The organism is Serratia sp. CY76391 (genome assembly GCF_052166695.1).
GTDB classification, from domain to species: Bacteria; Pseudomonadota; Gammaproteobacteria; order Enterobacterales; family Enterobacteriaceae; genus Serratia; species Serratia nematodiphila.
Genome location: NZ_JBJNOJ010000007.1, coordinates 114863 through 172533, shown reverse-complemented (window position 1 = coordinate 172533; position 57671 = coordinate 114863). Strand labels below are relative to the sequence as shown.

Here is a 57671-nt window from a genome sequence, read left to right as displayed (position 1 = left end):
CGACGCAGTCTTCGCGAGTGGCGTATTTCGGCGCGGTTTTCGCGGCTTCTTTCAGGGCATTGTTGTAGGCGGTGGTGCACTGCTCGCTCATCGAAGGATTGGCGCGCGAACAGTCATCGGCATTCTGATACAGGGAGACCGTTTCATCGCTCTTCTCGCAGCCGGCCAGCATAAAGACAGCGCCGATCGCCAAAGCCACGGGCGCGACACGGTAGCTGCGCCAGGATTTGCGGAACGTCTCTTGGTTGATGTTTTTTGTCCGTTTCATCGTTATCAATCCCATCATGCGGGCTGTTTTCGCCCTTTCCCAGTAGTGGCGCTAAGGATAGGGGAAACATGGTCAAAATTAAAGCTGAAACGCCCACAGAATCCACTCTTTACGCAGTTATACGTTGGGGTGTGCGCCAGTTCGCTTTCGCGGCGAAAAAACGCGCGTTAGCGTTTCATCATGAAACGTTGTCGCTATGATGATGTTCCATAATGGAACAAAAATCGCGCGGCTCGCCAGGCGGGCTGCAGGCGCTCATAGTCGAAGCACAACAACAAGCCGGCGGCGAAGCCGGCGCGTCATCACCTGATATCTGAACGTTACCATCGCCAACTCCCTACAAGGATCCGGTTATGTTGAGAATCATCCAGTCACCAGGCAAATACATTCAGGGCGCCAATGCGCTGGCTGCCGTCGGCGAATACGCCAAATCCCTCGCCGACCATTATTTCGTGATCGCTGACGACTTCGTGATGCAGCTGGCGGGCGACACCCTGATGGGCAGCCTGCAGCAGCACGGCGTGAAACATCATGCGGCCCGCTTCAACGGTGAGTGCTGCCGTAAAGAGATAGACCGGCTTGGCCGCGAGCTGCAGACCCACGGCTGCCGCGGGGTGATCGGCGTCGGCGGCGGCAAGACGCTCGACACCGCCAAGGCCGTCGCCCACTACCAACGGCTGCCGGTGGTGCTCATTCCCACTATCGCCTCCACCGATGCGCCGACCAGCGCGCTGTCGGTTATCTACACCGAGCAGGGCGAATTCGCCGAATACCTGATCTACCCGCGCAACCCGGACATGGTAGTGATGGACAGCGCCATCATCGCCAAAGCGCCGGTGCGCCTGCTGGTAGCCGGCATGGGCGACGCGCTCTCTACCTATTTCGAAGCCCAGGCCTGCTTCGACGCTCAAGCCACCAGCATGGCCGGCGGCAAATCGACGCTGGCGGCGCTCAGCCTGGCGCGGCTGTGCTACGACACCCTGCTGGCCGAAGGGGTAAAAGCCAAACTGGCGGTCGAGGCCGGCGTGGTGACGGAAGCGGTGGAACGCATCATTGAGGCCAATACGTATCTGAGCGGCATCGGCTTCGAGAGCAGCGGGCTGGCGGCGGCGCATGCCATTCACAACGGTTTCACCGTGCTGGAGGAGTGTCACCACCTGTATCACGGCGAGAAAGTGGCGTTCGGTACCCTGGCGCAACTGGTGCTGCAGAACAGCCCGATGGCGCAGATTGAAACCGTGCTGGCGTTTTGTCATGACATTGGCTTGCCGATCACGCTGGCGCAGATGGGCGTCACCGGCGATGCGACGGCGAAGATGATGGCGGTGGCCGAGGCCAGCTGCGCCGCGGGTGAAACCATTCACAACATGCCGTTCAAGGTCACCCCTGCCGGCGTGCAGGCGGCGATCCTGACGGCGGATAGGCTGGGCGCCGCCTGGTTGCAGCGTCATTGATACCGTTGGGGCGCGGTGCGCCGCGCCCCTGTTCTTACAGAGGAAACCATCGTGAAAAAACTGATTAATCAGGTCGAGTCGGTGTTGGAAGAGCAGTTGCAGGGGCTGGCGGAGGCTCATCCCGAGCTGCTGGTGCACGCGGATCCGGTGTTCGTCACCCGCGCCGATGCGCCGGTGGCGGGCAAAGTGGCGATCCTGTCCGGCGGCGGCAGCGGCCATGAGCCGATGCACTGCGGGTTCGTCGGTGAAGGGATGCTCGACGGTGCCTGTCCGGGCGAGATTTTCACCTCGCCGACGCCGGATAAAATGTACGAGTGCGGTCAGGCGATCGACGGCGGCGCCGGGGTGCTGCTGCTGATCAAGAACTACACCGGCGACGTGCTCAACTTCGAAACCGCCACCGAGCTGCTGCACGACAGCGGCGTCGCGGTGGCGACGGTGCTGGTGGATGACGACGTGGCGGTCAAGGACAGCCTGTTCACCGCCGGGCGACGCGGGGTGGCCAACACCGTGCTGATGGAGAAATTGCTGGGCGCCGCCGCGGCGCGCGGCGACGATCTGGACAGCGTGGTGACGCTGGGGCATCGCATCAACAACCACGGGCATTCGATCGGTATCGCGCTGGGCGCCTGTACCGTCCCCGCCGCCGGCAAACCGTCGTTCACCCTGGCGGAGAACGAGATGGAGTTCGGCGTCGGCATTCACGGCGAGCCGGGCATTGCGCGCCGTCCGTTCACCACGCTCAACGCGGCGGTGGATGACATGTTCCATACGCTGATCGACCACGGCCACTATCAGCGCGCGATCCGCGTCTGGGATCGTCAGCAGGGCGAGTGGCGCGACGAGATGCAGACCAAGCAGCCGCTGACGCGCGGCGATCGGGTGATCGCGCTGGTCAACAATCTGGGCGCCACGCCATTGTCTGAGTTGTATGGCGTGTACCATCGGCTGGCGGAGCGCTGCGCCGAAGCGGGCATCATCATTGAACGCAACCTGGTGGGGTCTTATTGCACCTCGCTGGATATGCAGGGGGTATCCATCACGTTGTTGAAGGTGGACGACGAGCTGTTGTCCTTGTGGGATGCGCCGGTGAAAACGCCTGCGCTGCGTTGGGGTTGCTGAGGAGGAATCATGGCGTTGACCAAACAACAGGTCGTCGATTGGCTGATGCGTTGCGGCGAAGTGTTCAGCCGGGAGCGCGATTTTCTTACCCAACTGGACACCGAGATCGGTGATGCTGACCACGGTTTGAACATGAATCGCGGTTTCAACAAGGTGGTGGAAAAGCTGCCGTCGGTGGCGGACAAGGATATCGGCTTTATCCTGAAAAACACCGGCATGACGCTGCTGTCGAGCGTGGGGGGCGCCAGCGGTCCGCTGTTCGGCACCTTCTTCATCCGCGCGGCGCAGGCGGCGAACGCCAAGCAGAGCCTGGATCTGCCGGAGCTGCATCAGATGATGCAAGAGGGGGTGGAAGGCGTGGTGATGCGCGGTAAGGCGGAGCCGGGCGACAAGACCATGTGCGACGTCTGGTGGCCGGTGGTGGAAAGCCTTGGCCAGTCCGCGCAGCAAAACCTGAGCGTGGCGGAGGCGCTGCAGCGCGCTGCCGACAGCGCCGAGCGGGCGGTGGAGAGCACTATTACCATGCAGGCGCGCAAAGGGCGGGCCAGTTACCTGGGCGAGCGCAGCATCGGCCACCAGGATCCCGGCGCCACTTCGGTGATGTTGATGATGAAAACGCTGGCCGAGGTCGCCGGCAGTTAGCAGGAGGCGAGATGATTAATATCGTGGTGGTTTCGCACAGCGCGTTGCTGGCGCGCGGCGTTGAGCAGTTGGCGCGGCAGATGATGCGCGGCGACGGCTGCAAACTGGCGCTGGCGGCGGGCGTGGATGACGAGCAGCACCCGATCGGCACCGACGCGGTCAAAGTGATGGAGGCGATCGAAGCGGTCGCCGACGGCGACGGCGTTTTGGTGCTGATGGATCTGGGCAGCGCGCTGCTCAGTGCCGAAACCGCGCTCGATCTGCTGGACCCGGATCTGGCCGCCAAAGTGCGGCTGTGTGCGGCGCCGCTGGTTGAAGGCACGCTGGCGGCGGTGGTTGCCGCCAACTCCGGCGCCTCACTGGAGCAGGTGGTTGCGGAGGCGCAGGGGGCGCTGCAGGCCAAACAGGCACAGCTGGGCGAGGCTTCACCTACGGCGAAAAGCGCGTCCTTGCCGCTGGCGCAGGGCAAAAGCGCAACCTGGACGGTGCAGAACCCGCACGGGTTGCATGCGCGCCCGGCGGCGCGGCTGGTCGAGACGCTGACGCCGTTTAAGGCCGAGCTGGTGCTGGAGAAGCAGGGGCAGTGCGTCGATCCGCGCAGCCTCAATCAGCTGGCGTTGCTGCAGGTGCGTCACGGCGACACCATCCGTTTGATCGCCGACGGCGCGCAGGCGGACGAGGCGCTGGCGGCGTTCAAAACGCTGGCGGAGCAGCATTTTGGCGAGACGGTCTCCGAGCGGCAACAGCCTTCGTTGCACGGTATTCCGGTGGCGGAAAGCGTCACCAGCGGGCCGGTGTTCCAGGCTTACAGCTTCTGGCCACCCACGTCCGAGCGGCGCATCGGCGCGGACGAGGTATTGGGCGAACAGCAACGCCTGCGGGAGGCGCTACAGCACACGCTGAGCGATCTGAACCGGCTGGCGGAACGCACCGGCACGCTGATCGGCAAGCCGCAGGCGGCGATCTTCGGCGCCCACAGCATGCTGCTGGACGATCCGGATCTGCAGCAGGCGGCTTACACCCGCATCGCGCAACAGCTGTGCAGCGCCGAGCAGGCCTGGCGGCAGGTGCTGGAGGCGATCGCCGAAGAGTACCGCGAGCTGGATGACGACTACATGCGGGCGCGCGAACTGGACGTGCGCGACATGCTGCGCCGCACGCTGTGCCATCTAGAGGGGCAGGCGCTGCCGGCCATCGCGCTGGCAGAACCGTCGATACTGGTGATGGATGAGCTGATGCCATCAGAGGTGGTGATGCTCGACCGCCGGTTGGTGCTCGGCATCTGCCTGAGCGGCGGCAATGCCCTGTCGCACAGCGCCATTCTGGCGAAGGCGATGGGCATTCCGATGGTGGTCGGCATGCAGGATTGCCTGAGCAAAACCCGCAGCGGCCAGAAGGCGATGCTGGACGCCGCGCGCGGGGTATTGCAGCTCAGCCACTAAGCGCGCAGTTTGAACTGGCGGATGTCGATCCCGTGCTGTTTGATCTTCCGCCACAGCGTGGTGCGGCCGATGCCCAGCAGCTGTGCCATCTCCGTCACCTGGCCGCGGCTGACGGTCGCCGCGCGCAGGATCGCCTGGCGTTCCATGTCCGTCAGCGTCAACAGCGGTGCGCCGGGCTGCGGATCGCTTTCCAGCAGCGACGGCTGGCCGAGCAGGTGCGCCGGCAGATCCGCCAGCTGGATGTGGTGGCCGTGGCAAATCATCGCCGCGCGCTCCACCACTCCTTTCAGCTCCAAATCGTTGCCCGGCCACAGGTAGAGCGCCAACTGGGCCATCACTTCGTCATCCACCCGAAAGCGGCACTGAAAATGCTGCTCCAGCGTGCGAAGGTGGTGTTTGACCAGCAGCGGAATATCGCTCAGCCGCTGGCGCAGCGGCGGGATCTGGATCTCGAATGCCTGCAGGCTGTAAAACAGCTGGCGGCGGAAGCGGTTTTGCTGCACCAGCAGCGGCAGATCGGCGGCGCTGCCGGCGATCACCCGCACATCGACCGGGATCACCCGGCTGGAATTGAGGCGGATCACCACGCCGGTTTTCAGCACCTGCAGCAACGCCGACTGCATCTCCGCCGGCAGGTATTCGATCTGTTCGAGGTACAGCGTACCGCCGTTGGCCAATTCGAATTTGCTGAGCTGGCCCGCCTCTTCTTCGCTGGCGTCGCTGCCCAGCAGCTCACGCAGCCCCTGCGCCTGCGGCAGCAGTTGGCAGTTGAGGGCGATATACGGCCCGGCGGCGCGTTCGCCGGCGTTGTGGATGGCCTGGCTGAGTAGCTCTTTGCCGACGCCTTCCTCCCCGCGCAGCAGGATCGGATGCTGGCCTTTGGCCGCCTGCTGCCCATAACGGATCAGCCGCCGCATCTCCAACGAGGCGGAGGGCATTTGCTCGAAGCTGTGGCTGACGCGCCCCAACTGGCTGCTGACATACTGGCGCAGCCGTTCGAGCGGGTGCAGCAGGGCGATGAAACTGCAGCGATCGCCGTCGAAAATCGGCTTTAGCGTCAGCAAGGCGGCGATAAACTGCCGCTGGCTTTCGAAGGTGACCTCGACGTGTTGCAGCGGTTGCCGATCGGCGATGGCGCGCTTGAGCAGAGCGGGCAGCGTCAGCAACTGCGCCAGCGGTTTGCCCTGGCTCTGCTGCTCGTCCAGTTTTAGCAGGCCGGCGGCGCGCTGGTTGATGTATTGCAGGTAGCCGCGATGATCCCAGGCCATCACGCCGTCGTCCACGCCGTCCAGCAGGCCGTAAAGCTGGTTCAGATGGCGATTGGATTCCGCCAGCAGGCCGTCGGCGTTCAGCGAATTGCCTATTTCGCGGGCGATGGCCAGCGTCAGCGACAGATCGCCGGCGGCGCAGTCGGCCAGCAGGCAGCCCAGCGCGATCGAGCCGCGCTGGCGGCCGCTGTTGTCGTAGACCGGCGTCGCGCAGAAAGACCAACCGTGCAGCGCCCGGCGCACGTGCTCTTCACCACTCACTCGTACCGGGTGGCCTTCCGCCGCCGCCAGCGCCGGGGCATTGGTGCCGATCTGCCCCTCGGCCCAGTAGGCGCCGGGGGCCAATCCCAGTTGCTGCAGATGCTCCCAGGTTTGGGCGTCGCCGCAGCGCCACAGCATGCAGCCGCTCTCGTCGAGGATCATCAACAGACAGCGACGCGGCTCCATGTATTCGCAGGCGTCTTCCAGCGCCGCCTGGCCGAGCGTCAGCAGATCGTTCTTGCGGCGGCAAATCGATTCGAAGGTGGCGCCCTGCGCGCGGTGCGGCGCTTGCCAGACATCGGGCTGCATCAGGCTGCGGCAGCGCAGCCAGGAGGCGTAAACCGCCTGTGCCGGCCGCAGCGGCGGCGGCAATTCGCCGTCGTTAATCAGACGCTGCCAGCGTGAATCGTTGTCCATCGAACCTCATCCAGACTGCGAAAACGAGAGTGACGATGATACCACCTGACGCGGCGGCGGCTGTGAGACGGCGGGCAGAAGTGGTGAAATCGAGGCAAAAAAAACGGGGCGCGGCGTAGGCCGAACCCCGTGTTTATCCGCGTGCGCGCATCAGTTGCGGAATGGGTTGCCGCTGTTGCGAGCCGGTTGGCTGGTGGTAACGGCCGGCGCGGATGCGCGAGTGGCCGCCGGTGCCGGCGCCGCGGTCTGTTGCATCGGCGCATTGTCCTGATAGCCGTCTGCATAGGCGTCCTGCGCGCGATTCTGCGGCGCGACGGCGTCAGGCGCGGTCGATACCGGTTTGCCCAACGCGCCGTTCAACAGCAGCAGATCGTTCTGGTTCAGCGTGCCAAGCGCCGACTTGATGTTCAGCTGGTTGATCAGATAGGTATAACGCGCGTCGGACAGCTGACGTTTGGCGTTATACAGCGTGGTGGTGGCGTCCAGCACGTCGACGATGGTGCGGGTACCGACCTGATAACCGGCTTCCATCGCGTCCAGGGAGCTTTGCGCGGAGATCACCGCCTGTTTGTAGGCGTTGATGCTGCTGATCGAAGCATTAACGTTGTTGAACGACGAACGAACGGTCTGCACCACGCTGCGGTGTGAGCTTTCCAACTGCTCGCTGGCGCCGACGAAGCCGTACTGCGCTTGTTTAACCTGCGAATTGGTCGCGCCGCCGCTGTACAGCGGCAGGTTGAAGCTGATGCCGACCTTATTTTGGCCCGCATCGGAGTCGCTGTAGCGTGCGGCATTCGCGCCACCGGTATTGGAGCCGTTGTATTTGGTATTGCTGATGCCGGTTGACGCGCTGACGTCAATCGTCGGCATATAGCCGGTTTGGGCTGCGCGGATTTGCTCGCGCGCCAGATCCTGGCTCAGACGGGCGGACAGCAGGCTCAGGTTGCGCGCTTCCGCTTCTTTCAGCAGGTTGTTCACCGCTTCCGGGCGCTGGGTGCTGAAGCGATCGGTGTTCAGCGAGGCCAGTTCGGGGTAGAAGGTGCCGGTGACCTGACGCAGCGTTTCCAGCGCGTTGTCCAGATCGTTGCGGGCGGAGACTTCCGCCGCCAGCACGGTGTCGTAGTTCGAGCGGGCGTTCTGCACGTCGGTGATCGCCACCAGGCCCACGTTGAAGCGCTGGGTGGTTTGATCCAGCGTGCGATACACCGCGTCTTTCTGCGCCTGAGTATAGGACAGCGTATCGATCGCTTTCAGCACGTTGAAGTAAGCGGTCGCCGTGTTGAGAATAAGCTGCTGTTCCGCTGTCTGGAAGGTAACGTCGGAGATGCCGGCGGTCTTTTCCTGCAGCGTCAGCTGGCGCCATTTCGACATGTCGAAAATAGTTTGCGTCAGCGCCAACGAACCGCTGGTCACGTTGCTGTTAACGCCATTGCTGTCACGATAACCGTTGGTGTAATCGTAACCTGCGGTCAAACCGAGCTGCGGCAGCAACGGGCTGCGCGCTTCATTGATCTTTTCGAATGCGGCGTCGCGGTCAGCTGCACTTTTGCGCAGATCCGGGTTACTTTCCCTGGCCTGTTTGTAGACCTGCAGCAGGTTCTCTGCCTGGCTCATTGCACTGAAGCCGCCTAGGCTCAGTCCGATAAGAAGGGGGAGCAGTTTCTTCATTTGCATTCCTTGTTGTGCAGCAATATTGCTATGTTAGCGCTGACGATAGACGAAATAGTTGCCGATTCTAGCAGAGTCTGAGGTACGCATCAGGTGGCTGAATGTGCCATCTCACGTAACTTTTACCTTTCAGACCGCCCATTTACCTTGGCGTACTGCCCGGGTCGACTGCAGCTGATATTATGGCTGACAATCCGGATTGTTTCCCGCTATTACCTGCGAGCGCACAAACGTGCCGCATCCGGCGGCGAAAAACAGCCTAACATAAAGCCGCGGCGGAGAGTCCCGCTGTTTCTGTCATCAAAACCGTTTATTTTATCGGCATACTCAAGCAGGAGAATTCGCGCATGAACCGTTCGCAGCCGTCGCCCGTTACTTTCGATAAAAAAGATGTAGAAATTATTGCACGCGAGACGCTGTACCGTGGTTTTTTTTCACTCAATTTATACCGGTTTCGCCATCGGTTGTTCAATGGCGAAATGAGCCCTGAAATCACGCGTGAAATTTTCGAACGCGGCCATGCGGCGGTGCTGCTGCCCTACGATCCGGTGCGCGACGAGGTGGTGCTGATTGAACAACTGCGCATCGCCGCGGTCGATACCAGTAATTCGCCCTGGCTGCTGGAAATGGTGGCGGGTATGATCGAAACCGGTGAAAGCGTCGAGGACGTGTGCCGCCGCGAAGCACAGGAAGAGGCCGGCGTGGTGGTCGGGCGCTGCAAACCGGTGCTGAGCTATCTGGCCAGCCCCGGCGGCACCAGCGAACGTTTGTCGATCATGGTCGGCGAAGTGGACGCCGGCACCGCCGAGGGCATCCACGGCCTGGCGGAAGAACATGAAGATATCCGCGTTCATGTGGTCAGCCGCGAACAGGCTTACCGCTGGGTTGAGGAAGGCGCGATCGATAACGCCGCATCAGTGATTGCATTGCAATGGCTGGCGTTGCACCATGAATCGTTGAGAAAAGAGTGGGCCAACTAATGAAACAGCGCTATACCCCTGATTTCCCCGAAATGATGAGATTGTGCGAAACCAACTTCGCGCAATTGCGCCGCTTGCTGCCGCGCAACGACGAAGCGGGCGAAACGGTGACTTATCAGGTGAACGGCGCCGGCTATCGTTTGACCATCGTTGAGTCCACGCGTTACACGTCGCTGGTGGAGATCGAGCAGATCTTTCCGGCGGTCAGCTACTGGAGCCTGCCCGCGATGACGGTGCGGTTGTACCATGACGCCATGGTTGCGGAAGTGTGTTCCAGTCAGCAGATCTACCGCTTTAAAGCGCGTTATGATTATCCTAATAAAAAGTTGCATCAACGCGACGAAAAGCATCAAATTAACCAGTTTCTTGCTGATTGGCTGCGCTACTGTTTGGCGCATGGAGCGATGGCGGTTCCGGTTTGTTAGACAGACTGAAATAACAAAGGACACCATTTGGAAAGCCTGTTTAAACTGCCCGTGGCGAGTGGGGCCGCGGTCAGGATTCTACAAATAACAGATACCCACCTTTTTGCCGGCGAACACGAGACGTTGCTCGGCATCAATACCTATCGCAGCTATCACGCGGTGCTGGACGCCATCCAGGCGCAGCGCCGCGACGTCGATTTGATCGTCGCCACGGGAGATTTGGCGCAGGATCATTCGCAAGAGGCGTACCGCCACTTCGCCGCCGGCATCGCGCAACTGCCGGCTCCCTGCGTGTGGCTGCCGGGCAACCACGATTTTCAACCGGCGATGGTCGACGCATTGGCCGCCGCGGGCATCGCGCCTTCCAAACAGGTGCTGCTGGGCGATAACTGGCAAGTGCTGATGCTGGACAGCCAGGTGTTCGGCGTGCCGCACGGCGAATTGAGCGAATACCAGCTGGAGTGGATGGAGCGCTGCCTGCAGGCTTACCCCGAGCGCTATACGCTGTTGCTGCTGCACCATCATCCGCTGCCTTCCGGTTGCACCTGGCTCGATCAGCACAGCCTGCGCAACCCGCATATGCTGGGCGCGATCCTGCTGCGTTATCCGAAAGTGAATACCGTGGTGTGCGGGCACATTCACCAGGATCTCGATCTGGAATGGCAGGGGCGGCGCCTGTTGGCGACGCCGTCTACCTGCGTGCAATTCAAGCCGCACTGCACGAACTTCACCATCGACGACGTTTCCCCCGGCTGGCGCTACCTCGATCTGCTGCCGGACGGTCGCGTCGAGACGCAGGTGTTCCGCCTGGAAAACGACGATTTCCGCCCCGATATGGACTCGGATGGATACTGATGCCTTCGACACTGCTCTACCTGCACGGTTTCAACAGCTCGCCGCAGTCGGCCAAGGCGGTGGCCTTCAAGGCCTGGCTGGCCGAACACCATCCCGATATCGAGATGTTGGTGCCGCAGCTGCCGGCCTTTCCGGCGGAGGCGGCCGAGATGCTGGAAAATCTGGTGCTGGAACGCGCCGGGCAAACGCTCGGGCTGGTCGGCTCATCGCTGGGCGGCTATTACGCCACCTGGCTGTCGCAGTGTTTTTCCCTGCCGGCGGTGGTGGTCAACCCGGCGGTCAAGCCGTTTGAGCTGCTGGTCGACTACCTCGGCGCCAACGAGAACCCCTACACCGGCCAGCAATATGTGTTAGAGTCTCGGCACGTTTACGATCTGAAAGTGATGCAGATCGATCCTTTGGAGTCGCCGGATTTAATCTGGCTGCTGCAGCAAACGGGCGATGAAATTCTCGATTACGGCCAGGCAGTGGCGTATTACACCGCGTGTCGGCAAACGGTGGAGTCGGGTGGAAACCACGCCTTCGTCGGTTTCGAGCACTACTTCCCCCAGATTGTGGATTTTTTAGGGCTAAACGCGGTCTGACGGGCCGTTCCGGCACCTCCCTTTAACCACGAAAAAATAATCAACGATGACTCAATCCAGCTATAACGCTGATGCCATTGAAGTACTCAGCGGTCTAGAACCAGTGCGCCGTCGTCCCGGCATGTATACCGACACGACGCGCCCAAACCACCTCGGCCAAGAGGTGATCGATAACAGCGTCGACGAAGCGTTGGCCGGCCACGCCAAGCGCATCGACGTGATCCTGCACGCCGATCAGTCGCTGGAAGTGATCGACGACGGCCGCGGCATGCCGGTGGACATCCACCCGGAAGAGGGCGTGCCGGCGGTTGAGTTGATCCTGTGCCGGCTGCACGCCGGCGGTAAATTCTCGAATAAAAACTACCAGTTCTCCGGCGGCCTGCACGGCGTGGGTATCTCGGTGGTCAACGCCCTGTCGAAGCGGGTGGAAGTCAACGTGCGCCGCGACGGCAACGTTTACAGCATCGCCTTCGAAAACGGCGACAAAGTGCAAGATCTGACGGTGACCGGCACCTGCGGCAAACGCAACACCGGCACCAGCGTGCACTTCTGGCCCGACGAACAGTTCTTCGACAGCCCGCGTTTCTCGGTATCGCGCCTGACTCACCTGCTGAAGGCCAAAGCGGTGCTGTGCCCCGGCGTCGAGATCTATTTCATCGACAAGGTGAACAACACCGAGCAGCGCTGGTGCTACCAGGACGGCCTGACCGACTACCTGATGGAAGCGGTTAACGGCCTGATCACCCTGCCGGAAGCGCCGTTCGTCGGCAACTTTGCCGGTGACACCGAAGCGGTGGACTGGGCGCTGCTGTGGCTGCCGGAAGGCGGCGAGCTGCTGACCGAAAGCTACGTCAACCTGATCCCGACCATGCAGGGCGGCACTCACGTCAACGGCCTGCGTCAGGGGCTGCTGGACGCGATGCGCGAGTTCTGCGAATTCCGCAATATTCTGCCGCGCGGCGTGAAGCTGTCGGCGGAGGATATCTGGGATCGCTGCGCCTACGTGCTGTCGGTGAAGATGCAGGATCCGCAGTTCGCCGGGCAGACCAAAGAGCGTCTCTCCTCGCGTCAGTGCGCGGCCTTCGTTTCCGGCGTGGTGAAAGATGCCTTCAGCCTGTGGCTGAACCAGAACGTTCAGGCGGCGGAACAGCTGGCCGAGCTGGCGATCTCCAGCGCCCAGCGCCGTCTGCGCGCCGCCAAGAAAGTGGTGCGCAAGAAGCTGACCAGCGGGCCGGCGCTGCCGGGCAAGCTGGCGGACTGCACCTCGCAGGATCTGGCCATGACCGAACTGTTCCTGGTGGAAGGGGATTCGGCGGGCGGATCGGCCAAGCAGGCGCGCGATCGCGAATATCAGGCGATCATGCCGCTGAAGGGCAAGATCCTGAATACCTGGGAAGTGTCCTCGGACGAAGTGCTGGCCTCGCAGGAAGTGCACGACATTTCCGTGGCGATCGGCATCGATCCGGACAGCGAAGATCTCAGCCAATTGCGCTACGGCAAAATCTGCATCCTGGCGGATGCGGACTCCGACGGCCTGCATATCGCCACGCTGCTGTGCGCGCTGTTCGTGCGTCACTTCCGTTCGCTGGTGAAAGGCGGCCACGTCTATGTCGCCATGCCGCCGCTGTATCGCATCGATCTCGGTAAAGAAGTGTTCTACGCGCTGGATGAAGAAGAGAAAGCCGGCGTGCTGGAACAGCTGAAGCGCAAGAAGGGCAAGCCGAATGTGCAGCGCTTTAAAGGGCTGGGCGAGATGAACCCGCTGCAGCTGCGCGAAACTACCCTCGATCCGAACACCCGCCGTCTGGTGCAACTGACGGTGGCGGAGGATGACGTCGATCAGACGCTGGCGGTGATGGACATGCTGTTGGCCAAGAAGCGTTCGGAAGATCGCCGCAACTGGCTGCAAGACAAGGGCGACATGGCCGAATTGGCGGTCTGAGCCTGCCCCTGGCCCGGCGAAACGCCGGGCCGGCTTTCCCGCAGGGCGTTCATGCGGCGCCCGATAACCTGGGCCGGAATGCATGAAGATCACGCTCGAAGAATTGCTGGCGTTCACCTCGGTGGTCGACAGCGGTTCTATCACCGCCGCCGCCGATCGGCTCGGCCAGACAACATCCGGCATCAGCCGCGCACTCAGCCGCCTGGAGAATAAGCTCGATACCACTCTGATGCGCCGCACGACGCGTCGTTTGGAGCTGACCGAAGAGGGGCTGAGCTTCCTGAACCATGCGCGTACGATCATCAGCTCGGTGGAAAATGCCGAAGAGCAAATGGCGGTGCGCCGGCAAATGCCCGCCGGGCGGCTGCGGATCAATGCGGCCGCACCTTTTATGGAGCACGTCATCGTGCCGCTGGTGGCGGGATTCAGGGAACGTTATCCGCAAATTTCGCTCGAGCTGAACACCGACAACCTGATTATCGATCTGCTGGAAAAACGCACGGATATCGCCATTCGCATCGGGGCGTTGCGTGATTCGACCATTCATGCGCGCGCGCTGGGAGCCAGCCGGCTGCGCATCCTCGCCAGCCCGGCTTATCTGCAGCAGCACGGCACGCCGCAGAGCGTGGAGGAGTTGCATCGGCATTGTCTGCTCGGTTTTACCCAGCCGGAGTCGCTGAACCAGTGGCCGTTGCGCTATCGCCAGGCGCCGCATTTCGCCATCACGCCGACGATCTCTGCGTCCAGCGGTGAAACGCTGCGGCAATTGGCGCTGCAGGGCGAGGGGATCGTACAGCTGGCAGACTTTATGACCCGGCGCGATCGGGAAGCGGGCAAGTTGGTGACGTTGCTGGAGCAGGAGACGCTGGACGTGCGCCAGCCGATTAATGCGGTGTATTACCGCAATACGCAATTGGCGGCGCGCATCACCTGTTTTCTTGACTACGTCAGCGCGCACATCGACGCGCAGACGTTATAAGGCGGAGCTTACAGGGCGTTTTCCAGGATGTAGATCTCGGTGTCCAGCACGCTGTCTTTGAGGGTGTCGCGGTGTTTGAGCATGTGCTCAATGGCCAGATGTTTTTCCAGATGCGCCATGCTTTCCCATTTCTCCAGCATGAACACCGAATCCGGCGACCGCTTCTGCCACGGCGCCTGGGTATTGCTATCGACCATCGGCGTGTATTCGCCGCAACCCTCTTCCGCCAGCACCAGCGGCACCAGCTTTTCAATGGCTTGCAGTACGGTGGCGCGGTGGCCGGGTTTCACTTTGATTTCTGCGATTACGGTGATCATGCTTACCTCGTTGATGAGTATGTTCTGCGTCAGTTAAGCAAAAATTTTCGCCAGATGCTCGCGATAACGTGCGATGTCCGCTTCGATATCCGGTTGTTTTATCACGTCATTGCAGATAAAGGTCGGCAGCGCTTCCATTCCCAGGAACTGGTTGGCCTTGTGGAAGTGCAGGTAAACGCCATCGACGCCGACGCCGTGGAAGAACTGATCGGGATCGGTGAAGGCCTCCAGCGGGGCGTTCCAGGTCAGGCTCAGCAGGTATTTTTTGCCCTGGATCAGGCCGCCTGAGCCATATTTTTTACCGGCGTCGGTGCGGGTGCGGCCGTCGCTGGCATACAGGCTGCCGTGACCGGCGGTGAACACTTCATCGATGTATTTTTTCAGGATCCAGGGCTCGCCCATCCACCAGCCCGGCATCTGGTAGATGACCGTGTCGGCCCACAGGTATTTCTTTACCTCGGCTTCAATGTCATAACCGTCGTCGACCACGGTGACCTGCACATCGTGCTGCAGATCGCGCAGGAAGCTTTCCGCCACGTCGCTCAGGGTTTGGTTGAGTTCGCCGTTGGAATGGCCGAATTGTTTTTTAGCGTTGATAATCAGGATATTGCTCATCTTTCTCGGCTCCCGTCAGAGTTAAGATATGGCATGCTTCCCGCCGAAAAGGCGGAAACCAGCTCGCTGGCGACGAGTGTAATCGTTAGTCAGGCAAGTAAAAATGCGATCCAGCGCACAACAGTGTTGACTGCCAGTCAATAAACGGGCCGCCAGACAGCGAAATTTTGCATAAACCGCATCGCGCAACCGGCCGCCGCCGGCGATCCTTGCGCCAACTGTGACAGCCACCCTGCAGATGGGTTACTATCGCGGGCAGAATCGACAAGCGATGCCTTTTGTCGTCCAAGGGATTGCCAAGCCACGGTCTGAGGATAATTGAGTAATGAGTGATCTGACTCATGACGGTGTAGAGCGTTTACCGCTGCACACATTCACTGAAAACGCCTATCTGAACTATTCCATGTACGTCATCATGGATCGGGCGTTGCCGTACATTGGCGACGGTTTGAAGCCGGTACAACGCCGCATCATCTACGCCATGTCTGAACTGGGGCTGACCAACAGCGCCAAATTCAAGAAGTCCGCCCGCACCGTGGGCGACGTGCTGGGTAAATATCACCCGCACGGCGACAGCGCGTGTTATGAAGCCATGGTGCTGATGGCGCAGCCGTTCTCGTATCGCTATCCGCTGGTGGACGGCCAGGGGAACTGGGGGGCGCCGGACGATCCCAAGTCGTTCGCGGCGATGCGTTATACCGAATCGCGCCTGTCCAAATACGCCGAGGTCTTGCTGGCCGAACTGGGCCAGGGCACGGTCGACTGGATCCCAAACTTTGACGGCACGCTGCAAGAGCCGAAGATGCTGCCGGCGCGTCTGCCGAACATCCTGCTGAACGGCACCACCGGCATCGCGGTCGGCATGGCGACCGACATTCCGCCGCACAACGTGCGCGAAGTCGCCGCTGCGGCGGTGGCGCTGCTCGACAAGCCGGGCGCCTCGCTCGATGACCTGCTCGAGTTCGTGCAGGGGCCGGACTTCCCGACCGAAGCCGAGATCATTACCCCGCGCGATGAAATTCGCAAAATTTACCAGAGCGGCCGCGGCTCGGTGCGCATGCGCGCCGTGTGGAAGAAAGAGGACGGCAGCGCGGTGATTACCGCCTTGCCGCATCAGGTCTCCGGCGCCAAGGTGCTGGAGCAGATCGCCAGCCAGATGCGCGCCAAGAAGCTGCCGATGGTCGAGGATCTGCGCGATGAATCCGACCACGAAAACCCGACGCGTCTGGTGATCGTGCCGCGCTCCAACCGCATCGATCTGGAGCAGGTGATGAATCACCTGTTCGCCACCACCGATCTGGAACGCAGCTACCGCATCAACATGAACATGATCGGTCTGGACAACCGCCCGCAGGTCAAAGGGCTGGTGGAGATCCTCACCGAATGGCTGGCCTATCGTCGCGATACGGTGCGCCGCCGCCTGAACTACCGCCTCGAGAAGGTGCTGAAGCGTTTGCATATCCTCGAAGGTTTGCTGGTGGCGTTCCTCAATATCGACGAGGTGATCCACATCATCCGCAGCGAGGATGAGCCAAAGCCGGTGCTGATGCAGCGTTTCGGCATCTCCGATACCCAGGCGGAAGCGATCCTCGAGCTGAAACTGCGTCACCTGGCCAAGCTGGAAGAGGTCAAGATCCGCGGTGAGCAGGACGAGCTGGCGAAAGAGCGCGATCAGCTGCAGGCGCTGCTGGCGTCCGAGCGCAAGCTGAATACGCTGATTAAGAAAGAGCTCCAGGCCGACGCGCAGACCTACGGCGACGATCGCCGTTCGCCGCTGACCGAGCGTGCGGAAGCCAAGGCGATGAGCGAGCACGACTTCGTGCCGTCCGAGCCGGTGACCATCGTGCTGTCGGAAATGGGCTGGGTGCGCAGCGCCAAGGGCCACGACATCGATCCGGCAGGGTTGAGCTACAAGGCCGGCGACAGCTTCCGCGGCGCGGCGCGCGGCAAGAGCAACCAGCCGGTGGTGTTCATCGACTCTACCGGGCGCAGCTATGCGCTCGATCCGATGACGCTGCCTTCGGCGCGCGGGCAGGGCGAGCCGTTGACCGGCAAGCTGACGCCGCCGCCGGGCGCCACCATTGAGCAGGTGCTGATGGCGGCCGACGATCAAAAACTGCTGATGGCGTCCGATGCCGGTTACGGTTTCGTTTGCACCTTCAACGATCTGGTGGCGCGCAACCGCGCCGGCAAGGTGATGATCACGCTGCCGGACAACGCCAGAGCGCTGCCGCCGATGGAAATTCACGGCGCAGACGATATGCTGCTGTCGATCACCGCCGCCGGGCGCATGCTGATGTTCCCGGTCGCCGATCTGCCGCAGCTGTCGAAGGGTAAGGGCAACAAGATCGTCTCCATTCCGGCGGCGCAGGCCGCCGCCGGTGAAGACAAGCTGGCCTGGCTGTTCGTGCTGCCGCCGCAGGCCTCCGTCACGCTGCACGTCGGCAAACGCAAGCTGACGCTGCGTCCGGAAGATCTGCAGAAGTTCCGCGCGGAGCGCGGCCGTAAGGGCACCCAACTGCCGCGCGGTCTGCAGCGCATCGATCGCGTGGAAGTGGATGCGCCGGTGCGGGCGTCGGGTGGCGACAGCGAAGAGTAAGCGTTGGCGCCGGCGTTAACGGGCGGTCGCAGCGAGCTGTGGCCGCCTTATTTATTTTTGCTGGCGTTTATTTTCCAAATAGTTAACATTTCTGCGCATAAAATTATTGTGCGTACTGCCGCCTGGCAGGAAAATAGCGAGAAATGCAGGCGACATCGGCGTGCTTACCGCCTGGCCGGCAAATAATGAGTAAAGGAATCTGCGCAGCGAAGTAAACTGCGTTGGCAGTGTGCTAATGAGGTTGTTATGTTATTGATTTTGCGTGCCGTTCTCGCCACTCTTTTCTGTATTCTAGTGTGTATTTTCGGTTCTGTTTATTGCTTGTTCAGCCCGCGCAACCCTCGCCATGTGGCGACCTTTGGCCATCTTTTCGGCCGCCTGTCGACGCTGTTCGGCATCAAGGTTGAAACCCGCGTGCCGGCCGATGCGGCCAACAATGGCAACTGCATCTATATCGCCAACCACCAAAATAACTACGACATGGTGACGGCCTCCAATATCGTGCAGCCGCGCACCGTGACCGTCGGTAAAAAAAGTCTGGTGTGGATCCCGTTTTTCGGCCCGCTGTATTGGTTGACCGGTAATCTGCTGATAGATCGTGATAATCGCGCCAAGGCGCACGGTACCATCGCCCAGGTGGCGGAGCAGTTCAAAAAGAAAGACATTTCGATCTGGATGTTCCCGGAAGGGACCCGCAGCCGCGGTCGTGGGCTGATGCCGTTTAAAACCGGCGCCTTCCACGCGGCCATCGCCGCCGGCGTGCCGATTGTGCCGATCTGCGTATCGACCACCAGCGGTAATATAAATCTTAATCGCTGGAATAACGGTCATGTGATCGTCGAGATGTTGGCGCCGGTGGATACCAGCAAATACGGCAAAGAAAACGTGCGCGAGCTGGCGGCCCATTGCCGCGAGCTGATGGAGGCGAAAATCGCCGAATTGGACGCCGAAGTCGCCCAGCGCAACGCCGCCAAAAAATAAGAGTCTACCGGCTTCAAAGAATAGGATTTTAATTGGCGTTCAGCGCCGTTAACGCCTGAACGCCTGCTAATCTTGATTGGCGGGCGTTTGGGTTTTGCACACGGTTTAGTTATTGCTTTTCATGGAGAAAATATGTCACTCAGTCGACGTCAGTTTTTACAGGCATCGGGCCTGGCGCTGTGCGCGGGCGCCGTGCCGCTGAGGGCTGAGGCGAGCGGAACGCAGACCCCGTTACCCATTCCCCCGCTGCTGGAGTCTCGCCGCGGTCAGCCGCTGTTCCTGACCTTGCAGCGCGCCCATTGGGCGTTTATGGATAACCGTAAAGCGGCGGTGTGGGGCATCAACGGCATGTACCTGGGGCCGACGGTGCGGGTTTACAGCGGTGACGACGTCAAACTGATCTACAGCAACCGCCTGCAGGAGCCGGTAGCGATGACCGTCAGCGGTCTGCAGGTGCCAGGCACGCTGATGGGCGGCGCGCCGCGCATGATGTCGCCTAACGTCGACTGGTCGCCGGTGCTGCCCATTCGTCAGGCGGCGGCCACCTGCTGGTACCACGCCAACACGCCGAACCGTATGGCGCCGCACGTTTACAACGGGCTGGCCGGGCTGTGGCTGGTGGAAGATGCCGTCAGCAAAGCGCTGCCGCTGCCCAACCACTACGGCGTCGACGATTTCCCGCTGATCATTCAGGACAAACGCTTCGATAACTTCGGCACACCGCAATACGATGCACCGTCGCAGGGCGGTTTCGTCGGCGATACGCTGTTGGTCAACGGCGTGCAAAACCCGTATGTCGACGTGTCGCGCGGCTGGGTGCGTCTGCGCCTGCTTAACGCCTCCAACGCGCGCCGCTATACCCTGCAGCTCAGCGACGGGCGGCCGTTCAACGTGATTGCCAGCGATCAGGGCTTCCTGCCTGCGCCGGTCGCGGTGCAGCAGCTGTCGTTGGCGCCTGGCGAACGCCGGGAAGTGCTGATCGACATGTCGAAGGGCGAGGAGGTGACCATCACCGCCGGTGAAGCGGCGGGCATCATGGATCGCCTGCGCGGCCTGTTCGAGCCGTCGAGCATTCTGGTGTCCACCCAGGTGCTGACGCTGCGCCCGACTGGCCTGTTGCCGCTGGTGACCGACAATCTGCCGATGCGCCTGCTGGCGGATCAGCTGTTGGACGGCAGCGCCAGCCGCACCCGCGATTTCCGCCTGGGCGACGGCGGCATCGGCATCAACGGCGCGATTTGGGACATGAACCGCATCGACGTACAGGCGCAGCAAGGCACCTGGGAACGCTGGAACATTCACGCGGATACGCCGCAGGCGTTCCATATTCAGGGCGTGCAGTTCCTGATCAAACGCGTCAACGGCGCGCAGCCGATGGCGGAAGATCGCGGCTGGAAGGACACCGTCTGGGTCGATGGCGACGTCGAGCTGCTGGTGTATTTCAACCAACCTACCTCCGAACACTTCCCGTTCCTGTATTACAGCCAGACGCTGGAGATGGCCGATCGCGGCACCGCCGGCCAGCTGATGGTGCAGCCGACGATGTAATCTGCGCTGTGGGCCGCTTACGGCGCCCGCAGCATTTCCAGGAAGGCCTGCACCACCGGCGTGACGCTGTCGGTGCGGTATACCGCGTACAGATCCGCCGGCGGCACCTGTTGCAGCGAGCAAAAGCGTACGCCGGGCCACGGGATGCGGCCGTAGCTGTCCGGCAGCAGCGTGATGCCGCAGCCTTCCTCCACCAGCGCCAGCAGGGTCTGCGGTTCGTTGACCTGATAAGCGACGTCCGGCAAAAATCCCTGCTGCAGACACAGATTGTGCAGATACAGCCCCAGGCTGGCCTCATGCGGCGGCAGCACGATGAAGCTGTCGTTCTGCAGCGCCGCCAGCGGGATGTTTTCCTGCTGCGCCAGCGGATGACCGAGCGGCAACACCACGGCGATGCTTTCGTGCGCCAGCCGTTGGCAGCTCAATCCCGGCAGCGTCTGCTGCTGCGCCTCTCGCCATACCCCGATATCGATATGCCGCTTTTGCAGCGCGGCGATTTGCTGGCTGGGCGTCAGCTCGTTCAACGACCAGGTGACGCCGGCGCTCCGCTCGCTGAACCGCCGCAGCGCCGCGATCAGGCCGCCCCAGGCCGAGGTGCCGACCATGCCGACCACCATGTGGCCGCCTTCGCCACGCCCCATCTGTTGTACCTGATGCAATGCGCTGTCGGCCTGATCCAGCAGCCGCTCGACGTTGCGCAGCAGCGTGCGGCCGGCTGGCGTCAGCGTCATGGAGCGGGTGGTGCGTTTGAACAGCACCACCCCGAGCTGACTCTCCAGCTCCTTGATGTGCTTGCTGAGCGGCGGCTGTGACATATTCAGCCGCCGCGCCGCCTGGGTGAAGTTCATCTCTTCCGCCACCACGCGGAAATAGTGCAGCAGGCGGAAGTTAATCCGGCCGGGATCGGGCAGGGCTTGGGGCGGGTTCATCCGGGGTATCGCCTCCTTGTGACGCAGCTCAACTTATAGGTAAATGGAATAAATCGGCCGCCAAGAATGTATTGGTCTCGGCCGCGCCTCGCTCTCTACTATGGGGCTTATTATCCCCCGCTGAAAGAGAGAATACGATGTTTAATCAAGAAGATGCTTTTACCTGCGCCGATGTCGTCCGCGCACGCCTGCCGGGTTTCCAGCCGAAAGCGGCCTTGATTCTCGGCTCCGGGCTTGGCGCCCTGGCGGAGGTGATGACCGAAACCGTCACCCTCGATTACGCGGAGCTGCCGGGCTTCCCGGTGAGCGGCGTCGCCGGCCACGCCGGGCAACTGGTCGCCGGCAAGCTGGAGGGCGTGCCGGTATTGTGCATGAAAGGGCGCGGTCATTTCTATGAAGGGCGTGGCATGCAGGTGATGACCACCGCAGTGCGCACCTTCAAACTGCTGGGCTGCGAATTCCTGCTGGCGACCAACGCCGCCGGTTCGCTGCGCCGTTCGGTGGCGCCGGGCAGCCTGGTGGCCATTACCGATCACATCAATTTCATGCCGGAGTCGCCGCTGGTCGGCGCCAACGACGATCGCTTCGGGCCGCGCTTCTTCAGCCTGGCGAACGCTTACGATCGCGATCTGCGCGCCCGGCTGGCGGCGGTGGCCGAAAGCGCGGGCATCCCGCTGGCGGAAGGGGTATTCGCCGCCTACACCGGGCCGAACTTCGAAACGCCGGCGGAGATCCGCATGATGCAGACCCTGGGCTGCGACGTGGTGGGCATGTCGATCGTGCCGGAGGTCCTGACGGCGCGGCACTGTGGCCTCAAGGTGCTGGTGGTGTCCGCGATGACCAACTACGCCGAAGGGCTGTCGGATACACCTCTTTCTCACGAACAAACGCTCAGCTGCGCGGCGCTGGCGGCGGACGATTTCATGCGCCTGATCCGCGAGCTGTTCAAAACGCTGTAACACCGCAAGCAAACCGGCGGTGGGCTGCAGGGGCCCGCCGCACCAATCATCGTTGAAAGCATAATAACAAGGTGATGGCGATGGCGATAAAAACACGATTGAAGGTAATGATTTTCCTGCAGTTCTTTATCTGGGGCGCCTGGCTGGTGACGCTGGGCTCCTACATGATCAACACGCTGCATTTCAGCGGCATGCAGGTGGGGATGGTTTACAGCGCCAAAGGCATCGCCGCGCTGATCATGCCGGGCCTGGCGGGCATCATCGCCGACCGTTGGATGAAGGCCAACTATCTGTATGCGCTTTGCCACCTGCTCGGGGCGCTGGCGCTGTACTGCGCAGCGCAGGTCGAGCAACCGATGCTGATGTTCTGGGTGATGCTGTTCAATGCCATGGTCTATATGCCGACCATCGCGCTCTCCAACGCCATTTCCTATTTTTGCCTCGAAAAGCACGGCTTTGACACGGTGAGGGACTTTCCGCCGGTGCGGGTGTACGGCACCGTGGGATTCATTCTGGCGATGTGGCTGGTCGGTTTCAGCCGTATCGAGCTCAGCAATCTGCAGCTGTATCTGGCTTCTGCGGCGTCGCTGCTGCTGTCCGCCTATTCGCTGACGCTGCCGCGCTGCCCGACCAACCGCGCGGCCGAGTCGAAGCGCTGGGTGAGCGTGCTGGGGCTGGATGCGCTGGTGTTGTTCCGCCAGCGGCGCATGGCGCTGTTTTTCATGTTCGCCATGTTGCTTGGGGCGGCGCTGCAGATAACCAATACCTTCGGCAACCCGTTCCTGCACGATCTGTCGCTCAATCCGCTGTATCAGGACAGCCTCAGCGTCCGGTATCCGGCGGTGCTGCTGTCGCTGTCGCAGATCTCTGAAGTGTTCTTTATCCTCACCATACCCTTCTTCCTGCGCCGTTACGGCATCAAGCAGGTGATGCTGATCAGCATGGCGGCCTGGACGCTGCGCTTTCTGTTCCTGGCGTACGGCACGCCGGTCGGCTTTGGTTTCGTGCTGCTGTTGCTGTCGATGATTGTCTACGGCTGTGCGTTCGACTTCTTTAATATCTCCGGCGCCATCTTCGTCGAGAAGGAGGCCGATCACCGCATCCGCGCCAGCGCGCAGGGGCTGTTCATGACCATGGTGAACGGTTTGGGCGCCTATCTGGGGGCGCTCGCCAGCGGTGAGGTGGTGGACTTCTTCAGCCATGACGGCGTGAAAGACTGGCAGAGCATCTGGCTGGTGTTTGCGCTGTATACGCTGGTGCTGGGGATTGTGTTCGCGTTGAGCTTCAACTATCGCCACCAGCCGCAGGAGAGCGCGGCTGCGCAGTGAGGCAGAGGGCGCGGCTTTGCTGCGCCCTGAAACGTCAGGCCTGCGGGAAGCGCTGTTGCAGCTGATGCCGGTCCGGCGGATTGGCGGCGCCGAGGCTGGCCACCACGCAAGCGGCGACCCGGTTGGCCAGATCGACCGCCTGCGGCAGTGGCCAGCCGGCGGACAGGCCCGCCAGCAAACCGGCGCAGTGGGCATCGCCCGCGCCGATGGTGTCAACGACCTCTACCGGATAGGCCGGAACGTGCAGCGGCGGCGTACGGCCGTCGCAGATCCATGCGCCGTCGCGATCCAGGCGGCAAATCAGCGTCAGATTACGGGCGGCGGCATAGCGCTGTGCGGCCTCCACGGCGTCGCCGGCGCCGCACAGCGTGGCCACTTCGTCGCGGTTAAGCGTCAGCAGGGTGTGGCTGTCGCTGAGCATGGCGAAGAAATCTTCGCTGAGCTGGGCGATGCGCGGGCCGGGATCGATCAGGCGAGGTTGGTCGAACGGCATGCGCGTCAGCCACTCGCGCAGCGCTTCGCCGTTTTCGCCGGCCAGCTCGTAGCCGCTGGCGTAGATCAGCGTGTGTTCCGTCAGCGGCAGGGTCGCCAGCTGCGCTTTATTCCATTGGCTTTCGCAACCGGAAACCGTGATAAAGGTGCGTTCGCCGTCCGGTTCCACCAGCGCTAGGCACCAGCCGTTGTCCATCTGGCCGTGGCGCAACAGCACCTCCAGCCCCAGTTCGCCCATGGCGGCTTCGATCGCCGCGCCCCATTCGCCGTTGCCGACAGGCATACCGTTGATCACCGGCACTTCAAGGCGCGTCAGCGCGCGCGCTACGTTGAACGCGCAGCCGCCGATTTGCCGCGCCTGCGGCTGGGCTTCGATATCTTCGCCGCTGGTCGGCAGGCGGGGCAGCGTCATCACCAGATCGCCGACCGCGCCCCCCATCACCAGGACAGGTGTTACAGCTTCCCACTCATTCATTGATGTTCTCTGCGTTGGGTCAGGTACAGACCGTAAGCGATCAGACTAACCGCAAACGACACAAACAGCCCCAGGCTGGAGTCGGCGAACAAGCCTTTGGCCAGCGGGCCGTCGATAAAACCGGTTTTGGTGACCAGCAGGCCGCACAGGGCGCCGAGGAACCAGCAGAACAGCGGGGCTTTGCGCACGCCGCGGTTCTGGCCATGCAGGCCGTACAAAGCGTTGCCATCATACCCGTGGCGGCGGCGCAGGCACAGGTAATCGAGCAGGAAAATCGCCTCCCAGGCCGCCAGGAACACCCCGCAGAACACCAGGAAGGAGATGAACGGCCCCATGAAATCGCCGGAGATGAACAGGACATACAGGGCGATGCCCAGCACCACCACGGCGTCGATCGATACCGCCAGCCACTGTTTGACCTGCACGCCGATGGTCAGCAGGTTAAGGCTGGCGGAATACAGGCTGAGCACCGCGATGGTGACGATGCCGGCGGTGGCGGCCAGCAGATAAGGGATGGCCATCCAGGCGGGCAGCACCGAGCCTATCAGCGCGATGGGGTTGGCGGCGCTGGCCAGATCGGGGAGCTGCACGGAAAGCAGAATACCGGCCAGCATCAGCAGCATTAGCGGCAAACAGGCACCGCCCATCACCGCGGCGAAAATGCCTTTGCTCGACGAGCTCGGGCTTTGATAGCGGCTGTAATCGGCGCCGGCGATTGCCCAGCTGATGCCGGTGCCGGCGGCGATCACCGATACCGCCGGCAGGAAACCGGTCAGCCAGCTGCCGGATGGCAGCGCCAGCACCTGGCTCCACTCGGTATTGAACAGGATATACAGCACCACGATCAGCGTCATGGTGCCAAAGATGCGGCTGAACCAGCTTTGCATCCAGACCACGGTATTTTGCCCCAGCAGGCTGACGACGACAGTGAGCCCGCCGAACAGCAGCAGGCTGAGCGCGGTCAGCAGGTGGCTGGTTCCCAGTCCGAAGGCCTCGAACAGCGCCGCCAGCGTCAGGGTGCCGGTGATCACGTTGACCGCTTCCCAGCCCATCAGGTTGATCCAACTGAACAGGGTGGGCGCCACGTTGCCCTTCAGCCCGAAAATCACCCGCGAGAGCGTCAGCGTAGAGGTGCGCCCACGCTTGCCGGCGAAGCTGGTGAGGCCGACCAGCACGAAGCTGGCGACGCCGACCAGCGCGGCGAGTACCGATTGCAGAAAGGATAAGCCGAAGCCGACGATGATGGCGCCGTACACCACGCCGAGAATACCGATATTGGCCGCAGACCAGATCCAAAACAGCTCGATGGGCTTACCGGTCTGTTCCGCGTCCGGCACCCGGTCGATACCGGTGCTTTCTACCTTCCATGCTTCATTGCGATTGATATCGGTCATAGCAAATGATCCCTGTTGCGCAGGGCCGCGAGGGCCGCCGCAGTTGACTGAAAATCGATTCCGTTGGCGCGGTTGAGGCCGGCTATCCCGTTATCGGTGAGGACGCCGATTCCGCGCAGTGTGTAGCGGCTGATGCCGCCGGGTCTGTCAAAATGAGGGCGGTATCCGCCTTATCGGGTGAGGCACGTCGGCCGCACGGCGCCAATGAGTGTAGTCAAAGAGTGGGTCTGCAGCGGGGTTTGGCGAAGCGGGAACCTTTCTATTTGCCGACATCGATCCGGTTCGCCCACCGCGAGGGGATCCTGTGATGCGGCGATGAGCAGTGAGCAGGCTATCCATTAGCTACGTTGCTTATTCTCGGCCGTTTGTGCTGACAGTATAGGCCCGCTACCGACCATCAAGGGTATCCTTTAGGGCTGGCAGCGGGTTTTTTATTGTTTTTAAAGTGGGTCCCTGGTGTTGGTGCGATTGATGTATCAACATCAATAAGCACAGATTACGCGCGATCTAGATCCAATGAAAGTCCATTAGGCAAAAATTGTGATGCCACTCTGAAAACATTAGCGATATTTTAGTTAAGGTGAGGGGCTTATCGCCGGATCGGCGATAGGATAAAAACGAAATCCAGACAAATGGCATAGGTAAGAGGGCGGGCGAATGACGGATTTTATGGCCTGGCTGCGTGGCCATCTGGCCCAGGGGGCGGTAGCGCCGCGTTATATTCAGCTGGCGACGGCGATAGAAACCGCGATCAGGCAGCAGGTGTTGGCGGCGGAGGCATTTCTGCCGCCGGAACGGCAGATGGCGGAAGGTTTGGCGCTGTCGCGTGTCACCGTCAGCAAGGCGATGAAGCTGCTGGAGGAGAAGGGGCTGATTTCGCGGCAGCAGGGCGTTGGCACCCGCGTGGCGATGCGCATCGGCTATTCCCTCGATAAGGACAGCGGGTTTACCGCTCAGGCGCTGCGTCATGGCAGCCGCGTCAGCAATCGATGGCTGCTGCGCACCCGAGTCGGCGCGCCGGCCAAGGCCGCGGCGGCGTTGGGGCTGGCGGAGGGGGATGAAGTGATCAAACTGCGGCGGTTACGCTTGCTGAACGGCAGCCCGGTCTCGCTGGAAACCACCTATATACCACCGCGCTTCTTGCCCGAACCGGCGCAGCTGGAACACTCGCTGTATGCGTTATGGCAATCGCGCGGCATCGTGCCGGAGGATAAACACTTTCTGTTGAAGGCGGTGTCCTGCAGCGACGAGGTCGCCGAACTGCTCAACGTGCCGTGCGGCGCGCCGTTGTTGCACATCATCCAAACCAGCCGCAACGCTCAGGGTGAGGCACTGGAGTTCAGCGATATCTTGTGCCGCAGCGACGTTTATGAATTCGAAGTGAACGGTTAGCGAAATAACCATGCTCTTTTTGCCACTAGTGCGTATAATCGCCGCCCGGCGATTAATTAACCTGTAAAAAGAGCAGCAGAATGAGCACCACCAGCCTGATCCAACCCGATCGTGAACTGTTTTCCTATAAGCCTTATTGGGCCGAATGTTTTGGCACCGCGCCGTTTTTACCGATGTCGCGGGCAGAGATGGATCAACTGGGCTGGGACAGCTGCGACGTGATCATCATCAGCGGCGACGCCTACGTCGATCACCCAAGCTTCGGCATGGCGATTATCGGCCGCATGCTGGAAGCGCAGGGCTTTCGCGTCGGCATCATCGCGCAGCCGGACTGGAGCAATAAAGAAGACTTCATGCGGTTGGGGAAACCGAACCTGTTCTTCGGCATCACCGCCGGCAACATGGACTCGATGATCAACCGCTATACCGCCGATCGCAAACTGCGCCACGACGATGCCTATACCGCCGGCAACGTCGGCGGCAAGCGGCCGGATCGCGCCACCCTGGTCTACAGCCAGCGCTGCAAAGAAGCCTATAAAGACGTGCCGATCGTGCTGGGCGGCATTGAAGCCAGTCTGCGTCGCATCGCCCACTACGATTACTGGTCTGATACCGTGCGCCGCTCGGTGCTGGTGGACTCCAAAGCCGACATGCTGATCTACGGCAACGGCGAGCGTCCGCTGGTGGAAGTGGCGCACCGTCTGGCCGCCGGTGAGAAGATCGGCGATATCCACGATATCCGCAATACTGCGGTGATGCGCAAAGAAGCGCTGCCGGGTTGGAGCGGCGTGGATTCCACCCGCCTCGACAAGCCGGGTCGCATCGAACCTATCCCGAACCCGTACGGCGAGGATCTGCCGTGCGCCGACGGCGCCAAGCCGAAAGAGCCGGAAGCCAAGCCTGTCACCGTGCGCGCCGCCAAACCGAAGCCGTGGGAGAAGACCTACGTGCTGCTGCCGTCCTTCGAGAAAGTGAAGGGCGACAAGGTGCTGTATGCGCACACCTCGCGTATTTTGCACCATGAAACCAACCCAGGCTGCGCCCGCGCGCTGATGCAGAAACACGGTGACCGTTATGTGTGGATCAACCCGCCGGCGATCCCGCTGACCACGCCGGAGATGGACAGCGTCTTCGCCCTGCCTTATCAACGCGTACCGCACCCGTCCTACGGCCAGGATCGCATTCCGGCCTATGACATGATCCGTTTCTCGGTGAACATCATGCGCGGTTGCTACGGCGGCTGTTCGTTCTGTTCGATCACCGAGCACGAAGGGCGCATCATTCAGAGCCGTTCGGAAGATTCGATCGTTCGCGAAATCGAAGAGATCCGTGACAAGGTGCCGGGCTTTACCGGTGTGATCTCCGATCTGGGCGGCCCGACCGCCAACATGTACATGCTGCGTTGCACCAACCCACGCGCTGAGCAGACCTGCCGCCGCGCCTCGTGCGTGTATCCGGAGATCTGCACCTATATGGATACCAACCACGAGCCGACCATCAAGCTTTACCGCCGCGCGCGTTCGCTGGAGGGTATCAAGAAGATCCTGATCGCCTCCGGGGTACGTTACGATCTGGCGGTGGAAGATCCGCGCTATATCAAGGAACTGGCGACCCATCACGTTGGCGGCTACCTGAAGATCGCGCCGGAGCACACCGAAGAAGGCCCGCTGTCGAAGATGATGAAACCGGGCATGGGCAGCTATGATCGCTTCAAGCAGCTGTTTGATCACTATTCGAAGCTGGCGGGCAAAGAGCAGTATCTGATCCCATACTTTATCTCGTCGCACCCGGGCACCCGTGATGAAGACATGGTGAACCTGGCGCTGTGGCTGAAGAAGAACCGTTTCCGCCTCGATCAGGTGCAGAACTTCTATCCTTCGCCGATGGCCAACTCCACCACCATGTATTACAGCGGCAAAAACCCGCTGAGCAAGGTGGGGTACAAGAGTGAAGACGTGGTGGTGCCGCGCGGCGATCGCCAGCGCCGCCTGCATAAGGCGCTGCTGCGTTACCACGATCCGGCCAACTGGGCGCTGATCCGCGCCGCGCTGGAAGAGATGGGCCTGAAGCACCTGATCGGCAGCCGCCGCGATTGTCTGGTGCCGGCGCCGAGCATCGACGAGCAGCGCGAAGCGAAACGGCTGCAGCGCCATACCCGGCCGGCGCTGACCAAGCATACCGATATCAATCGGCAGCGCACGCCGTCCAACCGGCCGCCGCGCAAACCGATTCGCAAAGCCAAGCCGTAACGGCCGCACCGCGTGCGTAAACAAAAAGGAGAACCCGAGGGTTCTCCTTTTTACTTTTAGAGCGTCACAGCTGCTCGTAGGCGGCTTCCACTTTCATCAAATGGCGCGGCGCCTGCGGCGCGGGATGGTATTTGCGCACGTGCCAGTTAAAGGCCTCCGGCGACAGGTTGTTGATCATCGCGATCGCCTGCTGACGGTTGCTGGAGAAGGTGCGCAGCAGCGCGCCGGTGCCGTTGACGTAGGCGATGATGGTGGCGTAGCGCAGCGTGACGGGATTGGCGATCCCTTTAAGCTGTTGTTTTTGCAAGGTGGCCAGATAGGCGGCGCCAAGATCGATATTGGTGTCGGGATCCCGCAGGTCATCGTCGTCCGGGCAGCCGCGTTTGCCTTTGTAGCGATAGGCATCGCAGCCGGCGGTATCGGCTTTCAGCTGCATCAGGCCGATCGCATTGGATCTGCTCACTGCGGAAGGGTTGAAGCCGGACTCCACCTGGATCATGGCGGTGATCAGCTTGGCGTCCACGCCGTATTCGCTGGCGGCGTCTTTAATGGCGCTGTCGAAGGCGTGGCGATCGTAGCTGACGCGCTGTTTCTTGCCGGCGCAACCCGCCAGCACCAGCATGATGCAAAGCATGCCCAGCCGTGACCCGTGTGAGAAAGAAAATTTCATGGTGCTCCGTGCTTGTCTGTTTTTTTAACGGCGTGAACCGGCGGCTGGAGCCTCCGGCGTCGTCATCATAACGTCAGGCGGCGCAAGGGAGCAATGTGCGGGAAGGAAAAGCCCCCTCCGGCCGGAGAGGGCTTGAGGGGGTTACAGGGTATCCGGATCCGGCCCCAGGCGGTTGCCGACGTCCAGCTTGGCGATCTCGCCCAGCTCGTCCTTATCGAGTTTGAAATCAAATACCTCGAAGTTTTCGCGGATACGCGACGGCGTGACCGATTTCGGGATGACGATAAGACCGCTGTCCAGGTGCCAGCGCACCACAATCTGCGCCGGGGTTTTCTCGTATTTCTCGGCCAGCGCCTTGATCAGCGGCTGGTCGAACACGCCTTCACCGCCTTGCGCCAGCGGGCTCCAGGATTCGGTGGCGATATGGTGCGTGGCGTTCCAGGCGCGCAGCTGGCGCTGTTGCAGCAGAGGGTGCAGCTCGATCTGGTTGACGACCGGCGCCACGTTGGTTTCATCCAGCAGGCGCTGCAGGTGCGGCGTATGGAAGTTGCATACGCCGATGCTTTTCACCAGGCCTTGCTCGCGCAGTTTGATCAGCTCGCGCCAGGCGGAGACGTATTGATCCTGCTGCGGGCGCGGCCAGTGGATAAGATACAGATCCACATAGTCCAGCTTGAGTTTTTCCAGGCTGGTTTCCAGCGCCGCCAGCGGATCGCCCTGATCGTCGTTCCACAGCTTGGTGGTGATGAACAGGTCGCTGCGCGGCAGCGAGCTGGACTGCAGCGCGGCGCCGACGCCTTCCTCGTTCTTGTAGATCGCGGCGGTGTCGATGGAGCGGTAACCGATCTCCAGCGCTTTGCTCACCGCGCGGGTGGTCTCTTCAATACTCGCCTGCCAAACGCCGAGACCCAACTGCGGCATCAGATTACCATCGTGGAGTTTGATGATGGGTTGTTGCGTTGTCATGCGCATCTCCTTGTGTACGGATTGCGGCGCCTGCGGCGCCGAAACGGCTATAGATAAATTCTAGTTGGCAAAATGGGCGGTTGCCGGGTTTGCCAGCCTAATTTCAGCGGTGGCGGGAGGGCTATTTTCTCCCCGCTCTCCCTGCGAATGAGCGGTAAGACGAGTGGTGCGAAACGATCGGCGGCGCTGAAGCGCCCGACTGCGCCCGGTGATCGGCCGGGCGCAGGATGCGGCGAAAATGGCTGGCGGAGACTAAAGCCTAGCAAAAAATCGCCGTTTTGCGATTAACGCGCCGCTTCATAAATGCGGCGGCTGACGTCCAGGGTGATGTCCTGATGCTCCCCCAGGGCGGTCATACCGTGCTGATGGAGCTTGTCGAGCAGCGCCGGAATGCTGCTGCCGTCGAGCTGATAATCCGCCATGCGGGTCGGCACGCCCATCTGCTCGAAGAAGGCGCGGGTGGCGGCGATGGCGCCGTCGATGCGGCTGTCTTCGCTGCCTTCGCGTAGGCCCCAGACGCGGTCAGCGTACTGCAGCAGTTTTTCGCGCTTCTGCGCTTTCTTCTCGTGCAGCAGCGCCGGCAGCACGATGGCCAGCGTTTGCGCGTGGTCGAGATCGTGCATGGCGGTCAGCTCATGGCCCAGCATGTGGGTCGCCCAGTCCTGCGGCACGCCGGCGCCGATCAGGCCGTTCAGCGCCATGGTGGCGCTCCACATCACGTTGGCGCGCACCGCATAGTTCTCCGGCTCGGCCAGCGCGCGCGGGCCGTCTTCCAGCAGGGTCAACAGCAGGCCTTCGGCGAAGCGATCCTGCACCTTGGCGTCGACCGGATAGGTCAGATACTGCTCCAGGGTGTGCACGAAGGCGTCGACCACGCCGTTGGCGATCTGGCGCGGCGGCAGCGAGTAGGTCACCACCGGATCCAGCACGGCGAAGCGCGGCTGCACCAGCGGTGAGAAGAAGTGCTGCTTGTCGCCGCTGCTTTTGCGGGTGATCACCGCGCCGCTGTTGGACTCGGAGCCGGTGGCCGGCAGCGTCAGCACGCAGCCCATCGGCACCGCGTCGGCGATGTGGCTGCCGACGGTCTGCAGAATGTGCCAGGCGTCGCTGCTGGCGGTATAACGGGCGGCGGCGGCGATGAACTTGGTGCCGTCAACCACCGAACCGCCGCCGACCGCCAGCAGGAAATCGATGTTTTCCGCTTTCACCACCTCGACCGCTTTCATCAGCGTTTCGTAGGTCGGGTTCGGCTCGATGCCGGAGAACTCCCGCACGTCGCGGCCGGCCAGCGCGCTATGCACCTGATCCAGCACACCGTTTTTCTTCACGCTGCCGCCACCGTAGGTGATCAGGATGCGCGCGTTAGCCGGGATTTGGCTGGCCACTTCGGCAATTTGCTCCTTGCCGAACAGGATTTTGGTTGGGGTATGCAGAATGAAGTTGTGCATGGTTGATTTCTCTCTTTCTGTCAGGCGGGCGCCAAAGCGGCGCAAAGGTGTCTGGCCCGTATTGTCAGGAACCGGGCGGCAACGCACAATGCACATTCCTGTTTGGTTCTTGCCTATTCCTACAAGTCACTGTAGAAATGGCGAGTTTTAAATTATGATTTATGCCGAATCGTTCTGACTGTAAGAGGGTGTTTCCGTGATTGAAATCGATGCGCTGCGCAGCCGCATGGCGCGCCAGGCGATGGCTATCGCCAGCGGCAACGGCTACACGCCGTCGCCGGTGCCGCGGGTGAAGATTTTGTATGTCGATCGCCACAGCCCGCGTCAGCCGGTGATGTATGAACCGGGGATCGTCATCGTTTTTCAGGGGCACAAGGTCGGTTATTGCGGCAATAAGAAGTTCCAATACGATCCGCGCAACTACCTGCTGATGACGGTGCCGCTGCCGTTTGAATGCGAAACCTTCGCCAGCCCGGAACTGCCGCTGGTTGGGTTGGCGGTCAATATCGATACCCAAATGCTGCAGGACTTGCTGATCGACATCGGTGATGACGACTACCTGATGCAACCGCGGGCTGAGAGCAACGGGGTGAACCTGGCGGAAATGACGGAAGAGTTGCTGTGCGCCACCGAGCGTCTGCTGGACGTGATGGCCAATCCGCTCGACGCCCGGGTGCTTGGGCCGCAGATCGTACGGGAGATTCTCTATTATGTGCTGCGCGGCGCCTGCGGCGCCTCGCTGCAGGAGCTGGTGAATCGCCATACCCACTTCAGCCAGATCGCCAAGGCGCTGCGGCGTATCGAACATCAGTATGCCGACAGCATCAACGTCGAGCAGTTGGCCAGCGAGGTCAACATGAGCGTCTCGGCGTTCCATCACAACTTCAAGGCGGTGACCAACACTTCGCCGCTGCAGTACGTGAAGTCGTACCGGCTGCATAAGGCGCGCCTGTTGATGGTTCATGACGGTCTGAAGGCCAGCACGGCGGCGATCCGCGTCGGCTATGAAAGCGCGTCGCAGTTCAGCCGCGAGTTCAAACGGCTGTTCGGCATGACGCCGAGCGATGAAGTCGCCCGGCTGCGCGAGGCCAACCCGCTGCTGCTGGAGGGCTGAGCCGCGTTTATGGGGTTAAGACGATCTTGCCGAATGGCCCGCGATCGAGGTGATCCAACGCCTGCGACAGCTGATCGAAGCGGTATACCTGGTCGATCACTGGCTGCAGGTTGACGGCGTCCACGGCGCGCACCAGGTCTTCCAGCGCGCGGCGGTGGCCGACGCCGATGCCCTGAATCACTGCGGATTTTAATAGCAGTGGGCCGGCGGGAGCGGAAATCTCGTTGCCTTCCAGGATGCCGATTACCGAGATGCGTCCTCCCACCGCCACGGCGCGCACCGAATTGCCGAGGTTGGAGCCGCCGACGGTGTCGATCACATGGTCGATGCCGCGATCCTGCGTCAGCGCATAAATCGCCTCCACCCAATCGCCGTCCAGCCGGTTGATGCCATGATTGGCGCCCAATGCCAGGGCTCGCGCCAGCTTTTCATCGCTGCCGGAGGTGACATAGACCTCCGCGCCGTGGGCTTTGGCGATCTGCAGCGCGAACAGCGCCACGCCGCCGGTGCCTTGCACCAGCACCGTATCGCCGGCATGCAGTTTGCCTTGTTCCACCAGCGCGAACCAGGCGGTCAGCCCGGCGCACGGCAGGGTGCTGGCCTGAGCATCGTCCAGCGACGCCGGCGCCGCTACCAGCCAGTCTTCATGCAAAATCACGTATTCCGCCAGCACGCCCTGATAAAAACCGCCGAGGGTGTGGTAAGGCACCCGGCGCGCATCGCCGTAGGGTTTTTGCTCGCCGTCGAGCCAACCGGGGCTGAAGGTGGAAATGACGCGCGCGCCGGGCTGAAAGCGGCTGACGCCGGGGCCGATGGCATCGACCTCGCCGGCCATGTCCGAGGCGGGCGTGAACGGCTGCGGCAGCGTGAGCCCCATGCCGCTTTCTATCATTAGTTTGTCACGGTAATTGAGTGAGATAGCCTTCACTTTCACTCTGATTTCGTGCGGACCCGGCTGTGGGATGGCGCTTGCGCTCAGCTGCAGGTGCTCACGCCCCAGGGCGCTCATCGTCCAGCGTTGCATTGTATTGGTCATGATGTTCTCCAAAGTCAGCGATTAACAGACCTGCCGATAATATCGTTGATGAAGGTTCGCCAGTGGCGATAAGATTTCCGCAGATTGTTTCTTTCAGAGCGACAAATCATGAGCGATCGGTTGAGCGGTATTTCGGTATTCGTTACCGCCGTAGAGGCGGGCAGTTTCGCAGTGGCGGCCAGTCGGCTGCATCTTTCGCGTTCGGCGGTCGGCAAAACTATCGCCCGGTTGGAGCAGCGGCTGGGGGTGCGGCTGTTTCATCGCACCACGCGTAGCCAGAGCCTGACCGACGACGGTGCGCTGTTCTACGAGCGCTGCCTGCGGGCGCTGGAGGAGATCCGTGGCGCGGAAACGCTGCTGGAGTCGGGGAAAAGACAGGTCAGCGGCCGGCTGCGGGTGTCGATGCCGGTGCTGTTTGGCCGCATGTGCATTGCGCCGCTGCTGACCGAACTGACGCGCGAGCATCCTGGGTTGGAGCTGGAGCTGTCGTTCAGCGATCGGGTGGTGGATCTGATTGAGGACGGCTTCGATATGGCGATCCGCAACGGTACGCTGGCCAACAGCAGCGGCTTGGTGGCGCGCCGCATCGGCGATCATCGTATGACGCTGTGCGCCTCGCCGGCCTATCTGCAGCGTCGCGGCGAACCGCACAGCATCGAGCAACTGGCGCAGCATGAGGCGGTGACCTATATGCGCGCCGGTGCGCGGCGCAGCTGGCGGGTGGTGGACGAGAACGGCGAGCCGCAGGAGGTGATGCCGAATAACCGGCTGCAAATGGACGACCTGCAGGCGATTGCGGATGCGGCAACGGCGGGGTTCGGCATCGCTTGGCTGCCGTGCTGGCTGGTGCGTGAGCAGTTGTTGAGCGGGGCGCTGGTGCGCTTGCTGCGCGATCGGCCGGGCGCCGCCTTTGAAGCGCATGCGGTGTGGCCGCACACGCCTCACCTGCCGCTGAAGGTGCGGCTGGCGGTGGATACGCTGGTGAGCAAACTGCCTGCCAGTCTGGCGTTGGTCGAGAAGGCGCTGTAGCGCGCCCGATTCAGGAAGAGGCGGCGCGTTTTTTACGCCAGATCACCAGCATGGCGCCCAGCAGGCCGACAAACAGCAGCAGCAGCGGCAGCAGCATCAGGCCGGTCATCACCTGGCTTTCGTAGCGTTTCACCAGAGGGATTTGGCTGAACGCGTAGCCGAGGCCGACCAGCGCGCAGACCCAGATCGCCGCGCTCAGCCAGTTGAACACCTGGAAACGCGAGCTGTTGAGCCCGGAAATGCCGGCCATGGTCGGCAGCAGGGTGCGCACGAAACCGAGGAAGCGGCCGATCAGCAGCGCCGTCAGCCCGTGGCGGTTGAACAGGTTGTGCGCGCGCTGGTGGTACTGTGCCGGCAGTTGCAGCAGCCAGCTCTTCACCAGGCCGGTGTGGCCCAGCCAGCGGCCCTGGATATAGCTCAGCCAGCAGCCGAGGCCGGCGGCGGCAGTCAGAATCAGCAGAGTGGGGGCAAAGCCCATCACGCCTTTGGCGATCAGCGCGCCCGACAGCAGCAGCAGGCTGTCACCGGGAAGGAAGGAGGCGGGCAGCAGTCCGTTTTCCAAAAACAGAGTGGTGAAAAGTACGGCGTAAACCACCCAAATTACGCTTGGATCGGCGAGGGCGATAAAGTCCTGCTGCCAAAGCGCATGAATAATCTCTCGTAATACATCCATTTTATGTCCTGTTGCATGCCGGTTGCGCCCGGGGTCACATTCTCCAGGATGCGGCGGTTACCGTATCTGACAGTTACCCGGTTAGTGTACCGCTAATAGCTTAAGCCGACATTAAACGAGACGAAGAAAATTATTGGAATCCGCCTTAGCGCACGCCGTTGAGGCGATCGAAGCCGGCCGCCAGATCGGCGATCAGGTCTTCGACGTTCTCCAGGCCGATATGCAACCGCACCAGCGTGCCGGAAAAATCGACGCCGCCCGCCGGGCGGATCGCTTCCAGTTCTTCCGGTTGGTTGGCCAGGATCAGCGACTCGAAGCCGCCCCAGGAGTAGGCCATGCTGAAGTGGCTGAAGTTGTCCAGGTAAGCGGCCAACTGCGTATCGTCCAGCCGTTCCTTCAGCACGAAAGAGAACAGCCCGTTGCAGCCGCTGAAGTCGCGGCGGTAGAACTCGTGGCCCTTGCAGCTCGGCAGGGCCGGATGATTGACCGTCGCCACCTCCGGCCGCGCCGCCAGCCAGTTGGCGACCTCGATGCTGCTACGTTCGTGCTGCTTCAGCCGCACGCTCAGGGTTCGCAGGCCGCGGCTCGCCATGTAGGCGGTGTCGGCATCCACCATCTGCCCCATCAGATAGGAGTACTCGCGCAGTTGATCCCAACAGCGCGCGTTGGCGACGGCGGTACCAAGCATGTAATCAGAATGGCCGATCAGGTATTTGGTGCCGGCCTGAATAGAAATGTCGATGTCGAAATCCAGCGCCTTGAACAGCACGCCCGCCGCCCAGGTGTTGTCTATCATGATCACCACTTCCGGCGCCACGGCGCGAATGGCCTGCACCATCGCCGGAATGTCCTGCACTTCCAGGGTGATGGAACCGGGGGATTCCAGGAACACCACGCGGGTATTGGGCTGGATCAGTTTGGCAATGTCTGCGCCGATCAGCGGATCGAAATAGGTGGTGCTGACGTTCATGCGGCCGAGGATATGGGTGCAGAAATCCTGGGTCGGTTCGTACGCAGAGCCGGTGACCAGCAGGTGATCGCCGGCGCCGACGAACGACAGGATCGCATTGGCCACCGCCGCCGCGCCGCAGGGGTACAGCACGCAGCCGGCGCCGCCCTCCAGCTCCACCATCGCATCCTGCAGGGCGAAGTGGGTCAGGGTGCCGCGTCGGCCGTAAAACAGCTCGCCGTGGGCGCGTTGCGCGGTGGCGTGTTTTTTGGCAGCGACGGAGTCGAAGACCAAAGAAGAGGCGCGTTGCGTGACGGGATTGACGGAGCCCTGGGTGTAGCGTTTGCCGCGGCCGGCGCCGATCAGCGCGGTTTCGATATGTTTTGACGTCATGGTACCTGGCTCACCTCTGGTTGCTCTGCACGTGCCCGTTTACGATAGCCCTTACGTTAACATGAGTTAATATAGCCATCCAGACGTTTTAACTTCCAGATATAGAAACGGCTATAATTGTCTGTCGGGCGTGCATTTCTCGCCTCATCCTTCTGCCGTGGTGCGAGAGAGAAGCCCATTCATCGGTCAAGACGCCGTTCGGCAGCGTGGCGTTGTTGCGTCGTTGTGGAAGAAAAGTAACGAAATCACCCTATAAAAGGGGCATTTGGCGGTGAACGGACACAGATTGGCGCTTTGTAACGGGGCTGGCTAAAATTTTCTCGTTTATTTGGTAAATAATAATGAGAACCACTATCAATCCCCGGTTGGTTTGATATGATCGCACGCTGAATTATTCCTTAATTTTGATCGGTAATGGGTGGAGGCACAGCGTGAAAACGGCTGGCAAGAATTTAAATCAAGGATCGTTCGGCCAGGGCCGGGCGCAGTGGGGCAAGGCCTTCGGCCGCAGCCTGATGGCATCTATGGTGCTGGTCGTTGGGCTGGCCGGCGGCGCGCAGGCCGCGCCGGCGAGCAATCCGGCCGTTGCCGAAAGCGTTGCGCCGACCACCGCGCCTGCACCTGCTGCAGCCGCCGCGCCGGAGAGCATCACGCCGGTGAACCCGGCGCCAACGATCCAGCCACCGGAAACCCGCGGCATGGACCTGTCCGTTTGGGGCATGTACCAGCACGCCGACGCGGTGGTGAAAGCGGTAATGATCGGCCTGGTGCTGGCCTCGATCGTGACCTGGACCATTCTGTTCTCCAAAGGCAGCGAACTGCTGCGCGCCAAGCGCCGTCTGCGCCGCGAACAGCTGGCGCTGGCCGAAGCGCGCTCGCTGGATGAAGCCTCCGAACTGGCGCAAAACTTCTCCCCGGAGAGCGTCAGCGCGGTATTGCTGAACGACGCGCAAAATGAGCTGGAGTTGTCTGCGGAATCCAACGACAACAACGGCATCAAAGAGCGCACCGGCTTCCGCCTCGAGCGCCGCGTGGCGGCCTACAGCCGCAACATGGGCCGCGGCAACGGTTTCCTGGCCACCATCGGCGCCATCTCGCCGTTCGTCGGTCTGTTCGGCACCGTGTGGGGCATCATGAACAGCTTCATCGGCATCGCTCATTCGCAGACCACCAACCTGGCGGTTGTGGCGCCGGGCATCGCGGAAGCGCTGCTGGCGACCGCGCTGGGCCTGGTCGCGGCGATCCCTGCCGTCGTTATCTACAACATCTTCGCCCGCGTCATCAGCGGCCACCGCGCGCAGGTGGGCGACGTGGCGGCGCAGGTCTTGCTGCTGCAGGGCCGTGATTTGGATCTGGCCGCGACGGCGGAAGCCAAGCGCTCACAGCACGCGCACCAACTGCGGGCGGGGTGAGTCATGGCGATGCGCTTAAATGAAGATCTGGACGACAGCGGCGAACTGCATGAAATCAACGTGACGCCGTTTATCGACGTCATGTTGGTGCTGTTGATCATCTTTATGGTGGCCGCGCCGCTGGCAACGGTAGATATCCGCGTCGATCTGCCGGCCTCCTCCGCCAAGCCGCAGCCGCGGCCGGAGAAACCGGTGTTCCTGTCGGTGAAGGCCGACAAGCAGCTTTACGTCGGCGATCAGCCGGTGAATGCCGATCAGCTGACTTCGGTGCTGGATCAACGCACCCAGGCGAACAAAGAAACCACCATCTTCTTCCAGGCGGACAAGAGCGTGGACTATGAAACGCTGATGAGCGTGATGGACACCCTGCGTAAAGCCGGCTACCTGAAAGTGGGGCTGGTGGGCATGGAAGGCGCCGCCAAATAGCGGGCTGATGAAACAGAAAAGGGCGCTTCGGCGCCCTTTTTTACTGATTCAGAGATATCACTCTTCGGCCAACAAAGCCCGGGAACCGGCATGGCGCCAGCGGATACGGCCCGGCAGATAAAGCGCGTTCTGTTCCAGCGGCCGCTCGTCGATCAGTGCGGTGACTTGGTCGAAGCTATGTTGCGCCAGCGCCCGGCAGTCCTGTGCGACCGTATCGATCTTCAGCGTCATGCAGTCGAACAGGTAGTGATCGTCGAAGCTGCACAGGTGGATGTCGCTCTCCATCAGCTGATGTTGAGTCAGATAACGCAATACCCCTTCCAACAGGCCGCAGGCGGCGGTAAACAGCGCTTTGGGTGGCCGCCCCAGCTGTGCGCAAAGCTGAGCGAACATCTCGTAACCTGAGCTGGGGTGATAGTTGCCGTTGATGATCCATTCCGGTTTGCACTCGATGCCGGCGCGCTGCAGGCCAAGCTGGAAACCGGCCAGCCGATCGCGGGTCGGCGAAATGCGCGGCTGCCCGCCGAGAAAATAGATCTCGTCCGGATGTTGGCGCGCGACCTTTTCCACCAGGTCGGCGGTCGAGTTGACCGAATCGGTGATCACCAGCGGCAGTTCGGAACCGGCGATCAGACGGTCCATCTGCACCACCGGCAGTCCGACATTGATCTTCTGGTATTCCGCGTCGTTTAGCTGGCTGGAGGCGACAATCAATCCGTCGACCTGCCGCTGCACCAGACTGTTCACCGCCATCATTTCCTGCGCCGGGTTTTCATCGGTACAGGCGATCAACAGCTGCAGCCCGGCTTCGCGGCACAGCGTTTCCAGCTCGCGCGAAATCACCGCAAAACCGTAGTTGGTCATCTCCGGCACCACCAACCCCAGCGTGTGGCTGCGGTTGGAGCGCAAAGAGCGGGCGTGGATGCTGGGCTGATAATGGTGTTCGTGCGCCAGCGCCAGAATGCGATCGCGGGTGTCGTCGGACACCCGGTATTCCTTGCTGCGGCCGTTCAGCACCAGGCTGGCGGTCGATTTCGACACCCCGGCCAGCGTGGCGATGTCACTGATGGTAATGCGTTTATTTTTTTTCACTGACGCCATCTGAAGTCATCGGAGGATGCGTCATTCTAGCATGCATGGCGTCAGCGGCCAGTATTCCAACGCCAGCGGCGCGCTCCCGCACAGCCGCAGTTGCGGCTCACCCGCCGGGAAGTAGCGTGCGCTCATCACCGCCTCGCCGTGGTTGATGAAAATCTCCACGCTGGAACGATCGAACAGCAGTTGCAGATGCGTGACCGGGCCGCGCCAGTAACGGTGCTCCGGCCGGCCGTCGGTCAGGGAAGCGCGCGTCAGCTGCAGCCTTTCGCCGTCCCAGTTCAGCGTCATCGCGTCGCCAAAGGTTGCGTTGAACGGGCCCTGCGGCGTCAATTGCAGCTCCGCGGCCCCCAGCGCATAGGCGGGGGCGTCATCGGCGCGGCCTTGCCAGCCTGCCCGCTCACCGCGCAGCTGTTGCAGCTCGCGCGCCGGGCGCTGGTGGAGGCGGCCATGCCGCAGCGACAGTTCGCGCGGGCAGGTCATGGTGTGGATCCAGCCGTAACGGCGCGTCGGATGGGCTTCTTCATCTTGCTCGGGCACGCCCATCCAGCCGAACAGCAGGCGGCGGCCATCTTCCGCCAACGTCGTCTGCGGCGCGTAGAACTCGAAGCCGGCGTCCAGCTCGCGGAATTCGCCGTGGCTGAAGGCCGCCTGCCGGTAATCCAGCTTGCCGAGCAGATAACCGGCCTGATAACGGTTGAGATAGCGCTCCGGCTGCGGCGTCAGCCCCTGCGGACAGCAGATCAACACCTCGTCGCCGTCCAACGAGAACAGGTCCGGGCACTCCCACATGTAGCCGAATTCCTCTAAGCCGTTCAGGCCGGAACCGGCGATCTCTCCCAGCGCTTGCCAGTCGCGCAGATCGCTGGAATGAAACAGCAGCACCTTGCCGCGATCCTGCAGGTCACGCGCGCCGAGCACCATGTACCAGTCATTTTGATGACGCCACACTTTCGGGTCGCGTACGTGACCGCTGTAGCCCTCCGGCAGCGGCAGCACCGGCCCGAGTTTGCGATATTCGCCCCGTTCGCTTTCCTGAGCCAGGCATTGGTAAGCGGTGCGTGAGCCGCCTGGGAATTTCACGTTGCCGGTGTAGATCAGCGTGATTTTGCCTTCCGCCACCACCGCCGAGCCGGAGTAACAGCCGTGGCTGTCGTAACAGGCGCCGGGCGCCAGGGCGATTGGCTGGTGCTCCCAACGCAGCAAATCGGCCGACTGCCAGTGTCCCCAGCATTTGTTGCGATGATCGCAACCCAGCGGATTCCACTGATAAAACAGATGATAAACGCCGTTGTGCTGGATAAAGCCGTTGGGATCGTTCAGCAGGCCAACGCTGGGTGCCAGATGCCAGTCCGGTCGGTGCGGATCGCGCAGCGCGAGCGGCTGGCCGTTCATTACCGCCCGCATTGCCTGTTTGATTAAGCTGAGTTCTTCCATCATTGCGCGTCCGTTTTGTATTTCAGCAGTAGGGAGAGGACAAAGGCGCTGCCAAACGCGATCGCCAGACCGATGATATAGCTGACCAGAGAACTGGCCTGCACGATCGCCATGCCGGGGATCGCCGTCAGCCCGACCGCGTTCATGCCGACATGGTTGGCCACCACCCAGGCGCCGCCGAGCGCGCCGCCCGCCAGCGCCGCCAGAAACGGTTTCACGAAGCGCAGGTTGATGCCAAACAGCGCCGCCTCGGTGATGCCGAGCATGGCGGAAAAGGCCGAAGGCACCGCAATGGCTTTGATTTTGGCGTCGCGGGTTTTGAAATAGACCGCCAGGCAGGCGCCGCCTTGAGCGATGTTGGCCATCGACCAGATCGGCAGCAGGAAGTTGACGCCGATATTGGGGTTGCCGAGCAGCCCGGCTTCTACCGCGTGGAAACTGTGGTGGATGCCGGTGATGACGATAGCGGAATAGAGGCCGCCGAACAGCAGCCCGGCTAACCACCCCGCATGAGCAATCAGCGTGCTGAGCACGAAGGAGATACCATCGCCCAGCGCGCGGCCGGCGGGGCCGATAAACAGCAGGGCGACAAAGCCTGAGATCACCACCGTCAGGAACGGCGTCAGGATCAGATCGAGCGCGTTGGGGATCACCTTGCGCAGCCGTTTTTCCAACAGGCTCATGAACCACACCGTCAGCAGCACCGGGAATACCGTGCCCTGGTAGCCGATCATGGCGATGTCCAGACCGAAGAAGTTCATGGTGTGGAACCCTCCGGCGACGCCCCAGGCATTGGTCAGCGCCGGATGCGTCAAAATGCCGCCGAGCGTGGCGCCCAGATAGGGATTGCCGCCGAATTCGCGTGCGGCGGTGAAGCCGATCAGAATCGGCAGAATAATGAACGCCGCCGAGCTGAACATATCCAACATGATGAACAACGCGCTGTTGGCATCGGCCCAGCCGTAGGTTTTCACCATGCCGAGCAGCCCCATCAACAGGCCGGAAGCGACGATCGCCGGGATGATAGGCACGAAGATGTTCGACAGCAGGCGGGCGATGCGCTGCAGCGGGTTGAGCTTTTTCGCCGCGATATCGGCGGCTTCGGCCTTGCTGGATTCGCTGACGCCCGCCGCCTTGATGAATTCCGCATGCACCTTGTTGACCAGCCCGGTGCCGAAGATCACCTGGATCTGGCCGGCGTTGCTGAAGCAGCCTTTAACGCCGTCCAGTTTGCCGATGGCCTCTTTGTCCACCTTGCTGTCGTCCACCAGCACCAGGCGCAGGCGCGTGGCGCAGTGGGCGGCACTGGCGATGTTCTCTTTACCGCCGAGCAGCGGCAACAGCGCGTTGGCGGTTGCGGTAATATCCATGTTGTCCCCTTGCTAAATAAAAATGCCGCTGCGCAGTTTGCGGCGCAGCGACGTGAATCGATGTCAGAAGAAATACTTGAATCTGGCGCGCATGCCGTAACGTTGGTCGTTGTCGCCGTTGGCGATCTTGCTGTCGGCGTTGGCTTCCAGCAGCGAGACATAGGCCCCCAAATACAAATTGAAATTCTTCATATTCATAATGTTAGGTATCTGATACGACGCATGAACGGTGTGGATGTCGTAGTTGCCCGGTTCGCTGAGCGGGTTGTGAATATCGGCGGCGATCCCGGCGGTATTGAACTCTTTGATATTGTTATGGGCATAGATATAACCCAGTTCGAAGCGCCGCCACAGCACGTTGACGCCGGCGGTGAAGTCTTGCTCGCCTGACGCATCCAGGTAGGCGGTGCTCAGGTTGGCCACCACGCCGTTGTCCGGATCGGCGGCGCTGTTGTTCCAGCTCATGGTCATGCCGTAGCCGTTGCGCTTGGATTGATCGACGAAGCGGCCCTGGCTGTCCTGATAGCCGTAGGCGTTATTCACCACGTTGCTTTCCATCGCCGCCGCGATGCTGAAGGCGTCTTTCTTCCAGGCGATCACCGGGCGCAAATAGGCGACGTTTTTCTTATTTTCCAGCGCATTGCCGTGGTAGCTGTTGTCCTGGAACAGCGAGGTGCCGTCTTCCACCAGCGTGTTCAGTTCGAAATAGACATCCCCGGCGTATTTGCTCAGCATCAGGTTGCCGCCGCTGCTGCTACGGCCGCGGCCTTCTTTCATCATGTAGATATAGCCGAAGCCGTCGGCGTACAGGTCGTTGGCGGTATTGCCGGAGTATTGAATGAAGGTGTCCTGATTCAGCGGGAACATGTCGTAGGCTTCGAAGCGGCCGATTTTGGTTTGCCAGTTCTTTTCATTGCCGAAGAAGAAAGCGGCGTCGTCCAGGTTCATTTTGCCGCTCATGTCCGCCAGCGGCTGGACGCTGAAGCCGGAGAAGTTACCGTCCGGATTGCGGCGGTAGCCGTCCAGCCCGACCAGAATGCGGCCGTTGATGTCCCAGCGCTCTTTGTTGCCGGGTTTCCAGTCCTTGTGGTCGCTGCCTTTCAACGACGTCAGCTGGCCGCTGCGGCTGGCGCTGTCCAGGTTGAACTCCACGTCGCCATACAGTTTCAGATCGTTGAAACCGTTCAGTTTCAGCGCGCTGGTCGGAGAGGATTGCGTTTCCAGCGTGGCGGCGCGCTGCGCAACCTGCGCGGTTTGCCTTTCGGTGCTGGCGGTGCGCTGTTCCAGCTGTTGCGCCCGGCGTTCCGCCGCCGTGGCGCGAGTTTCAGCCTGAGCGGCGCGCCGTTCCGCCTGCGCCAGACGTTGTTCCAGCGCGTTGAGACGCGCCTCGATACTGTCGCCGCCCGAGGCCGCTGCGGCAGACGTGGAGAGGAAAAGCCCTGTTGTTATCGCCAAATAGCTGAGTTTTTTCATCATCGTCTATCATCCGGGAAGGGTTGTTATTATTTTTTGCTAAATTGCTAAACCGGTTTTTCATGGCGAAAGATAGCGATCGAGAAGCGGGCTGGCAATCAAGTTTGCTAACCCGATTCAGCTATTGTGATCGAGTACGCAAATCGCGGGTTAAAAGACCACGGCGCTAAGGGGAGCGCCGTGGATGCAGAGAATCAACGCAGGAAAGCCGCCAGCTCGTCGGCGCGGGGCAGGGCGGTCATGGCGCCCTTGGCGGTGGTTGCCAGCGCGCCGCAGGCCTGAGCCTGAGCGATAACCGCCGGCCATTGCGCTTCCTGCGGTAATGCGTGAAGGCGCGCCAGCGCCGCTAACAGCCCGGCGACGAAGGCGTCGCCGGCACCGGTGGTATCGACCGGCACGACAGGCGGCGCGCGGAAATGGCGCAGACGATGCCCATCGTGTACGCAGACGCCGTCGCCGCCCAGCGTCACCAGCAGCAGGCGCAGCGGATAGGTTTGCATCATCCAGCGCATGGCGTTCTCCAGATCGTCAAGATGGCTGATGAAAGCCAGCTCTTCGCGCGACAGTTTCACTACATCCGCCAGCAGCAGCGCCTTTTGCAGGCAGGGGCGCAGGGCTTCCGGCTGGCGCCAGACCTCTTCGCGGATGTTGGGATCGAAACTGACCCGGCCGCCGACTGCCCGCATGCGTTCCATCGCCGTAAAGGCCGCGCTGCGGCTGGGCTCCTGCGACAGCGCGATGGAGCAGAGGTGCAGCCATTCGCCCCGCTGGAAAGCCGGCAGATCGTCGGGCTGCAAAAACAGATCGGCGCTGGGCTGCACCATAAACGTGAATGAGCGCTCACCCTGAAGATCGAGATCCACCACCACCGTGGAGGTGTGGTGTTCGGGATCCGGCCGCATATGGCCGATATCCACCCCTTCATCGCTCAGCACCTGCTGCAGAAAGGCGCCGAAGCCGTCTTGCCCTACCCGGCCGATAAAGGCGCTGTCGCCGCCCAAGCGGGCGATACCCACCGCCACGTTAGCCGGCGCGCCGCCGGGGCATTTGAGATAACCGTTGGCATTTTCCGGCACCAGGTCGATCACGGCGTCGCCCAGCACCCATACGCGATTCATCATGCTTAATCCCTGTTTTTGTCGTTGTCAGATGGTGAGCTAAAATAGAAGAACCGGTTTAGCAAGGCAATGAAATAATCCTCAGAGCCGCTTGGTCAGTGAGGAAGATCAATCTTTCTGCTGGGCTTGGGGAGAAGGGGATCTGCCCCGCGAACCGGCGCGGGGCGAGATAGCGGGGCGTTTAGCCCAGCTTCGGATAGACGCCGGGACCGATTGGCAAGCCTAGCGCATACCAGACCAGCAGCAGCAAAATCCACACGCTGAAGAACACCAAAGGATAGGGCAGGATCAGCACGTAATAGGTGCCGAGCTGTGCGTCTTTGCGGTAGCGCTGCAGGAAGCCGAGGAACAGCGGCAGGAACGGCGACATCGGCGCCAGCGGCAGCACCGCAGAGTCGGCGATGCGGAAGATCATCTGGGCGAACGCCGGGTGGAAACCGAGCAGCATAAACATCGGCACGAAGATCGGCGCCAAAATTGACCAGATCGCCGAGCCGCTGGCGATGAACATGCACAGGAAGGCGGAGAGGAACATCAGGCCGAGAAACGCCGGTGCGCCGCTCATGCCGGCGGCTTCCAGCATATCGGTCAGCCCGACGGCCATAAACTTGCCCATGTTGCTCCAGTTAAAGAACGCCACGAACTGCGACAGCGGAAACACCATTACGATGAAACCCGCCATGCTTTTCATCGGATCGAGCAAGTGGTGGGGAATATCGTCCGGCCGCCGGATCTGTTTGGTGACGACGCCATAGGTAATGGCGACGGTGAAGAAGAACAGGATGATGATCGGCACAATACCCTTGATGAACGGGGAAGGGATCACCGAACCGGTGTTCGGGTCACGCAGCGGCGCGGCCTCCGGCACCACCAGGGCGGCGATGATGGCGATAAACACCAGCGCGGCGATGCCGCTCATCATCAGCCCCCGGTTCTGCAGCGGGGTCAGCGCTGCGATTTTGTCTTCGGTGCCGCCTTGCCACTTCGGCAGACGGGGCTCGATAAACTTGTCGGTGAGCAGCGCGCCGGCGATGGTCAGCACGATCACGGAGGTGGCCATAAAGTACCAGTTGTCGATCACGCTGACGTGAACCGCGCCATCCACCGCTTTGGTGGCTTCGGTGCTGATGCCGGAAAGCAATACGTCAGTGGTGACGATCAACAGGTTGGCGGTAAAGCCGGAGGCGACGCCGGCGATCGCCGCCAGCAGCCCGGCTATCGGGTGGCGACCCACCGCGATAAACATCAGCGCGCCGAGCGGCGGCATCACCACCAGCGCGGCGTCCGACGATATATGGCTGAAGAAGGCGATAAACAGCACCATATAGCTGGCGTAGCGGGCGCTGACGCGCGAGGCCATTTTGTACATCAGCGCCTGCAGCAGGCCGACCTTTTCCGCCAGGCCGGCACCTATCACCAGCGCCAAAATAGCCCCCAGCGGCGCAAAGCTGCTGAAGTTATGGATGATATTGGGAAATATCCACTGCATGCCCGCCACGCTCATCAGGTTATTCACCTTGATGAGCTCGCCGGTGGCCGGATTTTTCACCGCCACGTCGAGCCAGGAAAACAGCGCGGTGGCCAGCATAAGCACCAGGATCAAATAGACGAACAATAAAAACGGATTGGGGATCTTATTGCCGATGCGTTCCACCCAGTAAAAAACGCGTCCGGGGCTTTTATTGATTGGCGTTGTGGCCTCACTCATGATTTTACCCTCTGTGTTTGCTCTGTTGTGTGATTGTTATTATTTGATTTATTTATAATTATTCTTAGTGGCCCGGTTGTCCGGGCCCTGTCTGTTCATGCTATTTCAATGGAGATGGCTTCACCCCCTGCGGGATGGGGCAGCGGTACGGCTGCTCGGCGCGCCGGCGCTCAAACTCGCTGCGGCAGCGCGCCAGCAGGGCGCTGTCGCTCAGCAGATCGACGGCGGTCGCTGCCATCACCTTGCCGGCCAGGCACATGCCCTTATGGGCGATAGCGGTGCGGCCCTGCGCCACCAGTTGCCAGGTGTGCAGCGGAGTGCCGAGTGCGAAACAGGGGCTAAAGCATTGGGCGGTCGGCGCCACCCAGCTCACGTCGCCAACGTCGGTAGAGCCGTACAGCAGATCGTCGGATTCCACATAAGGCGCGACCTCGTCCATCAGCACCTTATCTCCCAACTGCTGCACCCACTCACGTCCGGCCGCGCCGCCGGTGCGGGCAATATTGAGTTTGGCGTTGCGCAGGTCGTCGCGGCTCAGGGTCTGGCGGATTTCTTCGGCGAAGCGGCGCTCGGCGTCGCTGTACTCGGGCAGACCGAAATCACACAGGTTTTGATACATTGCGCGTTCCAGGCTGCGGTTCGGCACATAGTTGGAGCAGGCCTTGTCGAAGCGCACTTCCACCTGGGTGTCAGTCATCAGCGCTGCGCCCTTGGCGATGTTGATCACCCGCTGGTAAATGTCCTGCGCCTGATCGAGCTGCGGCGCGCGGATCAGGTACAACACCTCGGCATCGGCCTGCACCACGTTGGGGGAGCTGCCGCCGGTGTTGGTGACCGCGTAGTGCAACCGCGCTTCCTGCACGATATGTTCGCGCAGGAAGTTGGCGCCGGTATTCATCAGCGTCACCGCGTCCAGCGCGCTGCGCCCCAGGTGCGGCGAGTTGGCGGCATGGGCGGCGACGCCCTTGAAGTGAAACGCCGCCTGGATGTTGGCCAGCGTGCTGGTATTGAACATGCCGCTGAAGCCTTCCGGGTGCCAGGTGAGTGCGGCATCGACGTCATCGAACAGGCCTTCGCGCACCATAAAGGTCTTGCCGGAGCCGCCTTCTTCGCCGGGGCAGCCGTAGAAGCGCAGGGTGCCGCTCAGCCGGTTCTGCTGCATCCACGCCTTGGCGGCGAAGGCGCCCGCCAGCGCGGCGGTGCCCAGCAGGTTGTGGCCGCAGCCATGGCCGTTGCCGTTTTCCACCAGCGGCTGCGGCGTGGCGCAACCGGACCGCTGGCTCAGCCCGGCCAGCGCGTCGTACTCGCCCAGCAGCGCGATAACCGGGTGGCCGCTGCCGTAGCTAGCGATAAACGCCGTCTCAATGTCGCCCACGCCGCGTTCGACCGAGAAGCCTTCCTGTTCCAGCGCATCGGCCAGCAACGTGGCGGAATAGGTCTCGTTAAAGCGCGTTTCCGGGTGGTCCCAAATTGCGTCGCTCAGCGCGCTGAAGCGGGGCTGGCGTTGGTCAATGTAGTCGTCGATAAAGGCCTGCAGTTCTGAGTTGCTCATGCTCCGCTCCCGAATGTCGGCAGGTTCAGCGCCAGCGACGCCAGCGTTTTCACCGCCACCGCCATCACCTGCTCGTTGAAGTCGAATTTCTCGTTATGGTGCCCGGCGCTCAGCTCGGTGCCGAAAATGACGTATGAGGCCTGGCCGCCGCGGGATTTCACCCGTTCCATCATGTAGGTGGCGTCCTCGGAACCCGCAGCCTGTTCGCGGCGATCGACCACCGAGGTCAGCTCGGTTATCTGCTGTGCCTGGCGACGGATGTAATCCACCCACGGTTGGGTCGGTTTGCTGCTCTGCGCCGCGCCCATCAGCGCGATATCGCAGGCGACGCCGTGCATTTTGGCGGCGCCTTCGATGGCGTTCAGCGCCTGTTGATAGACAAACGCGTTGATCTCATTGGTGGCGCCGCGCGTCTCCACCTTCATAAACGCCCGATCGGCGATCACGTTGCGGCCGGTGCCGGCCTGCAGCACGCCGACATTGATGCGCGAGCTGCCTTCGCTGTGGCGCGGGATGGCGTAAAGCCCCAGCGCAGCCTGCGCCGCTGCCAGCAGCGCGTTGCGGCCGTCTTCCGGCTTGGCGCCGGCGTGGGAGGCGACGCCGCGGAAAGTAACGTCCAGCTTGCTGGTGGCCATAAAGCTGTCGCTGCCGCACACCAGCTCACCGGCCGGCACGCCGGTGCCGATATGCACCGCGGTGAAGAAATCGACGTCGTCCACCACGCCGGCCTCCACCATCGATTTTGCGCCGCGTGTGCCTTCTTCCGCCGGCTGGAAGATCAGTTTGACGGTGCCGCGAAGCTGGGACTCCAGGCTTTTGAACACGTGCGCCAGCCCCAGGCCGATGGTGGTATGGCCGTCATGACCGCATGCATGCATCATGCCGCTGTTGCAAGAGGCGAACCCTTCACGGAACGGCAGGTGTTCGGGTTCCAGCAATTCGTTGAGATCGAGGGCGTCCATATCCACGCGATAAGCGATAGTCGGGCCGGGGCGGCCGGTATCGAGCGTTGCGACGATGCCGGCGAAGCCGCCGGAAAAATGCGGCAACCATTTTTCCAACGCCCCCTGATTGCGGGCGCGCTGTTCCTGCGCTTCCAGCTCGGCGGGCGAGGGCAGCCCCATGCGCGCCTCTGCCTTGATGACCTCGCGGCCCAGCTGCAGGCGATAGCCCAGCCGATCGAGTTCTTCCGCCACCAGGGTGGCGGTGCGGAACTCAAACCAGCCGGATTCGGCATAGCGGTGGAAGTCGCGGCGCCAGGCCTGCAATTGCGGGTACAAATCAGCCACCAACATCGAAAGCGAATTAGTCATAGTGATATCTCATAAGTTATCGCGCGCTGGATCGCTCCAGGCAGCAGTTATGCTCTGAACTGAAATCAGACGGTGAAGCTATTGCAAAGAAAAAGGTGCGTTTGGTTACTAACTGCCGTGAATGGCGCTTATTGGCGCAGAAAATGCGCTTAATTAAGCGAAATAAGAATTTGGTTATTTATTATGTTTTTTCCGAATGTACACAATGGAATCTGGCTAAATAAGATGCCAATATCTTGCTATTGATAAACAACGGTTATCGCCTTTCGCCTATGCCAGCCTCGATAAAATTGCACCAATTGCGTGCATTTGTGGACGTTAGTCGCCAGGGCAGCATCCGCGCCGCCAGCCGCACCTCTCGCCTTTCCCAGCCTGCACTGACCAAGGCCATTCAGGAGCTGGAAGAGGTGCTGGGCGCCAAGCTGTTTATTCGCCGTAGCCAGGGGGTGGTATTGACCGACTGCGGCGATAACTTTTTCCAGCATGCCAGCCTGATCCTCGAAGAGCTGCGGGTGGCGCAGGAAGACATTCAGCAGCGGCTGGGGTTGGCGGGCGGCACGGTGAATATCGGCGTTGGTGGCAGCATTGCGCGCACCGTGATGCCGCAGGTGGTCACCCAGTTTCACCGTGAGTATCCCAACGTGAAGGTGCGCATCGTCGAGGGGCAACTGGTGTCGATGATCCCAGAACTGCGCCAGGGCGAGCTGGATTTTACCGTCAACACCTACTACCCCAGCAGCCTCGACAACGAGCTGCAGTATGAACGGCTGATGGAAAAAGAGTATCGGGTGGTGGTGCGCAAAGGGCATCCGATGGAGGGGGCGACCTCGCTGAAACAGCTGCAGCACTGCGACTGGACCATGCCGACGCCGAAAGGCAGTTACTATCGGCTATTGCACGATCTGTTCGGGGACTTGGGCATGGCGCCGTCGATCAGCGTGACCTGCGAGACCTTTATGGCCTGTACCAGTCTGGTGGCGCAGAGCGATTTTGTCAGCATTCTGTCGGTGGACGTGATTTCGGATCCGATTTTGGGCAAGCATTTGGTGCCGCTCGAGCTGGAAGAGCGTCTGCCGAAAGCGACGTTTTATCTTATCCAACGCAAGGACACCACCCTGACGCCGATGGGCGCGCACCTGGCGCGCCTGTTTCGCCTTTACTGTCGGTGATACCGAGGCCCTGCCGGGCCCCGGCATTAGAAGGCGATTGACCCCTGCACGAAGAAGGTGCGCGGTTCGCCGACGTACTTGCCGAAGTTGTTGTCGTTGGAGCGGGTGAAGTAGCGCTGATCGAACAGGTTTTTCACCCCGGCACCCAGCGTCAGGTTCGACAGCTGCGGCCCGAAGTTATATTCCCCGCGCATGTTCCACACCATGTAACCGGCGATATTGCCGAACTGGCCATCGGCGCTTTCCTGCGTGATGTACTCCGGCCCGGTGCCCGGCGAATGCTGTTTCGACTGCGCATAACCGTCCAGATTCCATACCCAGTTGCCGGTGGCGTAACGTGTACCGACGGTATAGACCTGGCGCGAGTAGAACGGCAGATCTTTACCGGCGAAGTCGCCCTTGTCGGTGCTGGCCTTGGTGTAGGTATAGCTGGTGTAGACGCTGGCGCCGTCGAGCGCGCGATTCAGCTCGCTGAGATCGTAGCTGAGTGCCAGCTCGATGCCTTTGTGCTTGGTGGCACCCATGTTGGTCCAGCCCACGTCGTTGCTGATGTACTGCAGCTGGTTATCGAAGTCGATGTAGAACAGCGTGGCCTCGGCCTTGACTACGGTGTCGTCGTAGCGAGTGCCGAATTCATAGGTGTGCGCTTTTTCCGCCGTTAACCCCGGCGCCGGCTGGTTGCCGTTGCCGCCTTTGGTCAGTTGGAAATACTGCATGCTGCCGAACGAAGTGTTGGCGTTGGCGAACAGTTTCCAGGCATCGGACAGGTGGTACATCACGTTCAATGACGGCAGAGGCTCGCTGTAGCTTTTCTTGCGGCTGATATTGTTGAACGAATCGTCCACGTGGGTGCGGATGCTTTCATAACGCAGGCCCGGCGTGACCGTCCAGTTGCCGACGTTAATGGTGTCGTCGATATAGAACGCGTTGGCCGCGGTGCCGCCGGAGGTGTGCTGGTAATAATCCGGGGTCTCCGGCGTCGAGCCGATATTCGCCGGGTTATACCAGGCCGAACGCGACGCCTTTTCATCCATGGTTTCATTCAGGTAGCGGTAACCGAGGGTGATCTCGTGCGCCATATCCCAGAAACGGAAGACCTGCGAGTAACTTGGTTCGATAGCCCAGGTTGAATAGTGGCGCGGATAGGAGACCATGCGCCGCTGGCCCGCGTTTTTGCCTGTGCCTTCCGATTCGATGTTGCTGCCGCGGTAGCTGTCGGTGAAGTAGGTCAACACTTCGAACTGTTTGTCGTCTTCCTGATGTTTGTACTTGAACGACATATCCTTGCGGCGGCCTTCGAACTGGTCCCACGGCCGCGTGGATTGGAACGGGTTTTGCGCGTATTGCGCGGTGCTCAGCCCGCCCGGCATGCCGGCTTTGGCGTCGTAGTAGTGGAAATTGGCCAGCAGCTCGTCACGATCGGTGAACGCATAACGCGTTTTCAGCATGAAATCGTCGATGTCGGTGTTGTCGTTGTTGTCGCGGTAACCCTGGCCGTGCAGCCCGGAGTAGAGCAGTTCGGCGCCGAGGCCGTTGTCTGCGGTGCCGCCCACGGAGGCGCTGGTCAGGGTCTTCAGGCCGCCGTGGCTGGCGCCCTGGGTTTGTACGCTGGCGGTGCCGCCAAACGTTTTGGGAATGTCACGGGTAACGAAGTTGATCACGCCGCCGACGTTCTGCGGCCCGTAGCGTACCGCGCCGCCGCCGCGCACCACGTCCACCGATTGCAGATTACCGATAGACAGCGGGGCCATCGACAGCTGCGGCTGGCCGTAAGGCGCGACCGCCAGCGGGACGCCGTCCATCAGAATGGTGGAGCGTGGAGAAAGACGCGAAGTCAGGCCGCGCACGCCGACGTTAAGCGAGATGTCACTGCCGCCGGTACCGTTGCTGTCGCGCACTTGCACGCCGGGTACGCCGCGCAGGCTATCGGCGATGGTTTGGTCGCCCTGTTCGTGCATTTGCTGCTGGGTGACGATGGAACGCGCGCCCGGATGGTTGAGCAGCACCGAACTGGTATCAGGGTTGTCCAGCCAGTTGCCGACGACGGTCACGGTGTCGGTATCGTTCTGAGATGAGTTATCAGTAGCAAGGACAGGGAATGCGATGGCGATGGAAGCCGTCAGCAGAGAAAGCCGAAAAAGAGGTGACATAATAATGCCTTAAGAGTTTCAGACCCGGATGTGTTTTTTTAGAAAAGACAATCTTAATGATAATTATTGGCAAGTAAATAGAATTGTTACGGGATAGTTAAGCGGGTAACTAAATAATGAATGCGGGAGACAGGGCCCGGCTGGCGGGCCCTGGCGGGGGCTATTGCGGCGTAAGCCAGAAGACGCCGCTGTAATCCAGCGCGGTGAATTTCTGGTGCACCATTTCGATATCCGCTTGCGGATCAATATCTTTAAACAGCGCCGGGTGCAGGAACTTGGCGATCGCCTCAACCGCGATAAAGTTGAGCGGCGTGTCGTAAAATTGATGGTAAATCGCCATCACGCGTTTTTCTTTCACCGCTTTCAGCACGTTAATGCCGGTGCGATCCAGCAGGTGCGCCAGTTTCTTTTGGCTGGTGGCCATATCGGTGGCGTAACCCAGCGGCACCGCCAGCGTGCCGCGATGCCCGCGGCTCCAGTCGGCGCCGGTCAGCAGATAGAAATCCGGGTTGCTGCTGATCACCTGTTCGACGTTCACTTCACCGCCCATGTCTGAAAACAGCGTGCTGCCGATATTATTGCCGCCGGCGGTCTCGATGAACTGCCCGAAGCTGCCTTTGCCGAAGGTGTTGCAGCACTGTTCGCCTTTGATGCCGGCGCTGCGCTCGATGAAGACGCTGGGGCGTTGCCCCGGTTTTAGCGTGGCGACCCGCTGCCGCACCAGCTCGAGGCGCTGCTGATAGAGACGGATGAAGGCGTCGGCATTGGGCTGCTCGTCAAATACTTTACCCAACAGCGCCATGCTGGCGACGGTGTTGGTCAGCGGCTGTTGGCGAAAATCGATGATCAGCACCGGGATGCCGACTTTTTCCAACTGGGTCAGCACGCCACTGTCTTTCAATTTGCTCAGCAGGCCAATGTCGAAAATGATCAGATCCGGTTGACGCACCACCGCGCTTTCCACGCTGAAATCACTGGTGTAGGGGTTGTCGAAGGTAGGGATCTGCATGACCTGTGGGAATTTTTTCGCGTAGGCTTCAACCAGATCCGGCGCTTTGACCTTCAGCGAGTTGTCCCAGGCGATGATGTTTTTCAGCGGCTCCTGCGGATGCAGAATATTCAGCGCCAGCAGCGCGCGGGCATCGGCCAGGATAACGCGTTTGGCCGGTTGCGGCAGGGTGACCTGGCGGCCGGTGACATCGGTGACGACGATCGGCGCGGCTTGAGCGGCGCCGGCCAACAGTAAAACGCAGGCGGCCAACCAGCGGCCGGCTTTGGCGATAAGAACAGCGGGCATGAAGATCCTTGGGTAATCGGCAAAGAACGAGAACGCAATGATAAGCGATATCCTTTCGATTTTTGAACTCCCTCGATGCCGATAGTTACTCATGGCCCATCAGCGGGTCGCTGACGCTGTGTTCGCCATCTTCCAGCCGCCCCGCCAGGCGGCGCAGCCAGCCCCCGGCGCTTTGCAGCGTAATATCGTACCAACCGCCGCTGGCGCGGGCGTCAAACGCTTGCTGATGGCTGCCGCCCGCAGGCAGCGTGATAGGCCACGGGCCTTGCTGCGTGTAAGGGCAGCGTTCGAGGGTGACCGTTATCGCTTCGGGGGCCGGGTTATTCAACTGCAGCAGCAGGTTGCGGCCCGTCGGGCGCAAACGCACCTCCGGCTGAGGCCGGCTCAGGGCGCCGCGCAACTCACGATGAAAGCCGTTGGGGCCAAGCAGCCACAGATGGTACTCATTCTCCGTTTGCCAGTCGTCGCTGACCGCCTTGCCCGCCTCGACGGTAAAACGGCGCGGGATCTGCGCCAGATCGCGCCGGTCGTAGACGTGAAACACCGCTCCCTGCTCGCCGGTATTGAACAGGTTCAGCGTCACGCGGCGTTGCTCGGCCGCGACGCTGGCCTCGACGTGCAGTTGGTAGGGCAACGCGCGGGAAGGGCGTGCCAGGCGGCGTTGGTGGGGTAAACGCTGGTGGGCCGGCGATGGCAGCGGTACTTGCGGCAGCTGTTCCTGACGCTGGCGCAGGCCGTCGGCGGCGTGGCGGCTTGTGGCGGGCAGGCTCGGCAGCGCTTCGCCGTTAGGATCGACAAAGTTGAACGCCGAAGTGAGATCGCCGCACACCGCGCGGCGCCAGGCGCTGATGTTGGGTTCATGCACCTGAAAGCGCTTTTCCAAAAATTGCAGCACCGAGGTGTGATCGAAAACCTGCGAATTGACCCAGCCGCCGCGGCTCCAGGGCGACAGCACCAGCATCGGCACCCGCGGGCCGGGGCCGTAGATGCGGCCATCCGGCGGCGGTTGATCCTGCGAGCCGGGTGGCGCCACGTGCTGGAAGATCTCGGTGTCGAACGGCACCGTCGATTTACCGGCGAAGCTGCCGTCTTCGCGCAGCGACGGCGCGGAAGGCGAAGGCATATGGTCAAAAAAGCCGTCGTTTTCGTCGTAGTTGGCCAGCAGAACGGTTTTACTCCACACCTCCGGGTTGTCGGTCAGCGCGTTGAGGATCTCTTGGGTGAACCAGCCGCCCTGTACCGGGCTGGAGGGATCGGGGTGTTCCGAATAGGCCGCCGGCGCGATGATCCAACTGACCTGCGGCAGTTTGCCCTGCTGCACGTCGGCGCGGAATCCGGCCAGCATGGCGTCCAGATCGTTGCCGTCGGCGGCCGGCAGGGTGTTGCCGTTGCCTTTGTACAGCGGTGCGGCCTCGTTGAGCGCATCGCTATAAGGCACGAAAGCGTTGAAGTCTTTCGGTGGCCACGCCGGGTTGCCCACTTGAATGCTGGCGGCGCGGTATTGGCGAAAACCCGCCAGCGGGTTGTCGGTAAAGTTGTCCGGCAGGAATTGATACACCTTCCAGCTGACGCCGCTTGCCTCCAGCCGTTCCGGATAGGTTGTCCACTGGTAGCCGCTGTCCGCCGGGCCGGGGCTGTCCCATTCGTTGACCACCACCGCCACGTCGGCGGCGGACGGGCCGTTGGTGCCGGTCCAGTGGAACAGCCGGTTGGTGTTGGTGCCGGCGTGGATGGAGCAGTGATAGGCATCGCACAGGGTGAAGGCGTTGGCCAGCGCAAACTGGAACGGCAGCTCCTGCTGGCGGTAGTAGCCCATCGAGGCCGGCGTTTTGTAGGTGGGCCAGGCGCTCATGCGGCCGTGATCCCAGGCGGCTTGCTCATCCACCCACGAGTGCGGCGTGCCGGTGACGCGCTGGGCGTTGCCGCGTTTGCTGTCCAGATGGTAGGGCAGCACCAGCCGTTCGGCGCCCTGTTGCTGCCAGACCAGGCGATCGCCGGGCAGTGGAATGGTAAAGCGATCGCTGAAGCCGCGCACGCCCGGCAGGGTGCCGAAGTAGTGATCGAAAGAGCGGTTCTCCTGCATCAGGATCACCACGTGTTCGACGTCGCGCAGGGTGCCGGTGCGGTTATTGGCGGGAATGGCCAGCGCTTTGCGAATCGAGGCGGGCAACAGCGAGAACGCCGATCCGATGGCGGCAGCCCGCAGGATGTCTCTGCGAGAAAGGTCAGGCATGCGTCGTTAATCTCCGTCAGTGTGCTTTGAAGATAGCCGCTGACGACGATAATGG

General features: G+C 61.4%; 47 protein-coding genes (1 of these 47 cut by a window edge). 22 read left to right on the top strand and 25 right to left on the bottom strand.

Annotation, left to right across the window (positions count from 1 at the left end; translation table 11 throughout):
* On the bottom strand, positions 1-268 hold the beginning of the coding sequence (locus ACJ8PN_RS14100) for a DUF1190 family protein (RefSeq protein ID WP_033632059.1). 395 nt of this gene lie to the left of the window's left edge; 268 of the gene's 663 nt are visible here — the first part of the coding sequence; its start codon is at positions 266-268; its stop codon lies off the left edge, out of view.
* Positions 269-621: 353 nt separating this feature from the next.
* Between ACJ8PN_RS14100 and ACJ8PN_RS14095 the strand changes: the two genes are divergently transcribed.
* From ACJ8PN_RS14095 to dhaM, 4 genes are read left to right on the top strand one after another with little or no spacing between them, the layout of a single operon-like run.
* Positions 622-1722: a glycerol dehydrogenase gene (locus ACJ8PN_RS14095; RefSeq protein WP_060560331.1), complete on the top strand. Its 1101-nt coding sequence runs from the start codon at positions 622-624 to the stop codon at positions 1720-1722.
* Positions 1723-1773: 51 nt separating this feature from the next.
* Positions 1774-2844: a dihydroxyacetone kinase subunit DhaK gene (gene dhaK, locus ACJ8PN_RS14090; protein ID WP_442535017.1), complete on the top strand. Its 1071-nt coding sequence runs from the start codon at positions 1774-1776 to the stop codon at positions 2842-2844.
* Positions 2845-2853: 9 nt separating this feature from the next.
* Positions 2854-3486 (top strand): dihydroxyacetone kinase subunit DhaL, encoded by a 633-nt coding sequence (gene dhaL, locus ACJ8PN_RS14085; RefSeq protein ID WP_004937232.1) that lies wholly within the window; start codon positions 2854-2856, stop codon positions 3484-3486.
* Positions 3487-3497: 11 nt separating this feature from the next.
* The gene (gene dhaM / locus ACJ8PN_RS14080; RefSeq protein WP_442535016.1) at positions 3498-4928 is read left to right on the top strand and encodes a dihydroxyacetone kinase phosphoryl donor subunit DhaM; all 1431 of its coding nucleotides are present in this window, start codon (positions 3498-3500) and stop codon (positions 4926-4928) included.
* Here dhaM and dhaR read toward each other — a convergent pair.
* The gene (gene dhaR / locus ACJ8PN_RS14075; RefSeq protein ID WP_442535015.1) at positions 4925-6874 is read right to left on the bottom strand and encodes a dihydroxyacetone kinase operon transcriptional regulator DhaR; all 1950 of its coding nucleotides are present in this window, start codon (positions 6872-6874) and stop codon (positions 4925-4927) included. The genes dhaM and dhaR overlap by 4 nt on opposite strands.
* Positions 6875-7024: 150 nt before the next feature.
* On the bottom strand, positions 7025-8542 hold the full coding sequence (hasF, locus tag ACJ8PN_RS14070; RefSeq protein WP_151254417.1) for a multidrug efflux transporter outer membrane subunit HasF: 1518 nt from the start codon (positions 8540-8542) through the stop codon (positions 7025-7027).
* 347 nt (positions 8543-8889) lie between these two features.
* On the opposite strand from hasF, the gene nudF reads away from it, so the two are divergent.
* The 6 genes from nudF (at position 8890) to ACJ8PN_RS14040 (ending at position 14307) form a co-directional block, all read left to right on the top strand.
* The gene (gene nudF, locus ACJ8PN_RS14065) at positions 8890-9522 is read left to right on the top strand and encodes an ADP-ribose diphosphatase (RefSeq protein ID WP_004937242.1); all 633 of its coding nucleotides are present in this window, start codon (positions 8890-8892) and stop codon (positions 9520-9522) included.
* Positions 9522-9947 (top strand): DUF1249 family protein, encoded by a 426-nt coding sequence (locus tag ACJ8PN_RS14060; RefSeq protein ID WP_004937244.1) that lies wholly within the window; start codon positions 9522-9524, stop codon positions 9945-9947. Before nudF ends, ACJ8PN_RS14060 begins: the two co-directional genes overlap by 1 nt.
* 27 nt (positions 9948-9974) lie before the next feature.
* Positions 9975-10802 (top strand): 3',5'-cyclic-AMP phosphodiesterase, encoded by an 828-nt coding sequence (gene cpdA, locus ACJ8PN_RS14055; protein WP_103101379.1) that lies wholly within the window; start codon positions 9975-9977, stop codon positions 10800-10802.
* The gene (gene yqiA, locus ACJ8PN_RS14050) at positions 10802-11386 is read left to right on the top strand and encodes an esterase YqiA (RefSeq protein ID WP_015379081.1); all 585 of its coding nucleotides are present in this window, start codon (positions 10802-10804) and stop codon (positions 11384-11386) included. The genes cpdA and yqiA overlap by 1 nt, the downstream gene beginning before the upstream one ends.
* A gap of 46 nt (positions 11387-11432) precedes the next feature.
* Positions 11433-13328, top strand: a complete 1896-nt coding sequence (gene parE / locus ACJ8PN_RS14045; protein WP_004937254.1) for a DNA topoisomerase IV subunit B — start codon at positions 11433-11435, stop codon at positions 13326-13328.
* 82 nt (positions 13329-13410) lie between these two features.
* On the top strand, positions 13411-14307 hold the full coding sequence (locus ACJ8PN_RS14040) for a LysR substrate-binding domain-containing protein (protein WP_015379080.1): 897 nt from the start codon (positions 13411-13413) through the stop codon (positions 14305-14307).
* 8 nt (positions 14308-14315) lie between these two features.
* Here ACJ8PN_RS14040 and ACJ8PN_RS14035 read toward each other — a convergent pair whose 3' ends face one another.
* Positions 14316-14624, bottom strand: coding sequence for a putative quinol monooxygenase (locus ACJ8PN_RS14035; RefSeq protein WP_033644613.1), 309 nt, complete (start codon positions 14622-14624; stop codon positions 14316-14318).
* A 33-nt stretch (positions 14625-14657) separates the two neighbouring features.
* Entirely contained in the window at positions 14658-15239 is a 582-nt protein-coding gene (locus tag ACJ8PN_RS14030; protein WP_094143309.1) for an NAD(P)H-dependent oxidoreductase, read from the bottom strand.
* 325 nt (positions 15240-15564) lie between these two features.
* On the opposite strand from ACJ8PN_RS14030, the gene parC reads away from it, so the two are divergent.
* The 3 genes from parC (at position 15565) to ftsP (ending at position 20367) form a co-directional block, all read left to right on the top strand.
* Positions 15565-17838 carry a DNA topoisomerase IV subunit A gene (gene parC / locus ACJ8PN_RS14025; protein ID WP_171454782.1) on the top strand — a complete coding sequence of 758 codons (2274 nt, stop codon included), beginning with the start codon at positions 15565-15567 and terminating at the stop codon, positions 17836-17838.
* Positions 17839-18084: 246 nt separating this feature from the next.
* Positions 18085-18819, top strand: coding sequence for a 1-acylglycerol-3-phosphate O-acyltransferase (locus tag ACJ8PN_RS14020; RefSeq protein ID WP_004937266.1), 735 nt, complete (start codon positions 18085-18087; stop codon positions 18817-18819).
* A gap of 132 nt (positions 18820-18951) precedes the next feature.
* Positions 18952-20367, top strand: coding sequence for a cell division protein FtsP (gene ftsP, locus ACJ8PN_RS14015; RefSeq protein WP_437189624.1), 1416 nt, complete (start codon positions 18952-18954; stop codon positions 20365-20367).
* Between the two features lie 17 nt (positions 20368-20384).
* Here ftsP and ACJ8PN_RS14010 read toward each other — a convergent pair whose 3' ends face one another.
* Complete coding sequence (locus ACJ8PN_RS14010) at positions 20385-21296, bottom strand: LysR family transcriptional regulator (RefSeq protein ID WP_437189625.1); 912 nt, start codon at positions 21294-21296, stop codon at positions 20385-20387.
* A 137-nt stretch (positions 21297-21433) separates the two neighbouring features.
* Here ACJ8PN_RS14010 and xapA point away from each other — a divergent pair, with 137 nt between their 5' ends.
* Both xapA and ACJ8PN_RS14000 read left to right on the top strand, forming a co-directional pair.
* Positions 21434-22255 carry a xanthosine phosphorylase gene (gene xapA, locus ACJ8PN_RS14005; protein WP_004937273.1) on the top strand — a complete coding sequence of 274 codons (822 nt, stop codon included), beginning with the start codon at positions 21434-21436 and terminating at the stop codon, positions 22253-22255.
* A gap of 80 nt (positions 22256-22335) precedes the next feature.
* Positions 22336-23583 carry a nucleoside permease gene (locus ACJ8PN_RS14000; RefSeq protein WP_351108249.1) on the top strand — a complete coding sequence of 416 codons (1248 nt, stop codon included), beginning with the start codon at positions 22336-22338 and terminating at the stop codon, positions 23581-23583.
* Positions 23584-23617: 34 nt separating this feature from the next.
* Here the strand turns inward: ACJ8PN_RS14000 and ACJ8PN_RS13995 are convergent, their stop codons facing one another.
* Both ACJ8PN_RS13995 and ACJ8PN_RS13990 read right to left on the bottom strand, forming a co-directional pair.
* A complete protein-coding gene (locus ACJ8PN_RS13995; protein WP_351108252.1) occupies positions 23618-24550 on the bottom strand; it encodes a PfkB family carbohydrate kinase in 933 nt (310 codons plus the stop codon).
* A complete protein-coding gene (locus ACJ8PN_RS13990) occupies positions 24547-25944 on the bottom strand; it encodes a purine-cytosine permease family protein (RefSeq protein WP_004937281.1) in 1398 nt (465 codons plus the stop codon). Before ACJ8PN_RS13990 ends, ACJ8PN_RS13995 begins: the two co-directional genes overlap by 4 nt.
* A gap of 657 nt (positions 25945-26601) precedes the next feature.
* On the opposite strand from ACJ8PN_RS13990, the gene ACJ8PN_RS13985 reads away from it, so the two are divergent.
* Both ACJ8PN_RS13985 and ACJ8PN_RS13980 read left to right on the top strand, forming a co-directional pair.
* Entirely contained in the window at positions 26602-27336 is a 735-nt protein-coding gene (locus ACJ8PN_RS13985) for a GntR family transcriptional regulator (RefSeq protein WP_004937283.1), read from the top strand.
* A gap of 80 nt (positions 27337-27416) precedes the next feature.
* Complete coding sequence (locus ACJ8PN_RS13980) at positions 27417-29585, top strand: YgiQ family radical SAM protein (RefSeq protein WP_004937285.1); 2169 nt, start codon at positions 27417-27419, stop codon at positions 29583-29585.
* A 64-nt stretch (positions 29586-29649) separates the two neighbouring features.
* Here ACJ8PN_RS13980 and ACJ8PN_RS13975 read toward each other — a convergent pair whose 3' ends face one another.
* From ACJ8PN_RS13975 to yqhD, 3 genes are all read right to left on the bottom strand, one after another.
* Positions 29650-30255, bottom strand: a complete 606-nt coding sequence (locus tag ACJ8PN_RS13975) for a transglycosylase SLT domain-containing protein (RefSeq protein ID WP_004937286.1) — start codon at positions 30253-30255, stop codon at positions 29650-29652.
* A 141-nt stretch (positions 30256-30396) separates the two neighbouring features.
* On the bottom strand, positions 30397-31221 hold the full coding sequence (dkgA, locus tag ACJ8PN_RS13970) for a 2,5-didehydrogluconate reductase DkgA (protein ID WP_004937289.1): 825 nt from the start codon (positions 31219-31221) through the stop codon (positions 30397-30399).
* A 284-nt stretch (positions 31222-31505) separates the two neighbouring features.
* Positions 31506-32669: an alcohol dehydrogenase gene (gene yqhD / locus ACJ8PN_RS13965; RefSeq protein WP_048325475.1), complete on the bottom strand. Its 1164-nt coding sequence runs from the start codon at positions 32667-32669 to the stop codon at positions 31506-31508.
* A 226-nt stretch (positions 32670-32895) separates the two neighbouring features.
* Between yqhD and ACJ8PN_RS13960 the strand changes: the two genes are divergently transcribed.
* On the top strand, positions 32896-33783 hold the full coding sequence (locus tag ACJ8PN_RS13960; protein WP_156866316.1) for an AraC family transcriptional regulator: 888 nt from the start codon (positions 32896-32898) through the stop codon (positions 33781-33783).
* Between the two features lie 7 nt (positions 33784-33790).
* On the opposite strand, the gene ACJ8PN_RS13955 is transcribed toward ACJ8PN_RS13960, so the two are convergent.
* Positions 33791-34819 carry a zinc-dependent alcohol dehydrogenase family protein gene (locus tag ACJ8PN_RS13955; protein WP_171454778.1) on the bottom strand — a complete coding sequence of 343 codons (1029 nt, stop codon included), beginning with the start codon at positions 34817-34819 and terminating at the stop codon, positions 33791-33793.
* 108 nt (positions 34820-34927) lie between these two features.
* On the opposite strand from ACJ8PN_RS13955, the gene ACJ8PN_RS13950 reads away from it, so the two are divergent.
* Positions 34928-35848: a LysR substrate-binding domain-containing protein gene (locus tag ACJ8PN_RS13950; RefSeq protein ID WP_442535014.1), complete on the top strand. Its 921-nt coding sequence runs from the start codon at positions 34928-34930 to the stop codon at positions 35846-35848.
* A 10-nt stretch (positions 35849-35858) separates the two neighbouring features.
* Here the strand turns inward: ACJ8PN_RS13950 and ACJ8PN_RS13945 are convergent, their stop codons facing one another.
* Positions 35859-36521 carry a DedA family protein gene (locus ACJ8PN_RS13945; RefSeq protein WP_004937300.1) on the bottom strand — a complete coding sequence of 221 codons (663 nt, stop codon included), beginning with the start codon at positions 36519-36521 and terminating at the stop codon, positions 35859-35861.
* Positions 36522-36666: 145 nt separating this feature from the next.
* Complete coding sequence (gene metC, locus ACJ8PN_RS13940) at positions 36667-37863, bottom strand: cystathionine beta-lyase (protein WP_004937302.1); 1197 nt, start codon at positions 37861-37863, stop codon at positions 36667-36669.
* Between the two features lie 431 nt (positions 37864-38294).
* Here metC and exbB point away from each other — a divergent pair, with 431 nt between their 5' ends.
* Both exbB and exbD read left to right on the top strand, forming a co-directional pair.
* Positions 38295-39275, top strand: a complete 981-nt coding sequence (exbB, locus tag ACJ8PN_RS13935; RefSeq protein ID WP_171454776.1) for a tol-pal system-associated acyl-CoA thioesterase — start codon at positions 38295-38297, stop codon at positions 39273-39275.
* A 3-nt stretch (positions 39276-39278) separates the two neighbouring features.
* Entirely contained in the window at positions 39279-39701 is a 423-nt protein-coding gene (gene exbD / locus ACJ8PN_RS13930) for a TonB system transport protein ExbD (protein ID WP_004937307.1), read from the top strand.
* A 57-nt stretch (positions 39702-39758) separates the two neighbouring features.
* Here exbD and ACJ8PN_RS13925 read toward each other — a convergent pair whose 3' ends face one another.
* The 8 genes from ACJ8PN_RS13925 to ACJ8PN_RS13890 form a co-directional block, all read right to left on the bottom strand.
* On the bottom strand, positions 39759-40802 hold the full coding sequence (locus ACJ8PN_RS13925) for a LacI family DNA-binding transcriptional regulator (protein ID WP_015379068.1): 1044 nt from the start codon (positions 40800-40802) through the stop codon (positions 39759-39761).
* Positions 40803-40823: 21 nt separating this feature from the next.
* Positions 40824-42233, bottom strand: coding sequence for a sucrose-6-phosphate hydrolase (locus ACJ8PN_RS13920; RefSeq protein WP_239044599.1), 1410 nt, complete (start codon positions 42231-42233; stop codon positions 40824-40826).
* Positions 42233-43603 (bottom strand): sucrose-specific PTS transporter subunit IIBC, encoded by a 1371-nt coding sequence (locus ACJ8PN_RS13915; protein WP_048325463.1) that lies wholly within the window; start codon positions 43601-43603, stop codon positions 42233-42235. The genes ACJ8PN_RS13920 and ACJ8PN_RS13915 overlap by 1 nt, the downstream gene beginning before the upstream one ends.
* Before the next feature lie 63 nt (positions 43604-43666).
* Positions 43667-45076 (bottom strand): carbohydrate porin, encoded by a 1410-nt coding sequence (locus tag ACJ8PN_RS13910; protein ID WP_437189822.1) that lies wholly within the window; start codon positions 45074-45076, stop codon positions 43667-43669.
* Between the two features lie 194 nt (positions 45077-45270).
* Complete coding sequence (locus ACJ8PN_RS13905; RefSeq protein ID WP_351108266.1) at positions 45271-46197, bottom strand: aminoimidazole riboside kinase; 927 nt, start codon at positions 46195-46197, stop codon at positions 45271-45273.
* 178 nt (positions 46198-46375) lie between these two features.
* A complete protein-coding gene (gene abgT, locus ACJ8PN_RS13900; RefSeq protein WP_048325457.1) occupies positions 46376-47902 on the bottom strand; it encodes a p-aminobenzoyl-glutamate transporter in 1527 nt (508 codons plus the stop codon).
* 100 nt (positions 47903-48002) lie between these two features.
* Positions 48003-49454: a M20 family metallopeptidase gene (locus ACJ8PN_RS13895; protein WP_351108272.1), complete on the bottom strand. Its 1452-nt coding sequence runs from the start codon at positions 49452-49454 to the stop codon at positions 48003-48005.
* Positions 49451-50767, bottom strand: a complete 1317-nt coding sequence (locus ACJ8PN_RS13890) for a M20 family metallo-hydrolase (protein ID WP_280631209.1) — start codon at positions 50765-50767, stop codon at positions 49451-49453. Before ACJ8PN_RS13890 ends, ACJ8PN_RS13895 begins: the two co-directional genes overlap by 4 nt.
* A 272-nt stretch (positions 50768-51039) precedes the next feature.
* On the opposite strand from ACJ8PN_RS13890, the gene ACJ8PN_RS13885 reads away from it, so the two are divergent.
* On the top strand, positions 51040-51936 hold the full coding sequence (locus ACJ8PN_RS13885; protein ID WP_015379061.1) for a LysR family transcriptional regulator: 897 nt from the start codon (positions 51040-51042) through the stop codon (positions 51934-51936).
* Between the two features lie 26 nt (positions 51937-51962).
* Here ACJ8PN_RS13885 and ACJ8PN_RS13880 read toward each other — a convergent pair whose 3' ends face one another.
* The 3 genes from ACJ8PN_RS13880 to ACJ8PN_RS13870 all read right to left on the bottom strand — a co-directional run bounded on the left by ACJ8PN_RS13880 (position 51963) and on the right by ACJ8PN_RS13870 (position 57616).
* Positions 51963-54086: a TonB-dependent receptor family protein gene (locus tag ACJ8PN_RS13880; RefSeq protein WP_351108278.1), complete on the bottom strand. Its 2124-nt coding sequence runs from the start codon at positions 54084-54086 to the stop codon at positions 51963-51965.
* Positions 54087-54246: 160 nt separating this feature from the next.
* Positions 54247-55383, bottom strand: coding sequence for an ABC transporter substrate-binding protein (locus ACJ8PN_RS13875; RefSeq protein WP_442535013.1), 1137 nt, complete (start codon positions 55381-55383; stop codon positions 54247-54249).
* Positions 55384-55468: 85 nt separating this feature from the next.
* A complete protein-coding gene (locus ACJ8PN_RS13870; RefSeq protein ID WP_442535012.1) occupies positions 55469-57616 on the bottom strand; it encodes a phosphocholine-specific phospholipase C in 2148 nt (715 codons plus the stop codon).
* Positions 57617-57671: the final 55 nt, after the last annotated feature.

Excerpts from the sequence above, each read along its gene's own strand:
- ACJ8PN_RS13950 (WP_442535014.1), top strand. The coding sequence starts at position 34,928 with ATGAGCGATCGGTTGAGCGGTATTTCGGTATTCGTTACCGCCGTAGAG.
- ACJ8PN_RS13875 (WP_442535013.1), bottom strand. The coding sequence starts at position 55,383 with ATGCCCGCTGTTCTTATCGCCAAAGCCGGCCGCTGGTTGGCCGCCTGC.
- ACJ8PN_RS13910 (WP_437189822.1), bottom strand. The coding sequence starts at position 45,076 with ATGAAAAAACTCAGCTATTTGGCGATAACAACAGGGCTTTTCCTCTCC.
- ACJ8PN_RS13945 (WP_004937300.1), bottom strand. The coding sequence starts at position 36,521 with ATGGATGTATTACGAGAGATTATTCATGCGCTTTGGCAGCAGGACTTT.
- ACJ8PN_RS13990 (WP_004937281.1), bottom strand. The coding sequence starts at position 25,944 with ATGACCGATATCAATCGCAATGAAGCATGGAAGGTAGAAAGCACCGGT.
- ACJ8PN_RS13895 (WP_351108272.1), bottom strand. The coding sequence starts at position 49,454 with ATGAGCAACTCAGAACTGCAGGCCTTTATCGACGACTACATTGACCAA.
- ACJ8PN_RS14020 (WP_004937266.1), top strand. The coding sequence starts at position 18,085 with ATGTTATTGATTTTGCGTGCCGTTCTCGCCACTCTTTTCTGTATTCTA.
- ACJ8PN_RS14000 (WP_351108249.1), top strand. The coding sequence starts at position 22,336 with ATGGCGATAAAAACACGATTGAAGGTAATGATTTTCCTGCAGTTCTTT.
- ACJ8PN_RS14030 (WP_094143309.1), bottom strand. The coding sequence starts at position 15,239 with ATGAGCAATATCCTGATTATCAACGCTAAAAAACAATTCGGCCATTCC.
- dhaR (WP_442535015.1), bottom strand. The coding sequence starts at position 6,874 with ATGGACAACGATTCACGCTGGCAGCGTCTGATTAACGACGGCGAATTG.
- parE (WP_004937254.1), top strand. The coding sequence starts at position 11,433 with ATGACTCAATCCAGCTATAACGCTGATGCCATTGAAGTACTCAGCGGT.
- dhaM (WP_442535016.1), top strand. The coding sequence starts at position 3,498 with ATGATTAATATCGTGGTGGTTTCGCACAGCGCGTTGCTGGCGCGCGGC.
- ACJ8PN_RS13985 (WP_004937283.1), top strand. The coding sequence starts at position 26,602 with ATGACGGATTTTATGGCCTGGCTGCGTGGCCATCTGGCCCAGGGGGCG.
- ACJ8PN_RS13955 (WP_171454778.1), bottom strand. The coding sequence starts at position 34,819 with ATGACCAATACAATGCAACGCTGGACGATGAGCGCCCTGGGGCGTGAG.
- ACJ8PN_RS14040 (WP_015379080.1), top strand. The coding sequence starts at position 13,411 with ATGAAGATCACGCTCGAAGAATTGCTGGCGTTCACCTCGGTGGTCGAC.
- ACJ8PN_RS13960 (WP_156866316.1), top strand. The coding sequence starts at position 32,896 with ATGGCGCGCCAGGCGATGGCTATCGCCAGCGGCAACGGCTACACGCCG.
- ACJ8PN_RS13890 (WP_280631209.1), bottom strand. The coding sequence starts at position 50,767 with ATGACTAATTCGCTTTCGATGTTGGTGGCTGATTTGTACCCGCAATTG.
- ACJ8PN_RS13920 (WP_239044599.1), bottom strand. The coding sequence starts at position 42,233 with ATGGAAGAACTCAGCTTAATCAAACAGGCAATGCGGGCGGTAATGAAC.
- yqhD (WP_048325475.1), bottom strand. The coding sequence starts at position 32,669 with ATGCACAACTTCATTCTGCATACCCCAACCAAAATCCTGTTCGGCAAG.
- exbD (WP_004937307.1), top strand. The coding sequence starts at position 39,279 with ATGGCGATGCGCTTAAATGAAGATCTGGACGACAGCGGCGAACTGCAT.
- yqiA (WP_015379081.1), top strand. The coding sequence starts at position 10,802 with ATGCCTTCGACACTGCTCTACCTGCACGGTTTCAACAGCTCGCCGCAG.
- metC (WP_004937302.1), bottom strand. The coding sequence starts at position 37,863 with ATGACGTCAAAACATATCGAAACCGCGCTGATCGGCGCCGGCCGCGGC.
- ftsP (WP_437189624.1), top strand. The coding sequence starts at position 18,952 with ATGTCACTCAGTCGACGTCAGTTTTTACAGGCATCGGGCCTGGCGCTG.
- dkgA (WP_004937289.1), bottom strand. The coding sequence starts at position 31,221 with ATGACAACGCAACAACCCATCATCAAACTCCACGATGGTAATCTGATG.
- ACJ8PN_RS13925 (WP_015379068.1), bottom strand. The coding sequence starts at position 40,802 with ATGGCGTCAGTGAAAAAAAATAAACGCATTACCATCAGTGACATCGCC.
- ACJ8PN_RS13870 (WP_442535012.1), bottom strand. The coding sequence starts at position 57,616 with ATGCCTGACCTTTCTCGCAGAGACATCCTGCGGGCTGCCGCCATCGGA.
- nudF (WP_004937242.1), top strand. The coding sequence starts at position 8,890 with ATGAACCGTTCGCAGCCGTCGCCCGTTACTTTCGATAAAAAAGATGTA.
- parC (WP_171454782.1), top strand. The coding sequence starts at position 15,565 with ATGAGTGATCTGACTCATGACGGTGTAGAGCGTTTACCGCTGCACACA.
- ACJ8PN_RS14095 (WP_060560331.1), top strand. The coding sequence starts at position 622 with ATGTTGAGAATCATCCAGTCACCAGGCAAATACATTCAGGGCGCCAAT.
- ACJ8PN_RS13975 (WP_004937286.1), bottom strand. The coding sequence starts at position 30,255 with ATGAAATTTTCTTTCTCACACGGGTCACGGCTGGGCATGCTTTGCATC.
- ACJ8PN_RS13995 (WP_351108252.1), bottom strand. The coding sequence starts at position 24,550 with ATGAATGAGTGGGAAGCTGTAACACCTGTCCTGGTGATGGGGGGCGCG.
- xapA (WP_004937273.1), top strand. The coding sequence starts at position 21,434 with ATGTTTAATCAAGAAGATGCTTTTACCTGCGCCGATGTCGTCCGCGCA.
- abgT (WP_048325457.1), bottom strand. The coding sequence starts at position 47,902 with ATGAGTGAGGCCACAACGCCAATCAATAAAAGCCCCGGACGCGTTTTT.
- ACJ8PN_RS13905 (WP_351108266.1), bottom strand. The coding sequence starts at position 46,197 with ATGATGAATCGCGTATGGGTGCTGGGCGACGCCGTGATCGACCTGGTG.
- ACJ8PN_RS13915 (WP_048325463.1), bottom strand. The coding sequence starts at position 43,603 with ATGGATATTACCGCAACCGCCAACGCGCTGTTGCCGCTGCTCGGCGGT.
- ACJ8PN_RS13980 (WP_004937285.1), top strand. The coding sequence starts at position 27,417 with ATGAGCACCACCAGCCTGATCCAACCCGATCGTGAACTGTTTTCCTAT.
- ACJ8PN_RS13885 (WP_015379061.1), top strand. The coding sequence starts at position 51,040 with ATGCCAGCCTCGATAAAATTGCACCAATTGCGTGCATTTGTGGACGTT.
- ACJ8PN_RS14010 (WP_437189625.1), bottom strand. The coding sequence starts at position 21,296 with ATGAACCCGCCCCAAGCCCTGCCCGATCCCGGCCGGATTAACTTCCGC.
- ACJ8PN_RS13880 (WP_351108278.1), bottom strand. The coding sequence starts at position 54,086 with ATGTCACCTCTTTTTCGGCTTTCTCTGCTGACGGCTTCCATCGCCATC.
- hasF (WP_151254417.1), bottom strand. The coding sequence starts at position 8,542 with ATGAAGAAACTGCTCCCCCTTCTTATCGGACTGAGCCTAGGCGGCTTC.
- ACJ8PN_RS14060 (WP_004937244.1), top strand. The coding sequence starts at position 9,522 with ATGAAACAGCGCTATACCCCTGATTTCCCCGAAATGATGAGATTGTGC.
- dhaL (WP_004937232.1), top strand. The coding sequence starts at position 2,854 with ATGGCGTTGACCAAACAACAGGTCGTCGATTGGCTGATGCGTTGCGGC.
- ACJ8PN_RS14035 (WP_033644613.1), bottom strand. The coding sequence starts at position 14,624 with ATGATCACCGTAATCGCAGAAATCAAAGTGAAACCCGGCCACCGCGCC.